Raw genomic sequence first — 56,114 nt, forward strand, 5'->3', positions numbered from 1 at the left:
CATCGGGCTCCAGGTCGTCACCGTCGGCTCGAAGATCGGCGGCGAGACCGCCAAGCTCTTCGAGGCCAACTCCTACCGCGACTACCTGGAGCTGCACGGCCTCTCCGTCCAGCTGGCCGAGGCCCTCGCCGAGTACTGGCACGCCCGGGTCCGCTCGGAACTGGGCTTCGCGGGGGAGGACCCGGCCGAGGTCGAGGACATGTTCGCCCTGAAGTACCGGGGCGCGCGCTTCTCGCTGGGCTACGGCGCCTGCCCCGACCTGGAGGACCGGGCGAAGATCGCGGACCTGCTCCAGCCGGAGCGGATCGGGGTCCACCTCTCCGAGGAGTTCCAGCTGCACCCCGAGCAGTCCACCGACGCGATCGTCATCCACCACCCGGAGGCGAAGTACTTCAACGCGCGGTAAGGAGCCGTTCGCCGCGCGGCAGCCGATCACGCCGTACACTGGTCGGTCCAGTGCAGGCCGGTCGCCCTTCCTCCGGGACGGGCGGCCGGCCTTCTCGTCCCTCATGGAAGGTGTGCCGGATGACCAGTACGGTTCCCGCGTCCTTGACCCGTACGGCCGAGGGCGCTGCCCTCCAGGCCGTCCTCCTCGACATGGACGGCACCCTGGTCGACACCGAGGGCTTCTGGTGGGACGTCGAGGTGGAGGTCTTCGCCGACCTCGGACACCGGCTGGACGAGGCGTGGCGCGAGGTCGTCGTCGGGGGGCCGATGACCCGCAGCGCCGGCTACCTCGTGGAGGTCACCGGGGCAGACGTCACCCTGGACGAGCTGACCGTGCTGCTCAACGACCGGTTCGAGAAGCGCATCGGCCGCGGCGTGCCCCTGATGCCGGGCGCGGCCCGTCTCCTGGCCGAACTGCACCGGCACGAGATCCCCACCGCCCTCGTCTCCGCCTCGCACCGCCGCATCATCGACCGCGTCCTGGACTCGGTGGGCCGCCACCACTTCGCGCTCACCGTCGCGGGCGACGAGGTCACCCGCACCAAGCCGCACCCCGAGCCCTACCTCACCGCCGCGCGCGGCTTCGGTGCCGACCCCCGGCTGTGCGCCGTCATCGAGGACACCGCGACCGGCGTCGCGGCGGCGGAGGCCGCGGGCTGCCGGGTCGTCGCCGTCCCCTCGGTCTCCCCGATCGCGCCCGCCGAGGGCCGGGTCGTCGTGGGCTCCCTCGAAGAGGTCGACCTCGCGTTCCTCAGGGGCCTGATCACCTGAACGGACCAGGGCCCGGCCCGGCCGCCGAGCCCCCCGCGAGGGCCTGCGGCCCCGCCTCACTGGGCGCCGGGACGCACCAGACCGCTCTCGTACGCGTACACCGCGGCCTGCACGCGGTCGCGCAGCCCCAGCTTCGTCAGCACATGGCCCACATGCGTCTTCACCGTCGTCTCGCTGACGAACAGGTCAGCGGCGATCTCCGCGTTCGACAGGCCGCGCGCCACCAGCTTCAGGACCTCCACCTCGCGGTCCGTCAGCGTGTGCAGCGTGTCCGGCACCGGCTCCTCGCCGGACGGCAGGTGGTCCGCGTACTTGTCCAGGAGGCGGCGCGTCACGCTCGGGGCGAGCATCGCCTCGCCGCCCGCCACCACCCTGATGGCCTGCACCAGCTCATCGGCCGGCGCGTCCTTCAGCAGGAAGCCGCTCGCACCGGCCCGCAGCGCCTCCACCACGTACTCGTCGAGGTCGAACGTGGTCAGCACCAGCACCTTGGCCGGACCGTCCCGGCCGGGACCGGTGATCTGGCGGGTCGCCTCGACGCCGTCCATCCGCGGCATCCGGATGTCCATCAGCACCACATCGGGCTGGAGCGCACGCACCTGGTCGAGAGCCTGGAGGCCGTCACCGGCCTCGCCCACCACCGCCAGATCGCCCTCGGCCTCCAGAATCATCCGGAAGCCGGTGCGCAGCAGCGGTTGGTCGTCGACCAGAAGGACGCGGATAGCCACCAGATCTCCTCAATGCCCGTCAAGGGCCACAGGCCGGCCGGCCTCAGCCCGGACCGGGTCCATTCTGCCCTGGTCATCCTCCGCCGTATCCGCCGGGCGCACGGTCAGCGGATAGACCGGGGGAGTCCCCCCGAATTCGGGACAGAGCGCCTGGTGATCGCACCAGCCGCACAGCTTCGTCGGCCGCGGCCGCCACTCGCCCGTCCGCGTGGCCAGCGAGATCGCCTCCCACAGCGCCAGCAGCTTGCGCTCCACCCGCTCCAGATCCGCCACGACCGGGTCGTACGTCATCACGTCACCGCTGCCCAGATAGACCAGCTGGAGCCGGCGCGGCACCACGCCCTTCAGCCGCCACACGACCAGGGCGTAGAACTTCATCTGGAACAGGGCGCCCTCCGCGTACTCCGGACGCGGCGCCTTCCCCGTCTTGTAGTCGACGATCCGGACCTCGCCCGTCGGTGCCACATCGATCCGGTCGATCACCCCGCGCAGCCGCAGCCCCGACTCCAGCTCCGTCTCCACGAACAGCTCGCGCTCCGCCGGTTCGAGCCGCGTCGGGTCCTCCAGCGAGAACCAGCGCTCCACCAGCCGCTCCGCCTGCGCCAGCCACTGCGCGAGCCGCTCGCCCTCCGGATCCTCCGCGAAGAGCTCCGAGAGCTCCGGCTTCGACTCCAGCAGCCGGTCCCACTGCCCCGGAACCAGCGCCGTCGCCCGGCCGGGCGTGCGCTCCGCCGCCGGATTGTCGAACAGCCGCTCCAGCACCGCATGGACCAGCGTCCCCCGGGTAGCGGCCTCACTGGGCTTCTGGGGCAGCTTGTCGATGACCCGGAAGCGGTACAGCAGGGGGCACTGCATGAAGTCACTCGCCCGCGACGGAGAAAGCGACGAGGGCGGCTGCGGCTGCGGCGGAACGGAGGTCATGACGAAGACCCTACGACCCGCCACTGACACCAACCGGCATACCATCGACCACAGACCCTCGAACACTGCATGATCGTGCCGAAAGGCACCGAACCGAAGGGACCTCGTGGACGAGAGCGGCGACAGCCGGCGGCCGCAGCCCGGCCCAGGGGGAGCGGGCCCCGGCGACGACCCCGGCAAGGGCACGCCCCGACGCCGGGAGGATCCGGGAGGCGGCATCCTCATGGGCCGCCCCTTCGGCGTGCCCGTCTACGTCGCCCCCAGCTGGTTCGTGGTGGCGGCCCTGATCACCTGGGTCTTCGGCGGCCAGCTCGACCGGGTCCTGCCCGACCTCGGCGCCGCCCGCTACCTCGTCGCGCTCTTCTTCGCGGTCGCCTTCTACGCCTCCGTACTCGTGCACGAACTCGCGCACACGGTCGCCGCCCTGCACTACAAGCTCCCGGTCCGCCGCATCCAGCTCCAGTTCTTCGGCGGCGTCTCCGAGATCGAGAAGGAGTCCGAGACCCCCGGCCGCGAATTCGTCCTCGCCTTCGTGGGCCCGCTGCTCTCCCTCGTCCTGGCCGGCGTCTTCTACGTACCGCTGCTCTTCGTCGAGCGCGGCACCGTCCCCGCCGTCCTGCTCGGCGGCCTGATGATCTCCAACCTCATCGTCGCCGCCTTCAACCTCCTGCCCGGCCTGCCGCTCGACGGCGGCCGCATGCTCAGGGCCGTCGTCTGGAAGATCACCGGCAAGCCGATGAGCGGCACCGTCGCCGCCGCCTGGGTCGGCCGCGCCCTCGCCGTCATCACCCTCGTCGGCCTGCCGCTGCTCACCCGTACCGGGGCCCTCGGCAACGACCCCGGCGAGATCAGCGGCATGGAAACCGTCACCGACGCCCTGCTCGCCGCGATCCTCGCCGCCATCATCTGGACCGGTGCGGGCAACAGCCTGCGCATGGCCCGGCTCCGTGAACACCTCCCCGACCTGCGCGCCCGCAGCCTCACCCGGCGCGCCGTCCCCGTCGAGGCCGCCACCCCGCTCTCCGAGGCCCTGCGCCGCGCCAACGAGGCGGGTGCCCGCGCCCTCGTCGTCGTGGACGGCACCGGCGCGCCCAAGGCCCTCGTCCGCGAGACGGCCATCGTCGGCATCCCCGAACACCGCCGCCCCTGGGTCGCCGTCAGCGGCCTCGCCCAGGACCTCACCGACGGCATGAAGGTCTCCGCCGAACTCGCCGGCGAAGCCCTCCTGGACCGCCTCAAGGCCACCCCCGCCACCGAGTACCTCGTCGTGGAGGAGACCGGGGAGATCTACGGCGTGCTCTCCACCGCCGACGTCGAACGGGCCTTCGTGGCCGCCATGGCCCGCCCCGCCGCCTGACACCCGCACGCCTGTACGGACGGGCGGTCGGCGTCCCCCGAAACACCGGTACGCTGGTCACATGTCTGAACCGACCGGTGCCGCCCGCCGACGCGGGCCCTTCAAGGTCGGGGACCAGGTCCAGCTCACCGATCCCAAGGGACGCCACTACACCTTCACGCTCGAAGCCGGAAAGAACTTCCACACCCACAAGGGTTCTTTCTCGCACGACGAGCTGATCGGTGCTCCCGAGGGCAGTGTTGTCCGTACCACGGGAAACGTCGCCTACCTCGCGCTGCGCCCCCTGCTCCCCGACTACGTCCTGTCCATGCCCCGCGGCGCCGCCGTGGTCTACCCGAAGGACGCGGGGCAGGTCCTCGCCTTCGGCGACATCTTCCCCGGCGCCCGTGTCGTGGAAGCGGGCGTCGGCTCGGGCGCGCTCTCCACCTTCCTGCTCCGTGCCATCGGCGAACAGGGCATGCTGCACTCCTACGAGCGCCGCGAGGACTTCGCCGAGATCGCCCAGCAGAACGTCGAGCGCTACTTCGGCAGCCCCCACCCGGCCTGGCAGCTCACGGTCGGCGACCTCCAGGACAACCTCACGGACACCGACGTGGACCGCGTCGTGCTGGACATGCTGGCCCCCTGGGAATGCCTGGAGGCCGTCTCCAAGGCGCTCGTCCCCGGCGGCATCCTCTGCGCGTACGTCGCCACCACCACCCAGCTCTCCCGGACGGTCGAGTCCATCCGTGAGATCGGCTGCTTCGCCGAACCGCAGCCCTGGGAATCGATGATCCGCAACTGGCACGTCGAGGGTCTCGCCGTCCGCCCGGACCACCGCATGATCGGCCACACCGGTTTCCTCGTCACCGCCCGCAGGCTCGCCGACGGCGTCCAGGCCCCGGCCCGCCGCCGCCGCCCCTCCAAGGGCGCCTACGGCGAGGACTACGACGGACCCGGCAGCCAGAGCGGCTCCGCCCGCGACTGACCTCCCGCGCAACGCACCGGCGCCGCCGCCGAGTTCCCGGACCGACCCGGGGCTCGGCGGCGGCGCCCTTTCGCTCCCCGGACCGGTACGGGAGGCCGCCGGCCTTCCCACCCCACCGTTCCGCTGCCGTGTGAGGTGTGGCACGATGCTGGCCACCCCCGCACCGCCGACGCCGAGGCGGCGGCACCGCCTCATCCGGCATCCCGCACCACAGGAACCACAGGAGACATCCCGCGTGCAGCCCTCCGAGCTCCCGGACCTCGCGCACACCGACACCAGGCCCATGCACTGGTTCGCCACAGCGGCCGCCATGGCCGCCGTCGTCGCCGCGGCCGGTCTGCTCCAGCCCGACGCGCGCGCCTCGGCCTCGACACCCCACCCCACCACCCACGCGACCGCCCCGGCCGCCGCGCCCGACCCGGCGAAGGCGGCCTTCCCGCTCGACTGCGGCGGGGCCGGCACCACCGTGGTCAAAGAGGCCCCCGGCGACCTCGACGGCGACGACCGGCCCGAGACCGTCGCCGTCGTCCACTGCACGGCCGGAGCCGGCACCCCGCCCAGCGGCGTCTACGTCCTCACACAGGGAAGCGGGGCCGCACCCAGGATCGTCGCGACCCTGGTGGACCCCGCCCAGCAACTGAGCGTCGGCGACTTCACGGTCCGCGACCGCGTCATCTCCGCCACGCTCCTCGGCTACTCCTCGCCCTCCGTGCCCTCCTGCTGCCCCGATCAGCAGGAGAAGGTGACCTGGCAGTGGCAGAACGGCGCCTTCATCCGCACCAGCCAGACCGCCGAACCCTCCGACGAGGGCATCTGACCCCCCGCCCGGCAGCCGCGGATCAGGCCGCCTCGGGCCCGTACACCTCGACCCTGTCCGAAACACGCCGCACATGGATGCAGTCGCCCGGACACTCCTTCGCCGAGTCGACGACGTCCTGCAACAGCGGCAGCGGCACCGGCGTGGTCGCGCCCTTGTCCTGGAGCAGCTCGTCCTCGTCGCTCTTCACGTACGCCAGACCGTCGATGTCCAGCTCGAACACCTCGGGTGCGTACTGCACGCAGATCCCGTCCCCCGTGCAGAGGTCCTGGTCGATCCAGACCTCAAGGTCCTGCCCCTCGCCATCGGTGGGAGCGTCCTGCCGCGCGGTCATGTCGCCTGCCGTTTCCTGCGTATCCGGACCGGAAAATGCCGACCCTGACGGGTGTTGAACGCTTCGACGATACAACCGGCGGCTTTCCGATGTTGAACGGTGGGTATTCACCTGTGACGAGGGAGAGCGCAAGGGTGAAGATCGGACACACCCCACAGTCTTTGTGATCTAGGGGTTTCAATCACCACCCACCCAGGTAGGGTCAGGAAGCGTCCAGCTCCCCTTGGAGGAGGTGAGGACCGTGGCAGCCCACGACGACGACATCAACCGCGGCACCCGGCCCGGCCGGGGGTCCGAAGACCCAGCCGGCCAGGTCGCCTATCTTGAGCAGGAAATCGCCGTCCTGCGACGTAAGCTCGCCGACTCTCCGCGGCATACGAGGATTCTCGAAGAGCGGATCGTCGAGTTGCAGACCAACCTCGCAGGCGTGTCCGCCCAGAACGAACGGCTCGCCGGCACGCTGCGCGAGGCCCGCGACCAGATCGTGGCCCTCAAGGAGGAGGTCGACCGGCTCGCACAGCCACCGGCCGGCTTCGGCGTGTTCCTGCAGGCCAACGAGGACGGCACCTGCGACATCTTCACCGGGGGCCGCAAGCTCCGGGTGAACGTCAGCCCCAGCGTCGAGCTCGAAGACCTCCGGCGCGGCCAGGAGGTCATGCTCAACGAAGCGCTCAACGTGGTCGACGCCATGGAATTCGAGCGGGCCGGGGACATCGTCACCCTCAAGGAGATCCTTGAGGACGGCGAACGCGCCCTGGTCATCGGGCACACCGACGAGGAGAGGGTGGTGAGGCTCGCCGAGCCGCTGCTGGACATCACCATCCGCCCCGGCGACGCCCTGCTGCTCGAACCCAGGTCCGGCTACGTCTACGAAGTCGTTCCCAAGAGCGAGGTCGAGGAACTTGTCCTCGAAGAAGTACCGGACATCGACTACGACAAGATCGGCGGCCTGGGCGACCAGATCGAACTGATCCGCGACGCCGTCGAACTTCCCTATCTCCACCCCGACCTCTTCCGCGAGCACGAGCTGCGCCCGCCGAAGGGCATCCTGCTCTACGGCCCGCCCGGCTGCGGCAAGACGCTCATCGCCAAGGCCGTCGCCAACTCCCTCGCGAAGAAGGTCGCGGAGGTCACCGGCCAGCCCGCCGGAAAGAGCTACTTCCTCAACATCAAGGGCCCCGAACTCCTCAACAAGTACGTCGGCGAGACCGAGCGCCACATCCGCCTGGTCTTCCAGCGTGCCCGCGAGAAGGCGAGCGAGGGCACCCCCGTCATCGTCTTCTTCGACGAGATGGAGTCCCTCTTCCGCACCCGTGGATCGGGCGTCAGCTCGGACGTGGAGAACACCATCGTCCCCCAGCTGCTCGCCGAGATCGACGGCGTCGAGGGCCTGGAGAACGTCATCGTCATCGGCGCCTCCAACCGCGAGGACATGATCGACCCCGCGATCCTGCGCCCCGGCCGGCTCGATGTGAAGATCAAGATCGAGCGTCCGGACGCGGAGGCCGCGAAGGACATCTTCGCGAAGTACCTCACCCCCTCCCTGCCGCTGCACTCGGACGACCTGGCCGAGCACACCGGCTCCAAGGAAGCCGCCGCCCACGCCATGATCCAGTCGGTCGTGGAACGGATGTACACCGAGTCCGAGGAGAACCGCTTCCTCGAAGTCACGTACGCCAACGGCGACAAGGAAGTCCTGTACTTCAAGGACTTCAACTCCGGCGCGATGATCCAGAACATCGTCGACCGGGCCAAGAAGATGGCCATCAAGGCCTTCCTCGACCAGGGCCAGAAGGGCCTTCGGGTCTCCCACCTCCTCCAGGCGTGCGTGGACGAGTTCAAGGAGAACGAGGACCTGCCGAACACCACCAACCCGGACGACTGGGCCCGTATCTCCGGCAAGAAGGGCGAGCGGATCGTCTTCATCCGCACGCTCGTCACCGGAAAGCAGGGCGCGGACACCGGCCGCTCCATCGACACGGTGGCGAACACCGGGCAGTACCTGTAGAAGGCGTACTGGCTGCGGATGCCCGCCGGGCATCCGCAGCCCGTTGCTTTCCGGACAGCCGCGGCGACACCGCGGCAATGTCGACGCAATTGATCTCCCCACCGGCACAGAGGCGTTCTAGGCTCTGGCGTACCGCCCGTTCACGCAGCGCGGCACGGGCGGACCGCGCACGCACCGAAGAAGCAGCGGTACTTGAGCGCCGCCCCGGAAGGGAGCGCCGCCGGGCAAGGAGGGCCGCATGACCGTACGGCGAGTAATGGGCATCGAGACCGAGTACGGGATCTCCGTACCGGGACACCCCAACGCCAATGCCATGCTCACCTCGTCCCAGATCGTCAACGCCTACGCGGCGGCGATGCACCGGGCGCGGCGCGCCCGCTGGGACTTCGAGGAGGAGAATCCGCTGCGGGACGCGCGAGGCTTCGACCTCGCCCGCGAGACAGCCGACTCCAGCCAGCTCACGGACGAGGACATCGGCCTGGCCAATGTGATCCTCACCAACGGGGCCCGGCTCTACGTCGACCACGCACACCCCGAGTACAGCTCCCCGGAGATCACCAACCCCAGGGACGCGGTCCTGTGGGACAAGGCCGGCGAGCGGATCATGGCCGAGGCCGCCGAGCGCGCGGCCCAGCTGCCGGGCGCCCAGCCCATCCATCTCTACAAGAACAACACCGACAACAAGGGCGCCTCCTACGGCACGCACGAGAACTACCTGATGAAGCGGGAGACCCCGTTCTCGGACATCGTGCGGCACCTGACGCCGTTCTTCGTCTCACGGCAGGTGGTCACCGGCGCCGGACGGGTCGGAATCGGCCAGGACGGCCACGAGCACGGCTTCCAGCTCAGCCAGCGCGCGGACTACTTCGAGGTCGAGGTCGGCCTGGAGACCACGCTGAAGCGCCCGATCATCAACACCCGCGACGAGCCGCACTCCGACGCCGAGAAGTACCGCCGCCTGCACGTGATCATCGGCGACGCGAACCTCTCGGAGATCTCCACCTACCTCAAGCTGGGCACCACCTCGTTGATCCTGTCCATGATCGAGGACGGCTTCATCAACGTCGACCTGGCCGTGGACCAGCCGGTGCGTACCCTGCACCAGGTCTCCCACGACCCGGAGCTCCGGCAGCTGATCACGCTGCGCAGCGGCCGGACACTCACCGCGGTGCAGTTGCAGATGGAGTACTTCGAGCTGGCCCGCAAATACGTCGAGGAGCGGTACGGGCCGGACGCGGACGAGCAGACCAAGGACGTCCTCGGCCGGTGGGAGGACACCCTCAACCGGCTGGAGAACGATCCGATGAGCCTGGCCGGCGAGCTGGACTGGGTCGCCAAGCGCCAGCTCATGGAGGGCTACCGGCGCCGTGACGGCCTGGACTGGGACGCGGCTCGCCTGCATCTGGTGGACCTCCAGTACGCCGACGTACGCCCCGACAAGGGCCTGTACAACCGTCTGGTGGCCCGGGGGCGGATGAAACGCCTGCTCGACGAGAACGAGGTCCAGCGGGCCCGTACGGCGCCTCCGGAGGACACCAGGGCGTACTTCCGCGGCCGCTGTCTCGAACAGTACGCGGACGACGTCGCCGCGGCCTCCTGGGACTCGGTCATCTTCGACCTGCCGGGCCAGGACTCGTTGCAGCGCGTGCCCACGATGGAGCCGCTGCGCGGCACCCGCGAACACGTGCAGGGCCTTCTGGACCGGTGCCGTACGGCTCAGGAGCTGGTCCAGGTCCTGTCGGGCGGCTGAAAGGGCTCCCGGCTGGGAATCATTCCGATGACCTCCGGACGTTGAGACAAGTACCGGGCCAATGTCGGACCCCATGGGTAGGGTCTGATCAAGTGCTTTCGAACCGAGCGGGGTGAGCTAGATGGCGACCAAGGACACCGGCGGCGGACAGCAGAAGGCGACGCGTTCCACCGAGGAGGCCGAGGAGCAGGCGCAGGACGCGCAGGGCTCCGAAGACCTCAAGGAGCGCCAGGAGAAGCTGAGCGACGACGTGGACGACGTCCTCGACGAGATCGACGACGTGCTCGAGGCCAACGCAGAGGACTTCGTGAGGTCATTCGTTCAGAAGGGCGGGGAGTAGTCGGCCCGGAGCCGGCGGCAGGTGTGTGCGGTGCGGGCGGACGCCCGCACCGCACACCGCGGGCAGGGACCGAGCGACCGGTCCGATTGCCCCCGCCTCATATGTGGATCACTGCCACCGGACGGGTAGGGTCCGGGGCGTACCGTGCTTCAACTGCAATTCGGCCATCGGCAAGTTGGGAGATGATCCTGACGCCTTGCGCAGGGCCATCGCATACCTGGAGGGAAACGCGTGGAAGCCAACACTCGTAGCACCGGGCGTCTACCAGCTGCCTTCCTGACGCCGGGGTCGTCCTCCTTCATGGACTTCCTGTCCGACCAGGCGCCCGGGATGCTGCCGGGCAACCGGCAGACGCCGCCCATGAAGGGGGCCATCGAGGCGCCCCACGGCACGACGATCGTGGCGGCCACCTTCCCCGGCGGTGTCGTGCTCGCCGGGGACCGGCGGGCGACCATGGGCAACATGATCGCGCAGCGCGACATCGAGAAGGTCTTCCCGGCCGACGAGTACTCGGCCGTGGGCATCGCCGGTACGGCCGGTCTCGCCGTGGAGATGGTCAAGCTCTTCCAGCTGGAGCTGGAGCACTTCGAGAAGGTGGAAGGCGCCCAGCTCTCCCTGGAGGGCAAGGCGAACCGGCTCTCCACGATGATCCGCAGCAATCTGGCGATGGCCATGCAGGGCCTGGCCGTCGTCCCGCTCTTCGCCGGCTTCGATGTCGACAGGGGGCGCGGGCGGATCTTCAGCTACGACGTCACCGGCGGGCGTTCCGAGGAGCACGGGTACGCCTCCACCGGCTCCGGCTCGATCTTCGCCCGTGGCTCGATGAAGAAGCTCTACCGCGAGGACCTGACGGAGGAGCAGGCGCTCACCCTGGTCGTCCAGGCGCTGTACGACGCGGCGGACGACGACTCGGCGACCGGCGGCCCGGACGTGGCCCGGCGGATCTACCCGATCGTCACCGTCATCACCGACGAGGGCTTCCGGCGGCTGACCGAGGCGGATTCCGCCGAGATCGCGCGCTCGATTCTGGAACGCCGCCTGGAACAGCCCGACGGCCCGCGCGCCGCGCTGCTCTGAGCGTTCGTATCCAGGCCTCTTCGATGCTCCTGCCACTGACAGAAAGGGACGGATAGCCGGTGTCGACGCCGTTCTATGTCTCACCTCAGCAGGCCATGGCCGACCGGGCGGAATACGCCCGGAAGGGCATCGCCCGTGGTCGCAGCCTGGTTGTGCTGCAGTACGCCGACGGAATTGTGTTCGTCGGCGAGAACCCGTCCCGCGCGCTGCACAAGTTCAGCGAGATCTATGACCGGATCGGCTTCGCCGCGGCCGGTAAGTACAACGAGTACGAGAACCTCCGCATCGGCGGAGTGCGCTATGCGGATCTGCGTGGATACACCTATGACCGTGACGATGTGACCGCGCGTGGACTGGCGAACGTCTACGCGCAGACGCTCGGCACCATTTTCTCCAGTGCGGCCGAGAAACCGTACGAGGTGGAACTGGTGGTCGCCGAGGTCGGCTCGGAGCCGGAGGGCGACCAGATCTACCGGCTGCCGCACGACGGCTCGATCGTGGACGAGCACGGCTCGGTCGCGGTCGGCGGCAACGCGGAACAGATCAGTACGTTCCTGGATCAGCGCCACCGTGACGGGATGTCGCTCGCCGAGGCGCTGAAGCTGGCGGTGCAGGCGCTGTCCCGAGACCCCAACGGCAGCGAGCGGGAGATCCCCGCCGAGCGGCTGGAGGTCGCGGTCCTGGACCGTACGAGGCCGCAGCAGCGCAAGTTCAAGCGGATCGTCGGCCGGCAGCTGGCCCGGCTGCTGGAGGCGGACGCCTCGGCCTCGACGCCGACGGACGCCCCGTCCGACACGGAGGACGGCGACGGCGCGGACACCCCCGCGGCCACGGCGGACCCGAAGGGTGCCAAGGGCGCGAAGGGTACGAGCGACACCACCGATTCCGGCGGGGACGTGGAGTAGCGGTTCGCTCCGCCCTCGCGGCGACGCTCCGGCCCCGGTCCGCCTTTCCCGGGCGGGCCGGGGCTCCGTCATGCGGTCGGAGGGCCGGGCGGCGGGGCCGATGATCCCCGGACGACCAGCCGCACCGGCAGGCTGCCCGGCTGGGCCCGTCGGCCGGCCAGGACGGCCAGCAGGGCGGCCATGCCGCGCTCGCCGACCTGTTCGGCGGGCAGTTGCACGGTGGTCAGTTCCGGCTCCACGGCCGTGGCCAGGGCCAGATCGTCGAAGCCGGTGACCGAGAGGTCGTCCGGCACCCGCAGCCCGAACCGGCGGGCGGCCTTGCAGGCACCCGCCGCCAGGATGTCGTCGTCGCACACGACCGCGGTGGGCCGGGTCCCCGGAAGCGCCAGCGCGTGCTCCGCCGCCTCGCGCCCCGCCCGTACGTCCAGCGCGGCGGACGCGGTGCGCACCTCGGTGCCCGGGACCTCGCGCAGCGCCGTGTGCAGGGCTTCGGCGCGGGCCGTGAACGTCCAGGTGTCGACGGCCGACGCGAGGTGGAGGAAGCGGCGGTGGCCGAGGGCGAGCAGGTGGCGGGCCACCTGGCGCATCCCGTCGGCGATGTCGAGGTTGACCCGGGCGGCGGGGCCGGGCGCCGAGGGGTCGCTGTCCAGCATCACCAGCGGGACGTCCGCGCCGTGCAGGGCGTCGAGCGCGTCGGCGGCCATGGACGAGGCGATGACCCCGTCCAGCGCGGCGCGTGCCGAGGGGAAGGGGTCGCGGGCCGGGCCCGTGCCGTCGGGCGAGGGGTAGAGGACGACCCCGAAGCCGTGCTCGGCGGCGACCGCGGCGGCTCCGGTGTAGACCCGGGCGAAGAACTCGTTGGTGAGGGCGGGGACGACCAGGAGGGCCGTCCGGGTGCGGCCCAGGCGCAGATTGCGGGCGGCGAGGTTGGGCCGGTAGCCGAGACCGCGGGCGGTGTCGCGCACCCGTGCGGCGGTGGTCTCGGAGACCCTGCCCCGCCATTTCTCGCCGAGGACCAGGGAGACCGTGGCCTGGGAGACGCCTGCGGCCCGCGCCACGTCGCGGCTGGTGGGCCGGGGCGGGCCGGGCGGTGCTGGGCTGGTCACGCGGGCCTCCGGGCCGGTCGGGGCAGGCCCGTGCGGTGGACCTGAGGACGGGCTCATGGTACGTATGAACCCGGTAGTTATACGTAAAACCTCGCCGCCCGAACGGGCTTCCGGGGGAGAGGGGCGGGACATGGCCGCGGGATATCTGGACATCCTCAGGGCGCGGCACGCCGCCCGGCTGCTGACGGGCACCCTGGTGGGCCGGCTGCCCAACGGCACCGCCAACATCGCGATCGTCCTGTTCATCCGGGCCGAGGGCGGCAGCTACACGCTCGCGGGCGCGCTCGCCGCGGTCTACGGGCTGGGCACGGCGGCCGGGCAGCCACTGCTGGGCCGCGCGGTGGACCTGTACGGGCAGCCGCGCGTCCAATTGCCCGCCGCCGTCCTGTCCGCCCTCGGCATGGCCGTGCTCGCCGTGGCGGGCATCGGCCTCCTCCCGCTCGCCTACGCGGCGGTGGCCGTGGCCGGTGTCTTCACCCCGCCGCTGGAGGGCGGCCTGCGGGCCCTGTGGCCGAGCGTGCTGGGCCGCGAGGACCGGGTGCACCGGGCCTACGCCATGGACGCGGTCGCCCAGGAGATCATGTTCACGGCCGGACCGCTCCTCGTGACGCTCCTGGTCGCCCTCTGGTCGCCGGCCGCCGCCCTGCTCGTCATCAACGCGATCGGCGTACTCGGCGCCCTGTCCGTCGTGCTCTCCGAGCCCTCCCGGACCTGGCGCTCGGCCCCGCGCGAGGCGCACTGGCTGGGCGCGCTGCGCTCGCCCGGTCTGCTGGCGCTGCTCGGCTCGTTCTTCTTCGTCGGGCTGGCGCTGGGCTCCATCACCGTGGCCGGCATCGCGTACGCCGACGACCACGGCCGGGAGTCCGTCTACGGCTGGCTGATGGCAGCCCTGGGGCTCGGCGCGCTGATCGGCGGGCTGGTGTACGGGGCGCGGCAGTGGGCCGGGGCGCCGGAGCGCCGGCTGCGGGTGATCGTGGCGCTGCTCGCGCTGGGCTACCTGCCGCTGATGCTGACGCCCGGAGTGGTCGCGATGACCGCGCTGGCGGCCGTCGCCGGGGTGTTCCTCGCGCCGGCCATCGCGTGCTCCTTCATCGTCGTCGACCGGCACGCCCCGCGCGGCACGGTGACGGAGGCGTTCTCGTGGCTCGTGACCACCTTCGGGGTGGGCGCGGCCGCGGGGACGGCGGTGGCCGGCCCGGCGGTGGAGCTGGGCGGGACTGCCTGGAGCTTCGCCGTCGCGGGGGCCGGTGGAGTGGCCGCGCTGGCCGTTCTCCTGGCCACCGGAAAGGTCCTCGCAGCTCCCGCCCGCACCGCCGTAGCGGTGCGAGGATCGGAAAATGATCGAAACGGTGCCGTCGAACCCGGTTTCAGCTCGGGCCATCAGGCGTAATGTTCAGTCATGGACCGCCGCATTTTCGGGCTGGAGAACGAGTACGGCGTCACGTGCACGTTCAGGGGACAGCGCCGACTGTCTCCTGATGAAGTGGCGCGCTACCTCTTCCGCCGTGTTGTGTCATGGGGCCGCAGCAGCAATGTCTTTCTGCGGAACGGCGCCCGCCTCTACCTCGACGTGGGATCGCATCCGGAATATGCAACCCCCGAATGCGACAACCTGACCGAACTGGTCACACACGACAAGGCCGGCGAGCGCATTCTCGAAGGCCTGCTCGTCGATGCCGAACGCCGCCTGCACGAGGAGGGAATCGCCGGCGACGTCTATCTCTTCAAGAACAACACCGACTCGGCGGGAAACTCCTACGGATGCCACGAGAACTACCTCGTGGCCCGGCACGGAGAATTCTCGCGCCTCGCGGACATCCTCATTCCCTTCCTCGTCACCAGGCAGCTGATCTGCGGCGCCGGCAAGGTGCTGCAGACCCCGAGGGGCGCGGTCTACTGCGTCAGCCAGCGTGCCGAGCACATCTGGGAGGGCGTCAGCTCCGCGACGACGCGTTCCCGGCCGATCATCAACACCCGCGACGAGCCGCACGCGGACGCGGAGCGCTACCGCCGCCTCCACGTCATCGTCGGTGACTCCAACATGTCCGAGACGACCATGCTGCTCAAGGTCGGCGCCACCGACCTGGTGCTCCGCATGATCGAGGCGGGCACGGTGATGCGTGACCTGACCCTGGAGAACCCGATCCGGGCGATCCGCGAGGTCAGCCACGACACCACCGGGCAGCGCAAGGTCCGCCTCGCCAGTGGCCGCGAGGCGTCCGCCATAGAGGTGCAGCGCGAGTACTACGAGAAGGCCGTGGACTTCGTCGACCGCCGCGGCATCCGCACGGGCAACGTCGCACGCGTCCTCGAACTGTGGGGGCGCACGCTCGACGCGATCGAGGCGGAGGACCTCGGCCGGATCGAGACCGAGATCGACTGGGTCATGAAGTACAAGCTCATCGAGCGGTACCGGGCCAAGCACAACATGACCATGTCGAATCCGCGGGTCGCCCAGATAGACCTCGCCTACCACGACATCCACCGCCGGCGGGGGCTGTACTACCTGCTGGAGCGCAAGGGGCAGGCCGCCCGCATCTGCAACGACCTGAAGATCTTCGAGGGCAAGTCGGTGCCCCCGCAGACGACCAGGGCGCGGCTGCGCGGCGACTTCATCCGGCGGGCCCAGGAGCAGCGGCGGGACTTCACCGTCGACTGGGTCCACCTCAAGCTCAACGACCAGGCTCAGCGCACGGTCCTGTGCAAGGACCCGTTCCGTTCGGTGGACGACCGCGTGGAGAAGCTGATCGCGGGTATGTGAGCCGGCGCGGGACACGCCCCGGCACCGGCAGCGACCCGGGCCCCGTACGTTCCTCGTACGGGGCCCTTCGCACGGCCTAGAGTGGCGGGGTCCCGGAAGCTCCGGGGCGCGTGTCCCCCACATATGCCGTCTGAGATCTGAGGAACCAGTGCGCCGACTTGCCGGCCTTCTCGTCGTCCCCCTGCTGCTGTTGTCAGCGGCCTGCGGCAGCGACGACAAGGGCTCCGACTCCGCTTCCGCCTCCGCGTCCGCCCCCTCCAAGGGCGGTTTCCCCGCCATCACCGCGGGCGCGAAGTTCGGCGAGAAGCCCACCCTGGCCAAGGGCACGGGAACGCCGCCCAAGGAGCTGAAGACCAAGGTCATCAGTGAGGGTGACGGCGCGAAGCTCAAGAACGGCGACGTGACCCAGGTCAACTACCTCGGCCAGGAGTGGGACTCCACCAAGCCGTTCGACAACAGTTTCGACCGCAAGCAGCCGTTCGACCTGACGCTCGGCGCCGGCATGGTCATCCAGGGCTGGGAGAAGGGCCTGATCGGCCAGAAGGTCGGCAGCAGGGTCCAGCTCGTCATTCCGCCGGACCTCGGTTACGGCGCCCAGGGCCAGGGCGACATCAAGGGGAACGCCACCCTCGTCTTCGTCGTCGACGTCCTGAAGGCGAAGCAGATCCCGGCGTCCGCCAAGGGCACCCCCGTCGCCCAGGACAACATCGACCTGCCGAAGGTGGGCACCGAGACGGACGGGAAGGCGCCGAGCCTGACCATCCCCAGCAAGGTCGACCCGCCGAAGAAGCTGGTCTCCAACTACGTGCTCGAGTCCAAGGGCGACGTGGTCAAGGACACCGACACGGTCGTCGTGAACTACGTGGCCAAGCTCTGGAAGGACGGCAAGGAGTTCGACAACACGTACACCACGGGCAAGACGGCCACCTTCCCGCTCGCCCAGGTCACCCTCAAGGGGCTCAAGGACGGCATGGTCGGCAAGAAGGTCGGCAGCCGTGTCCTCCTCGTCGTGCCGCCGGACCAGGGCCTCGGCGACAAGGAGCAGCAGTCGATCCCGGCCAACTCCACACTGGTGTTCGCCGTGGACATCCTGGCGAAGATGTAAGACTGTCCCGGTTGCCCAGTTCATCAGTAAGAGGAGCAAGTCAGTGAGCATCGACAAGCCCGAGATCGACTTCCCGGGTGGCGAGCCGCCGGCCGACCTGGAGATCAAGGACATCTGGGAGGGCGAGGGCGCGGAGGCCAAGGCCGGCCAGCTCGTCTCCGTCCACTACGTGGGTGTGGCCTTCTCCACCGGCGAGGAGTTCGACGCCTCGTGGAACCGCGGCAAGCCGCTGCAGTTCCAGCTCGGTGCCGGTCAGGTCATCGCGGGCTGGGACAAGGGCGTGCAGGGCATGAAGGTCGGCGGCCGTCGCCAGCTGACCATCCCCGCGCACCTCGCGTACGGCGACCGCGGCGCCGGCAGCGCGATCGCCCCGGGTGAGACGCTGATCTTCGTCTGCGACCTGGTCGCCGTCTGATCCCGCGACTCGCGCTCCGAGGGCCCGTGCCGCAAGGCGCGGGCCCTCGCTTTTGTCCGGACACCCCGGGGCGGTACGGTCGAGCGTCGTAGAGCACAACAGAAAGGGCGTCGATGGCGATTGCCAAGGCCGAGCGGCTGATGAACCTGGCGCTGTGTCTGCTGGGGACCAGGCGCCCGCTCAGCAAGCGCGAACTGCGCGGTTCCATCGAGGCCTACCTCGAAGCCGGTTCCGACGACGCCTTCAACCGGATGTTCGAGCGCGACAAGGACGATCTGCGCGAGCTCGGTCTCGTCATCGAGACCGTGGAGAACCTGGACGGCGACACCGGCTATCTGGCCCGCCGCGACAGCAACCGGCTGCCCCCGATCACCCTGGACGCCGAGGAGGCCGCCGCGCTCGGCCTGGCCGCCAAGGTCTGGCAGCAGGCCCGGCTCGCCGGCGCGGCCAGCGGCGCGCTCCAGAAGCTGCGGGCCGCCGGCATGCCCGAGACCGGGGAGGCCTACGAGGTGCACAGCGCCCTCGAACCCCGTATCCCCGTCCACGAGGCCGCGTTCGAACCCCTGATGCTGGCCTGCCGCGACCGCCGCCCGGTGACCTTCGACTACCGCAAGGCCAACGCCGCCCAGCCCGAGCAGCGCCAGGTCGAGCCCTGGACGCTGGAGTGCTGGCGCGGCCACTGGTATCTGGCCGGCTGGGACCGGGAGCGGGGCGCCGAGCGCGTCTTCCGGCTCTCCCGGATCACCGGCAGGGTCCGCTCCCGGGCCGGAGCCTTCACCGCCGAGGTGCCCGACGTGGTCACCGTCCGCGAGACCGTGGAGAGCTGGGCCGGGGAGACCGCGACCCGCACCGCGCTGATCAGGCTGCGGGCCGACTCCGGCTACCCGCTGCGCGCCCGCGCGATATCGGTCCGGGAACTCGGTGACGGGTGGGAGGAGTTGGAGATCCCGTACGGACACGGTCTGGACGCCTGGCTCGTCGAGTTCGGCCCGGACGTCGTCGTCACAGGACCCGCGGATCTGCGGGCCGACGTGGTGGACCGGCTGCGCGCCGTGGCCAAGGACTGAGGGGACCCGAAATCATGGCCACGAACGCCATCGACCAGACCCGCCGGATGCTCTCCCTGGTGACGTATCTGCGCGAGCGTCCCGGCGCGCACGTCCAGGACGTCGCGCGGGCCTTCGGAATCACCGAGGACGAGCTGATCTCCGACCTCGATGTGCTGCCCATGTGCGGGACCAGCTTCCGGGGCGGCGACCTGCTGGACATCGACACCGACGGCGACCGGATCTGGTGGCACAACGCGGACGACGTCGCCGAACCGCTGCGGCTCGCGGCCGACGAGGCGACGGCCCTGCTGGTCGCCGCCCGCGCCGTGGCGACCCTGCCGGGCCTGCGCGAGAGCGACCGCCAGGCCCTGCTGCGCGCCACCGCCAAGCTGGAGGCCGCCGCCGGAGAGGTCGGTGCGGCCAGCTCCCGGCTCTCGGTCACCTTCGAGTCCGAGGGCGGGGTCTTCGCCGAGGTGGACCGGGCGATCTCGGAGCGGCGCCGGCTGTGGCTGCGCTACTACTCGCCCGCCCGCGACGAGCTGACCGAGCGCGAGGTGGACCCGATCCGGCTGTTCGCCGTCGGGCACACCTATATGGAGGCGTGGTGCCGCTCCTCCGAGGACCGGCGCACCTTCCGGCTCGACCGGGTCGCCGGGATCCGGCTGCTGGACGAGCCGGCGGCGCCGCCCGAGCTGGAGCTGCGGGACCTGTCCGAGGGCCTGGTCCAGCCGGCCGCCGAGGACCCGGAAGTCGTGATCGAGGTGGGTCCGGGCGGACGCTGGGTCGCCGAGTACTACCCGCACGACCGGGCCGAGGAGCTGTCCGACGGGGGCCTGCGGATCACCCTGCGCACCCCCGACCCGGCGTCGCTGCGCAGGCTGGCGCTCCGGCTCGGCCGGGAGGGACGTATCGTCTCGCCCCCGGAGCTGGCCGAGAGCGCGCGGCGCGCGGCCCGTGCGGCGCTCGCGGCCTACGACGGCGCGGCCTGAAGGGACGGCTGAGGAGATATGGGCAACCTGTCCGTGGTGCCGGGTCTCGCCGGCGTGCCGACCGTCACGGTGCCGGAGTCGGCGCGCTTCAGGGCGGCCTGCCCCGACTGCCGTGCGCGGTCCGAGCTGGCGGCGGCGGAGTTCCGGCTCGTGATCGGCGCCACCAGCCGCACCACGTTCTACTCCTTCACCTGCCCCGAGTGCGCCGCCGGCGTCCGCAAGCCGGCGGGGGAGCGGATAGTGGAACTCCTCATGGACGGCGGCGTGCGGACGCTGCGCCTGCACACCGGCTCCTGAGACGTCCCCGAGACGTTCCGGGGCCTTCGGACACTAGACATATCGAGGCTCTGCGCATGTTCTGGCCCATGCTCGCCATCGCCCTGGGATTCCTCGGGATCGCCGTGCTCGGCGTGCTGGCCATCAAGGTGTTCGTCGAGGCCCAGCGGCTCGGCCACCAGGTGACCCGCACCACGGAACGCATCAACCGGGCCGCCGAGGACCTGGAGCACGCGGCCGCCCGCCTCGCGTCCACCGGTAAATCGCTGCCGTAGCGGGGCCGGGCGGCCGCGCGGAATGCGGCCTCCTGTTTCGGAGGCCCGGAGGGTACGCTGCTGCTGACGGCCCAGGCAGGGAGGTGCGGGCCGCTATCGAAAGTATGCACGGGCATTGCCCCGCGTTTACTCCCGCGGGTTACGATCGCTGCCAGCGCATTGGCCGGATGTGTATCCGGCCCTCAGGGCAGCGAGCCCACCTCCAGCCGCCTCAGCGAGAAGGAAGCACATCATGGGCAATCTGAAGCCTCTAGAGATCGTTCTGATCATCGCTGTCATCCTGCTGTTGTTCGGCGCCAAGAAGCTTCCCGACATGGCCCGTTCGCTGGGCAAGTCGGCCCGCATCCTCAAGAGCGAGGCCAAGGCCATGAAGAAGGACGACGAGCCGGCGGCCACGACGGACGCCGCCGCCGACCCGGCCGCCCAGCAGGCCACCGCGCGCACGATCCAGGCAGCGCCCGGCGACGTCACGAGCTCCCGCCCGGTGAGCGAAGCGAAGCCCACCACCCAGAGCTGATCGCGCCGACGGGCTGACCCGTCGGCTGCCGCACGAGACGAGGGAAGTGGGTTGCTCAAGTCTGCCCGCAAGCAGGAGAAGGACAGCGAGGGGCGGATGCCTCTCGCTGATCACCTGCGTGAGCTGCGTAACCGGCTGCTGATCGCGGTCCTGGCGGTCGTCGTCATCACGTCGATCACCGCCTTCTTCTACGACGAGCTGATCAGCTTCCTGATCAAGCCCATCCTGGAGTCGGTCGGCTGCGCCAACGGCGAGAAGACCCAGGCCAACGGTCGGCCGTGCGCCGAGATGACGGTGAACGGCCTCGTCGCCCCGTTCTCCATCGCCCTCAAGGTCTCCCTCATGGCAGGGGTGGTGTTCTCCACTCCGGTCTGGCTCTACCAGCTGTGGGCGTTCCTCGCCCCGGGTCTGCACAAGCACGAGAAGAGGTACGCGCTCGGCTTCGTCGGCGTCGGTGTGCCGCTCTTCCTGGTGGGCGCCGCCCTCGCCTACCTGCTGATGCCGAAGACCGCGGAGGTCCTGCTCGGCTTCACCCCGGAGCACACGACCAACCTGCTGCCCGTCGACGACTACCTCAACATCGTCACGCGCATGGTGGTCGTCTTCGGCCTCGCCTTCGAGCTGCCGCTGCTGCTCATCCTGCTGAACTTCACCGGAGTGCTCACCGCCAAGCGGCTGGGCTCCTGGTGGCGCGCCATGGTCATGGGCATCACGATCTTCGCCGCCGTGGCGACCCCGACCGGCGACCCGCTCACGATGATCACACTGGCCGCGCCCATCGTGCTGCTGTACTTCATCGCGCTCGGCATCTGCATGGCCAACGACCGGCGCAGGCGCCGCAACAACCCCGACGCCGAACTCGACGACGACGAGGCCTCGCAGCTCGACCTCACCCCCGAGGACATCGGGGACATGGAGCACGTGTCGTCCTCGCCCTCCGTGCCCGGCCAGGCCGACGGGGAACGGGACGGCGGGCGGCCCTCGCCGCGCGACGGTTACGACGACATCACCTGACCTTGTAGGGTCCCCGGGTGACCAGCGAGATCACCCTCTTCGTCAATCCCACCGCAGGACGCGGCCGGGGCGCGCGAGCCGCGCAGCCGGCCGCTTCCGCGTTGCGGGACGCCGGCTTCTCCGTACGCACCATCCTCGGCGAGGACGCGGATGACGCCCTGCGCAGAGCGCGCGACGCCGTGACGGAGGGGACCGGCGCGCTGATAGCCGTCGGCGGGGACGGGCTGATGTCCCTGGCCCTCCAGGCGGTGGCCGGGACGCCGACCCCGCTCGGCGTGGTGGCCGTGGGGACGGGCAACGACTTCGCCCGCGCCCTGGAACTGCCGATACGCGACCCCGCCGCGGCCGGCCGGGTCGTCGCCGACGCGCTCAAGGGCGGGCCCGTGCGCGAGATCGACCTCGGCCGGGTCGGGGACCGGTGGTTCGGGTCGGTGCTCGCCTCCGGCTTCGACTCCCGGGTCAACGACCGGGGCAACCGGATGCGCTGGGTGGGCGGCCGGTTCAAGTACGACCTGGCGATCCTCGCCGAGCTGGCCGCCTTCAAACCGGTCACGTACCGGATCACCCTCGACAACGGTCCCGCCCATGAGATCGAGGCGACCCTCATCGCCGTCGGGAACGGCACGGCCTACGGCGGCGGCATGCGCATCTGCGCGGACGCGGTCATGGACGACGGCCTCTTCGACGTGACGGTGGTCGGCGAGTGCAGCCGAACGACGCTGCTCAAGGTCTTCCCCCAGGTGTACAAGGGGACGCACCTCAGCCACCCCGTCGTCACCGTGCACCGGGTCTCCTCGATCACCCTGGAGGCCGCCGGGATCACCGCGTACGCGGACGGTGAACCCCTCGGCGGCCTGCCGCTGACCGCCACCTGTGTGCCGCGGGCCGTGCGGGTGCTCGGGGCGGCTTCCCCGGCCCGTTCCACGGGCGATTAAAGATCGCGTCACTGTCGGAGGCGGCGGGTAGGCTCGGGGACAAGATGACAGAGGACCTCTCACCAGCTGAGCGATACCAGGCTTCCCGGCTCCGGGCCGCCGAGCAGGCGACCGCGCTCGCGCCGTTCCGCGAGATGTACGGCTTCGCTCTCGACCCGTACCAGATCGAGGCGTGCCAGGCGCTGGAGGCCGGCAAGGGCGTGCTCGTCGCGGCCCCGACCGGCTCGGGCAAGACGATCGTCGGCGAATTCGCCGTGCACCTCGCCCTGGAGCAGGGCCGCAAGTGCTTCTACACCACCCCGATCAAGGCCCTGTCGAACCAGAAGTTCGCCGACCTGGTCAAGCGCTACGGCGCCGAGAAGGTCGGCCTGCTGACGGGTGACAACAGCGTCAACGCCGACGCTCCGGTGATCGTGATGACCACCGAGGTCCTGCGGAACATGCTGTACGCGGGCTCCCAGGCGCTGAACGGCCTGGGGTACGTGGTGATGGACGAGGTGCACTACCTCTCCGACCGCTTCCGGGGCGCGGTGTGGGAGGAAGTGATCATCCACCTGCCCGAGTCCGTCACCCTGGTCTCCCTGTCGGCGACCGTGTCCAACGCCGAGGAGTTCGGCGACTGGCTGGACACCGTGCGCGGCGACACCGAGGTGATCGTCTCCGAGCACCGGCCCGTGCCGCTCTGGCAGCACGTGCTGGCCGGCCGGCGGATGTACGACCTCTTCGAGGAGGAGGGCGACCACGGCGGCCGGGGTGTCACCCGCCGCGAGGTCAACCCCGACCTCGTCCGGCTCGCCCGGATGGAGAACCAGCGCGGATACGACCCGCGCGAACGGCGGCGCGGCAAGATGGTGCGCGAGGCCGACCGCGAGCGCGAGCGCCGCCGGCGCAGCCGGATCTGGACACCGTCGCGCCCCGAGGTCATCGACCGGCTGGACGCCGAGGGCCTGCTGCCCGCCATCACGTTCATCTTCAGCCGGGCCGCCTGCGAGGCCGCCGTACAGCAGTGCCTGCACGCCGGGCTCCGGCTCAACGACGACGACAAGCGCCGGCTGGTGCGGGAGATCGTGGAGGAGCGGACGGCGTCCATTCCCCCCGAGGACCTGCATGTCCTGGGCTACTACGAGTGGCTGGAGGGCCTGGAGCGGGGCATCGCCGCGCACCACGCCGGAATGCTGCCCCGGTTCAAGGAGATCGTCGAGGAGCTGTTCGTCCGGGGCCTGGTCAAGGCGGTCTTCGCGACCGAGACGCTGGCGCTCGGCATCAACATGCCCGCCCGCTCGGTGGTCCTGGAGAAGCTCGTCAAGTGGAACGGCGAGCAGCACGCCGACATCACCCCCGGCGAGTACACCCAGCTGACCGGCCGGGCCGGGCGGCGCGGGATCGACGTCGAGGGCCACGCCGTGGTGCTCTGGCAGCGCGGTATGGACCCGGGCGCCCTCGCCGGGCTCGCCGGTACGCGCACGTATCCGCTGCGTTCCAGCTTCCGCCCGTCGTACAACATGGCGGTCAACCTCGTGCACCAGTTCGGGCGGCACCGTTCGCGCGAGCTGCTGGAGACCTCGTTCGCGCAGTTCCAGGCGGACCGGTCGGTCGTCGGCATCTCCCGACAGGTCCAGAGGAACGAGGAGGGCCTGGAGGGCTACCGCGAGGGCATGACCTGCCACCTCGGGGACTTCGAGGAGTACGCGCGGCTGCGCCGCGACCTCAAGGACCGGGAGACGGAGCTGGCCAAGCAGGGCGCCACGCAGCGGCGGGCCGCCGCAGCGGCGTCCCTGGAGAAGCTCAGGCCCGGCGATGTCATCCATGTGCCGACCGGCAAGTTCGCCGGTCTCGCGCTCGTCCTGGACCCCGGTCTCCCGGCCGGCCGGACCAACGGGCACGGACACCGCGGCATGGAGTATCACGACGGCCCCCGGCCGCTCGTGCTGACCGCCGAGCGGCAGGTCAAGCGGCTCGCCTCGATCGACTTCCCGGTCCCGGTGGAGGCGGTGGAGCGGATGCGGGTCCCGAAGTCGTTCAACCCGCGCTCGCCGCAGTCGCGCCGCGACCTGGCGTCCGCGCTGCGCACCAAGGCGGGCCACATCGTCCCGGACCGGCACCGCAAGGGGCGAGCCCCCGCGGCCGACGACCGTGAGATCGCGCGCCTGCGCACCGAACTGCGCGCCCACCCCTGTCACGGGTGCGACGAGCGCGAGGACCATGCGCGGTGGGCCGAGCGCTACCACCGGCTTCAGCGCGACACCCGGCAGCTGGAGCGCCGCATCGAGGGCCGGACCAACACGATCGCCCGCACCTTCGACCGGATCGTGGCCCTGCTCACCGAGCTGGACTACCTGCGCGGCAGCGAGGTCACCGAGCACGGCAAGCGGCTGGCCCGGCTCTACGGCGAGCTGGACCTGCTGGCGAGCGAGTGCCTGCGCGCGGGCGTCTGGGAGGGGCTCAATCCGGCCGAGCTCGCGGCCTGCGTCTCCGCCCTGGTGTACGAGGCGCGGCAGGCCGACGACGCGGTGGCGCCGAAGCTGCCGTCCGGTCCGGCGAGGACCGCGATGGGCGAGATGGTCCGGATCTGGGGGCGGCTCGACGCCCTGGAGGAGGACTTCAAGATCAACCAGGCGGAGGGGGTCGGCCAGCGGGAGCCGGACCTCGGCTTCGCCTGGGCGGTCCACATGTGGGCGTCCGGCCGGTCGCTGGACGAGGTCCTGCGCGAGGCGGAGATGCCCGCGGGCGACTTCGTACGGTGGTGCAAGCAGGTCATCGACGTGCTGGGCCAGGTCGCGGCAGCCGCGCCGAGGGAGAACAGCTCGGTGGCGCGCAGCGCGCGCAAGGCGGTGGACGAGGTGCTGCGGGGCGTGGTGGCGTACAGCTCACTCGGCTGACCGGGGAGGCGCGACAGGCCTGCGCGCACCGGTCCCGTCGCACGGCCGCCGGCCGGACACGCGGTCCGGTCGGCGGAGGTGCGGGGGCTCCGTGCCCCGGGAGTGTGCCGCGGGAGGCTAGCCCCGTCGGCGACTGCGGCTCATCTTCATCGAGGCGCCCGCGCATACCAGTCCCAGCAGGGCGGCCAGTCCGCCGATGATGACGTTGTTCAGGATGACTCCCGTGTCCGGACTGCTGCCCACCACCCAGGGCGAGACGATCATCCAGGCACCCATGGCGACGATGGCCCAGCTCAGGCCGTACATCCGCTGCGGCATCGCGGTGAACCCGAGACCGAGCACGGCGATCGCGATACCCATCACCAGGTTGTGCGTCACCAGGGAGGACTGCGAGGTCGTGAAGTGCAGCACCCAGGGGGAGACGGCGCAGTACAGGCCGACCAGGAAGACCGGCGCGTCCACGAGCGCCACGTCACGGCCTCCCATGACGCGCGCGTAGCGGTCGCTCATTTCCGATACATCGGGGTGTCCGGCCATGTCGTGGCCGGCGTGCGAGACGTTTGACATGAGTTCGTTCCCCTTCGGATCGTGCGGACCCGGCCAACCGCTGTGTGCGGGAAGGCCCGCACACACCAGTCTGCTCTTATATGTGGCTTATGTGTAATTCTGTGGCGACTGGATCTCCGTGGGATCCGCACTGCCGCCGCCGGCCTCGCGGTGGGCGTGGTGCCCACCGCGAGGAGAGCCGTTACGCGGCGGGCGGCATGAGTACCGTGTCGACGATGTAGACCGTCGCGTTGGCGGTCGGGACATTGCCGCAGACGACCTTCGACGTGTCGTTCACGGTGTACTCCGTGCCCGAGCCGGCCGTGGTCAGCTCCTCCTTCTCCAGGGTCTCGAAGGCCCCCTTGCCCAGCTGCTCCGGCGTCAGCTTCTGGCCCACCACGTGGTACGTGAGGACCTTGGTGAGCGCGGCCTTGTCGGCGAGCAGCTTGTCGAGGTCGGCCTTCGGGATCTTGGCGAAGGCGTCGTCGGTCGGGGCGAAGACGGTGATGTTCTGCGCGCTGTTCAACGTGTCGACCAGGCCCGCCTTCTTGACCGCGGTGACCAGGGTGGACAGGGCGGGATTGTGCGAGGCCGCGGTGGCGACCGGGTCCGTGGCCATGCCGGAGAAGGAGCCCGCGCCGGTCTTCGGGACCGAGGCGCAGGCGGGGCCGAAGGGCTTGTCCGTGCCCATGGAGTCACCGGCGGACGGCGAGTCGGACGCCGGGGCCTTCGCCGACGAGGCGGTGGAGCCGGACGCGCTGTCCTTGGAATCGCCGCCGCAGGCCGTCAGGGCCAGCGGCAGGACGACCGCGGCGGACAGGGCGACGGCGGCGCGGCGGGCGTGGATGACCTTCATGATGTTCTCCTGGTTCGGGTCTGTAACTGAACGATCGCGTTGAGTGGTCGATAGGGGCAGTGCGGGGCCAGGGGCGGCCGCGCGTGCGTGGGGGTGGCGCGGCGCGCCCGTCAGGTCACGTCGACCACCACCGTGTGCCGGCCCGTCGCCCCGTCGGGTACGGTCCCGACGCGCCGGCCGGTCTGGACGGCGCCGGTGCGGTCCGTCGCGCGGACCTCCAAGGTGTGGCTGCCGGGGGTGGCCGGCCATTCCCACACCCACTGGCGCCAGGTGTCCCGGCCGTCCTGTGCCGCCAGCCGCGCAGGATGCCAGGGACCGTCGTCCACCCGGACCTCGACCCGGGTGATGCCGCGGTGCTGGGCCCAGGCGACCCCGGCGACCGGGACCGTGCCGGCCTTCGGGGAGGAGAAGGGGCGGGGGGTGTCGATGCGGGACTGGGTCTTGATGGGCGCCCGCGGGGACCACGACCGCCTGACCCAGTACGCGTCGTACGCGTCGAACGTGGTCAGCTCGATGTCCTTGATCCACTTGCAGGCCGACACATAGCCGTACAGGCCGGGGACGACCATCCGGACCGGGAAGCCGTGCTCGAAGGGCAGCGGCTCCCCGTTCATGCCGAGGGCGAGCAGGGCGTCGCGGCCGTCCATGACGTCCTCGACCGGCGTGCCGATCGTCATCCCGTCCACCGAGCGCGCCACGATCTGGTCGGCGCGCCCGCCCTCGGACGGCGGTCTCACCCCGGCCTCCCGCAGTAGATCGGCCAGCCGCACACCGATCCACCGCGCGTTGCCCACGTAGGGTCCGCCCACCTCGTTGGAGACGCAGGTCAGGGTGATGTCGCGCTCGACGATCTCCCGGCGCAGCAGGTCCCGGAAGCTCAGCGTCACCGGCCGGGCCACTCCCGTACCGTGAATCCGCAGCCGCCACTCGCCGGCGTCCAGGCGCGGTACGACCAGGGCCGTGTCGATGCGGTAGAAGTCCTTGTTGGGCGTGACGAAAGGACCGAGTCCCCGGATCTCCAGGTCCGCGCCCGCCGGTACGGCCGGGGCCGGTGAGTCGGGTACGGGGAGGACCAGATCGCGCCGGGAGGCGGCGGCCCCGGCCTGCACGGCGGAGGTGAGCTGCCGCCCCAGCAGACCGGCTCCGGCCGAGGCGGCCGCGGCCGCGCTCGCCGCGATGACGAACCCGCGCCGGTCGAACGCACCGGCCGCGGCTCTGCCGGGTGAGGACGCGGTGGCCGGGGACAGCCGCCCGGCCAGGAGGTACAGCACCCCCGCCGCGACCACGGCGCCGAGCACGGACGGCAGGGCGTCGGACACCCGGCCCTCCGGCCGCCCGATCGCCGCCGCCGCCCCGACCGCCCCGAAGACCAGCACGGCCGCGGCGCCCGGCAGGCGGTGCCGCAGCGCCAGCAGCCCGACCGCCACGGCGAACAGCGTCAGCAGGGCCAGGATGCCGAGCTCCAGGACCAGCTTGTCGTTCGTCCCGAAGTTCCGTACGGCGAAGTCCTTGAGCGCCGGGGGAGTGCGGTCGATCACCGCACCGCCCACCGCCGTGACCGGGCCCGCCTCGGGACGTACGACCGCCGCCACCAGCTCCGCGAAGGCCAGGGCGCAGAACCCGGCGATCACACCGCTGAGCGCGCCGCAGGCCGCACGCGCCCAGCCGCGCCGCCGGGGCGCGGCGGCCCCGGTCTCCGGATCGTTCCGATCTTCACTCACGGACTGGATTCGGAGCCGGGGGCCGGGCGGATTGGTCTGTCACCCGATCGGATGAGACTTCGAGCGGCTGGCAGTCTGCGGGCAGCCGGTGAGGTGCCTTCCGGTCGCCTTTCATGCCGTCGTCCATGCCGCCGTTCATGACGACGGCAGGTCCATCATCGTCAGCGGGGCGGAGGTCGGCTGCGCCGAGCCGCCCGCGGGCTCGACCGTGACGCCCATGCCCGTCGCCCCGTCGACCGGTCCTTCGAGCATGGCCGCGTAGGTCGTCGGCGAGGCGCCCGAGGCCCGCATCAGGCCCGCCGGCCGCATCGTGCCGCCGTCGTCGAACCACAGCTGGTACACCTTGCCGCTCGGTGCCTCTCCCAGCCCCGAGGCCAGGAAGACGGCGCGGTCCTGGCTCCGGGAGACCACCACCGTGCCCTTCGCGCCGTTCTTCAGTGTCCCCGCCGACGACCGGGCATCGGGGGCTGCGATGACCCGGGCCACCGCCGCGCCCTGCTGCCGTGCGGCGTCCGCCTCCTGGCGGGCGGCCCGCGCCTCCTGGTGCTGCCAGACCGCGACGCCGCCGAAGCCCGCCGCCGCGGCCAGGCTCGCCGCCAGTGCGAACCGGGGCCACCGGCCCGCCCGGCGCGGCCGGACGCGCGGACGGACGCGGCGGCCCACGGCGGGCGGCTCCTGGCGTACCGCCGTGATCTCCCGCAGCACCCGCTCGCGCATGTCCCGGGGGACCGGGGCGGTGACGGCCAGCCCGAGCCGGGTCGCGGTCTCGGTCAGCTCGCGCACCTCGACGGAGCAGGCATCGCAGGCGCCGAGGTGGCGTTCGAAGTCCCGGCGTTCCGCGGCCGGCAGGGCGTGCAGGGCATAGGCGCCCGTCAGCGTGTGGAGTCCGGCGTCACTCATGCGCTCACTCCGAGGCAGTCGCGCATCCGGATCAGTCCGTCGCGCAGTCGGGTCTTGATCGTGCCGAGCGGTACCGCGAGCAGTTCGGCCACCTCGCGGTAGGTCAGCCCGCGGTAGTACGCCAGCGTGACGGACTCCCGCTGCAATTCGGAGAGGGTCAGCATGCAGCGGCGCACCTGCTCGCGCTCCAGCCGGCTCTCGACCTGTTCGGTGACGTTGTCGAAGGGCGGCGTGCGGTCCAGCAGCGCCGCCTTGTGCTCGCGGGCGGCGGCCGCCTGCGCCGAGCGGACGCGGTCGACGGCGCGGTGGTGGGCCAGGGTGAGCACCCAGTTCATGGCGCTGCCCCGGGCGGCCCGGAAGCGCGACGCCGTACGCCACACCTCGACCAGGACCTCCTGGGCGACCTCCTCGGACTGGGCCGGATCGCGCAGGATGCTGCGGACGAGCCCGAGCACCGGACCGCTCACCGTGTCGTAGACCTGAGCGAAGGCGTCCTGGTCGCCCCGTGCGACCCTGCCCATCAGCTCCTGGAGATCGGGCCCCGCCGAGGCCGTTCCGGTGATGTACACGGCTTCCTTCACGCGGGGTTCCCTTCGGTGGTCATCGCTCTCCTGGGGTGATTCGGAGCCGGTGCCGGTGCGGATGGGTCGGGGCGGGGAATCCTTGCACGCCTTCGCGGCCGGCGTGACGCCGTGAGCGGCGGACCCCGGCGGGAGCGGCCGGCCCGTACGTTCCGCTCGTACGGGAAGTCCGCCCGGCGGCCGGCCCGTTCACCGGCCCGACGGCACCGCTTCGGCCGCCCGGTCCGGGAGCCCGCTCCCCGGCCGGGCCGCGGCCGTCCGGGGCGGGCGCCGCAGCGCCGCGTAGGCGCCGGTCGCGGTGGACAGAGCGATCAGGGCGGCACAGACGAGGGTCGCGCCGTCCGGGTGGATGAGGGGCTGGCCGCGCAGCGCCTGCCACAGGACCAGGGCGATGAGGGCCGCGTACGCGCCGGACGCCACCAGCACCAGGCGTAGCCGCACCAGCGGGTCCCGCAGCCGGGGCACGTGGGTCGCCAGGGCGGCGAGGACGAGCAGGAACAGCGGGAGGACCTGGAGCGCGTGCATCCCCACGAAGTGCGGGATGCGCAGATCGCCCCCGGTCGTGGACCAGCCGGTGAGCGGCATCGAAGGCCCGCCGTCCGGGACGCCGACGGTGTGCGCGCCGATCACGTCCGCCGTGCCGAGCCGGTCGGCCGCCCGCTGTCCGGGCGTCGGCAGGGTCATCAGGAAGCCGAGGCCCGCGCCGGCGAGGGCCAGGAACACGCCCGCCCGGATCGCCGCGGCGGACGCGCGGTCCGCGATCCGGGCGCGCAGCAGCAGGATCGCGATGACGAGCATCGCGGCCCACAGGAAGGCCACGCTCACCCCCATCACCCGGAACAGCAGGGCGTCGAGGTGGGTGGCGACGTTGAAGTGGCTCCGCTTCCCCCGCACCACCTGCCCGGTGATGATCACCATCTCGGCCAGGCCGGTCAGCGCGACCACGGTCCCGGCCCACCAGCCGGTGCGCCGGCCCCGGGTGACCAGCGTCAGCATCCAGGCGAGGCCGAGGGCGTAGACCACGAAGGAGATCGCGAACTTGAAGGGCTTGGCCCAGATCGCCGCGCCCGCCAGGATCCGGTCGTCGGCCAGCAGGCCCACGCCCGAGACGACGGTTATGACGGCCATCGCGGCAGCGAAGAGGACTAAGGGTCGGTGCCAGGTGCGCCATTGCGGCATGGGTCCCCCTTGAGAGATTCGGCATTATGGATAGCGGCACTCTCCGCTATCGGTAGGGGTACTATCCACGCTGGGGGCGGAGTTGGCAAACGGAAGGAGCGAACGCGCGGTGCGCATGGGTGAGTTGAGCCGCAGGTCCGGGGTGCCGGTACCGACGATCAAGTTCTACGTACGGGAGGGGCTGCTGCCCGCCGGGCAGCTGACGAGCCCCAATCAGGCGAGTTACGACGCCGGGCACGAGCGCAGGCTGCGGCTGATCCGCGCCCTGCTGGACGTCGGCGGGCTCTCGCTGTCGGCCATCGGAGACGTGCTGCGGGCCATGGAGGACCCGGACCAGCCGGTGCACGACATTCTGGGGATCGCGGCGAAGCGCCTCACTTCGTCACCCCGCGACGACTCCGATCCCGAACTGCGGGGCGCCCGCGAGGAGGTGCTGGCCCTGCTGAAGCGCAGGGGGTGGCGTGCCGGGACCGGGAGTGCGGGCTCGGAGGCCCTGGCCGAGGTGCTGGTGGCGCTGCGCCGGGCCGGGCACGGCGCCTTCATCGACCTGCTCGACGACTACGCGGCGGCGGCCGAACAGGTCGCGCTCACCGACCTCGCCTACGTCAGCCGTGAGGCGGCCCGGGAGGACCTGGTCGAGAGAGTGGTCGTCGGCACCGTCCTCGGTGAAGCGATGTTCGGCGCGCTGCGGCGGCTCGCCCAGGCGGAGGCGTCCGCGCGCGTCTACGAGGACGGGGGAGGGGCGGAGGCGGAAGGGGCCGGGTCGGAAGAAGCCGGGGTCTGAGGTGGCGCGACTGTGCCCCGGTCCGAGGGGCCGGGGCACAGTCGGCGGTACGTACGCGGGGCGCTACGCGGCGCCCTCCTGTTCGCGCTCCACCTGCTCGTTCCACTCACGCTTGACGGAGCGCCAGGCGTCGTCGTCCTTGCCGAGTCGCCAGTAGCCGGAGATCGACAGCTGCGACGCGGGGATCCGGCGCTCCAGGCGCAGGTGGCGGCGGATCTCCTTGACGAAGCCGGCCTCGCCGTGGACGAAGGCCTGCACATCGCCGGGCGGGAACTCCAGTTCCTTCACCGCCGCGGTGAGCCCCTCGCCGACCGGGCGGCCCGCGCGGTGCAGCCAGGTGACCTCGACGCCGTCGGGCGTGGCGATCTTCTGCTCCTCCGTCGCGTCCTCCACCTCGACGAACGCGCGGACCACCGCACCCGCCGGCATCTGCTCCAGCGCGGCGGCGACGGCCGGCAGCGCGCTCTCGTCGCCCACCAGTAGGTGCCAGCCGGCCGACGCGTCGGGGGCGTAACCGCCGCCGGGGCCCAGGAACGTCACCTGGTCACCGGGCTCGGCGCGCGCCGCCCAGGGCCCCGCGAGGCCCTCGTCGCCGTGCACCACGAAGTCGATCGCCAGCTCGCGGGCGGCGGCGTCCCAGGAGCGGATCGTGTACGTACGGGTGGTGGGCCACAGCTCGCGGGGATACTCCTCGCGGATGCGGGCCATGTCGAAGGGGTGGGCGTAGTCCGCGCCCTCGGGGGCGAAGCACAGCTTGACGTAGTGGTCGGTGAAGCCCGAGAGCGTGAAGTCCGCGAGACCGTCACCGCCGAGCACCACCCGGATCATGTGCGGGGTGACCTGCTCGGTGCGCAGAACCTGCGCCCCCTGAGCCCTGGGTGCCCGCCGCTCCGGTCGTTCTGCCACGAGGTTTGCTCCCTGCTGCCGGAAATGGGGCCGTCGACCGATGGGGGCATCGATCTTAGGGTTACCTAACTTAACACCTCAGGGGTGCAGTACGGCGAGCAGGCGCTGAAGCGCTCCGCCCAGCCCCCAGCGGGCCGCGAGAACGTCGAGCGCGGCCGGGTCGCGCGGCCCGGCCGGCAGCGCCGGGTCGAAGTCCGGCAGCGGCACGTCACCGGCGACCCGCACCACCTTCGGCGCGACGGCCACATAGGCGCGGGCCTCGTCCAGCCGCTTGCGCTGCGAGGGCGTCAGCCCGGACGCCGGGTCGTCCACCGCGGCCATGATCCCGGCCAGGTCGCCGAAGGCGTCCAGCAGCTTCGCGGCCGTCTTCTCGCCGATGCCGGGCACGCCGGGCAGTCCGTCGCTCGGGTCGCCGCGCAGCAGCGCCAGGTCCACGTAGCCCGGACCGTCCACCCCGTACCTCTCGCGCAGCCATGCCTCGTCCGTCACCTGGAGCGTGCCGACCCCCTTGAGCGGGTAGAGGACCCGCACCCGCCGGGCGTCGTCCACCAGCTGGTAGAGGTCCCGGTCGCCGGTCACGATGTCGACCGGCCCGGCCGCCCGGCCCGTCAGTGTGCCGATCACGTCGTCCGCCTCGTACCCCGCGACCCCGACCCGGGCGATGCCGAGGGTGTCCAGGACCTCCGCGATGACCGGCACCTGCGGCGCCAGCGTGTCGGGCGTCTCCTCCTCGTCGGGCACCCCGGCCCCGGTTCGAACCGCCACGCGGTGCGCCTTGTACGAAGGGATCAGGTCCACCCGCCACTGCGGCCGCCAGTCCGCGTCCCAGCAGGCGACGAGGTCGTCGGGCCGGTGGTCCTGCACGAGCCGGCCGATGAAGTCCAGCAGCCCGCGCACGGCGTTGACCGGGGTCCCGTCCGGCGCGCGCACCGAATCGGGCACGCCGAAGTAGGCGCGGAAATAGAGGGAAGCGGTGTCGAGGAGCATCAGGCGTCGCGTCACACGCCGATGATGCCGCACGGCACCGACAGCGGCTGCCCCGGACGCGGTTCCCGGAGTCGGGGTTCGAATATGTGATCTGGGTCACTCTTGTGTTTGCTCCGGGTAAGGCCGGGCAGGCGCGGCATCGGAGCGGACCACGTCGCATTTCGACTTTTGCACGTGCCAAACGGACAGAATCCGTGCCGCTCCACGGTCTGCCGGCGGGGGTGGCAGACCGTTTTCGGTTCAACGCGTGAGGTGTATGTGTCCAGGCTGCAAGCCGAGCACTTGTACAAAGTTTTCGGCAGACGACCCGATCAAGCCGTGCAGAAGCTGAAGAGCGGCACCGACCGCGATGCGCTGCGCGCCGACGGAACGACCGCAGCGGTGATCGATGCATCGTTCACCGTGGAACCGGGCCACATCTTCGTCGTGATGGGGCTGTCCGGCTCGGGCAAGTCCACCTTGCTGCGGATGCTCAACGGCCTGCTGGAGCCCACTTCCGGCCAGGTGCTCTTCGACGGTGAGGATCTGACCGCGCTGAGCCCCGCCCAGCTCCGTCACGTCCGCTCCACCAAGATCAGCATGGTGTTCCAGCACTTCGCGCTCTTCCCCCACCGGAGCGTCCTGGAGAACGCCGCGTACGGCCTGGAGGTGCAGGGCGTCCCGCGCGCCGAGCGCCACCGCCGCGCCGCCGAGGCCCTGGAGCTGACCGGCCTCGCCGGCTGGGAGAAGTCCTGGCCCGACGAGCTGTCCGGCGGCATGCAGCAGCGCGTGGGCCTCGCCCGCGCGCTCGCCACCGACGCCGACCTGCTCCTGATGGACGAGTCGTTCAGCGCGCTCGACCCGCTGATCCGCCGCGACATGCAGGACCAGCTCCTGGAGCTGCAGAAGCGGCTGAAGAAGACGATCGTCTTCATCACCCACGACCTCAACGAGGCCATGCGCCTCGGCGACCGCATCGCCGTGATGCGCGACGGGGAGATAGTCCAGCTCGGCACCGCCGAGGACATCCTCGTCACCCCGGCCAACGACTACGTCGCCTCCTTCACCCAGGACGTGGACCGCTCCCGGGTGCTGACCGCGGGCGCCATCATGGCCGAACCGCACACCGTCATGGGCACCCCCGACGACGAGGGCAAGGAGCTGCGGACCCCGGCCGACGTGCTGCGGGCCGCCCCGGCCACCGTCACGGAGTCCACGCCGATCATCGAGCTGTTCACGCCCTGCTCGCAGAGCGGGGTCGCGGTCGCCGTGACCGACGACAAGGGCAAGCTCGTGGGCGTCGTGCCCCGGGCCCGGCTGCTCGCCGTGCTCGGCGAGCCGATGACCCCCGCCGAGGCGCCCCAGGACGCCGCGACCACGCTGAAGAAGGTGGCCGGTGTTTAGGCTTCATCTCGGCGACTGGGTCGACTCCGCCGTCGACTGGCTCCAGACCCACCTGTCCTGGCTCTTCGACGCCATCAGCTCCGTGGTCAGCGGCATGTTCGACGGCATCGCCGCCGTCCTGTCCGCCCCCGCACCCCTGCTCTTCGCCGGCATCGTCGCCGTCATCGCCTGGTGGCTGCGCGGCCTGCTCGCAGGTCTCCTCGCGTTCGTCGGCTTCGCCCTCATCGACTCCGTCGAGTTGTGGGACGAAGCGATGGACACCCTCACGCTGGTGCTCGTCGCGACGATCGTGACGCTGGTCCTGGCCGTGCCGCTCGGCATCTGGGCGTCCCGTTCCAAGACGGTCAGCGCGGTGATCCGGCCGGTCCTCGACTTCATGCAGACCATGCCCGCCATGGTCTACCTGATCCCCGGCGTGATCTTCTTCGGCGTCGGTGTCGTACCCGGCATCATCGCCACCATCATCTTCGCGCTGCCCCCGGGCGTCCGGATGACCGAGCTGGGCATCCGCCAGGTCGACGGCGAGCTCGTCGAGGCGGCCGAGGCCTTCGGCACCACCTCCCGCAACACCCTGCTGCGGGTGCAGCTGCCGCTGGCCCTGCCCACGATCATGGCGGGCATCAACCAGGTCATCATGCTGGGCCTGTCCATGGTGGTCATCGCCGGCATGGTCGGCGGCGGCGGCCTCGGTGGCTCCGTCTACCGCGCCATCGGCAACGTCGACGTCGGTCTCGGCTTCGAGGCCGGTGTCTCCATCGTCATCCTGGCCATGTACCTGGACCGGATGACCAGTGCCCTGGGCCGCGAGGTCTCCCCGCTCGCCCGCCGTGCGCTCGCCAAGGCACAGTCGGTGGCCGGCGGCCTGAAGATCTGGCACCACCGCCCGCAGCCCGTCGTGGCCGTGGCCGGGGTGGTCGCGCTCGCGCTCGTCGCCGGCGGCATGGGCCTGTTCGGTTCCTCGGACGACGACGCCACGACCGCGTCCGACCCGAAGAACATCGGGGCCGGCAAGAAGATCAGCATGGGTTACATCCCGTGGGACGAGGGCATCGCCTCCACGTTCCTGTGGAAGGAACTGCTGGAGCAGCGCGGCTTCGAGGTCGACGTCAAGCAGTACGAGGCCGGCGCGCTCTACACGGGCATGGCGAGCGGCCAGATCGACTTCGAGACCGACTCCTGGCTGCCGGTGACCCACGCCTCGTACTGGAAGAAGTACAAGGACCGCCTGGACGACATGGGCTCCTGGTACGGCCCCACCTCGCTGGAGCTGGCCGTCCCCTCGTACGTGAAGGGCGTCGACTCGCTCGACGACCTCAAGGGCAAGGCGTCCGACTTCAAGGGCCGGATCGTGGGCATCGAGCCGAGCGCCGGTGAGATGGGCCTGCTCAAGGACAAGATCCTGCCCGGCTACGGCCTGGACAAGGAGTACAAGGTCATCGACGGCTCCACGCCGTCCATGCTGGCCGAGCTGAAGCGCGCGTACGCCAAGAAGGAACCGATCGTCGTTCCGCTGTGGTCGCCGCACTGGGCGTACAACCAGTACGAGCTGACCAAGCTCAAGGACCCCAAGGACCTCTGGGGCAAGGGCGACGGGATCCACACGCTGACCCGTAAGGGCTTCGCCGAGGACAACCCCGAGGTCGGCACGTGGCTCAAGGACTTCAAGATGAGCGAGGACCAGCTCACCAGCCTTGAGGCGCAGATCCAGAAGAGCGGCTCCGGCAAGGAGCAGGAGGCCGTCCGTATCTGGCTCAAGGCCAACCCGGAGGTCGCCGACACGCTGACCCCGGTCAAGAAGGCCGCCACCTCCAAGGGCGCGAACGGCAAGGACGAGCGCGACCGCGCGGTCGAGATGGCCTGGTTCCCCTGGGAGGAGGACATCGCCGCCACGTACCTGTGGAAGGCCGTCCTGGAGGAGCGCGGATACAAGATCAACCTCAAGCAGTTCGAGGTCGGTCCGATGTACACCGCGATGTCGCGCGGCCAGATCGACGTGCAGTTCGACGGCTGGCTCCCGTTCACCCAGAAGAACTACTGGGACAAGTACGGCTCCAAGCTGACGGACATCGGCTCCTGGTACGGCCCGACCTCGATCGAGGTCGCGGTGCCCGACTACGTCAAGGACGTCAAGTCCCTGGCCGACCTCAAGGGCAAGAGCTCGAAGTTCAAGGGCCGCATCGTCGGCATCGAGCCCGGCACCGCCACGATGGAGAACCTCAAGAAGAACGTGCTCCCGGCCTACGGCCTGGACGACGAGTACAAGGTCGTCGACGCCTCGACGCCCGGCATGCTCTCCGAGCTGAAGCGGGCGTACGCCAAGAAGGAGCCCATCGCCGTCCTGCTGTGGACCCCGCACTGGGCGTACAGCGAGTACGAGATGACCAAGCTCCAGGACCCCAAGAAGGCCTTCGGTGACGGCGACCGGCTGCACACCATCGCCTCCAAGGAGTTCCCGGAGAACTACCCGCAGCTGACGAAGTGGTTCAAGGACTTCAAGCTCAGCGAGGACCAGCTCGCCGGTCTGGAGAACCAGATCCAGAAGCTCGGTACCGGACACGAGGAGGAAGCCGTGAAGGCCTGGATGGAGAAGAACCCGGGCATCGCGGACAAGATGGCTCCCCAGTCGTAGCCGCGACCGGCCCCCACCGGGGCCGCGGCACATGAAGGGGTGGGTCCCGCCGTCGGCGGGACCCACCCCTTCCGGCGTTCCGAAGAGGTCACTTTCCGGGCCGACCTGGCGTAACGGTGTGCGCGAGGCGCCCACAACCGGAAGGATGGCCAGTCGGGAGGGAGCCGGACATGGACGAGAAGGAAACACTCCGGGTGGGCGCCGCCGTCCGCCGACAGCGCAGATCCCTGGGACTCACCCTGGCCGCGGTCGCCTCGCGCAGCGGTCTGTCCGTACCGTTCCTCAGCCAGATCGAGAACGAACGCGCCAGACCCAGTGCCCGGTCCCTGGACCGGGTCGCCGAAGCGCTGGAGACCACCCCCGCACGGCTGCGCGCCGCCGCGGACTCCGCCCGCGCGGTCGACGTCGTGCGCGGCGTGCCGGAGGACGGGGTGCACCGCGTGGTACGCGGACGCCACCAGCTCAGCGCCCTGGAGTTCACCGGGGAACTCGACCTCGGGCGCGAGTTCCAGCACCGCAACGACGAGGTGATGTACGTAGCGGAGGGCGCCGCCGAGGTGGAGGCCGAGGGCCAGGCCTACCGGCTGGTCCAGGGCGACACGCTGTTCCTGTCCGGCGGGGTGCGCCACCGCTGGCGGGCCACCCTCCCCGGCACCCGGCTGCTGTGCGTCGCGGTCGCCGAACACATCGACGCCACGTCCGACCCCCGGCGCTGACCGCCCGGGGGCCGGTGGCCGGCAGACTCCCTCAGGCGGTACGGGCCGTCACCGCGGCGGCCCCCTTCGGCGCCGCGAGCAGCGCCCCGCTGACCAGTCCGCGCACCGTGCGCACCCCGGCCACCGCCCAGGCCGACACCAGCAGCACGTACAGCGCGACCGCCAGCCAGGTGTACGCGCCCAGCCCGGTGTGCCGGGCCAGACCGGCGGCGCCCGTCACACACGTACCGACGGGGAACGTGAACCCCCACCACGTCATCGAGAACGTCATCCCGCCCCGCACGGCCCGGACCACCAGGGCGACGGCCAGGGCCAGCCACAGCAGGGCGAACCCCATCACCGGCACGCCGTACAGCACGGCGAACGCGCCCAGCGCGGAGGCGTACGCCCCCGGGACCGCGTCCGGCGCCACGTCGGCCAGCGCGTTGACCGCGGTCGTCGACTGGCCCAGCGGACCGAGCACCAGGAACAGCGTCGGAGTCAGCGCCAGAGGCAGCGGGCCGCGGTGCACCAGCCGGCCGAAGACGAGCGGCAGCATCACCAGGGTCGCCAGCAGGCTCAGCCCGAACATCGCGTAGCAGCCCAGCAGCAGTGCCTCCCGCCCCTGGCCCGCGGGCAGCTCCGGCACCAGCAGCGGGCCGAGCGCGGCCGACACCATCGGGGCGACCACCGGCAGCAGCCACACCGGGGACGCCGTGCCCGGCTCCGGCCGGTGGCGCACGATCATCAGGTAGGGAACCGCCACCGCGGCGGCCAGTCCGGTCAGCGTGCCCGCCGTATACAGGACCACGTCCAGCGCGAGCGCCGCCGGATGGCCGATGACGTCCTTGCCCACGACCATGCCGGAGCCCCCGACGGCCAGCAGCGCCATCGAGAGGCAGCCGTAGAACGGCGCGACGGCCGGGTCCAGGAGGTGGGCGCGCGCCTGGTCGCGGTGGGCCGCCCAGTGCCCGGCGCGCGCCGTCAGCACGGCGGCGAGCAGCAGCGCGGAGAGCAGCCACACCGCCGTGCAGGCACCCCGCAGTCCGGGGACGTGCACAGGCAGCGCGACGCCCGCGCTCGCCACGATCGAGGTGCCCATGACCGTCGCGTACCAGTTGGGGCCGAAGTACCGCAGAGTGGGCCGCCGATCCGTGCCGGCGTGCGGGGTATATGTACGGGTCTGCGGAAAGATGGCCATGCCATGATTCTCCTGGGCCGGGCAGGGCCCCACCAGAGAGTGCTGCTCTATGAGGTCATAAGGTGGGCTTATGGCCAGCGAACCGTCCGCCCCCCTGTCCCACCGGGTGCCCGACCTCGGCGCGCTGGAGCTGCTCCTCGCGGTCGCCCGGCACGGCAGCCTCGGCCGGGCCGCCCGCGATGTCGGCATCACCCAGCCCGCCGCCAGTAGCCGCATCCGTTCCATGGAACGGCAGCTCGGCCTGGCTCTGCTCGACCGCTCGCCCCGGGGCTCCCGGCTCACCGACGCGGGCGCGCTGGTCACCGACTGGGCGCGCCGGGTCGTGGAGTCCGCCGAGGCGTTCGACGCGGGCGCCCAGGCGCTGCGGGACCGCCGCGACTCCCGGTTGCGGGTCGCCGCCTCCATGACCATCGCCGAATACCTGCTGCCGGGCTGGCTGATCGCCCTGCGCGCCGAACGGCCCGGCACCGCGGTCTCGCTGCTCGCCGGGAACTCCGCGGTGGTCGCCGAGCGGCTGCTGACCGGGGACGCCGACCTCGGCTTCGTCGAGGGCCTGTCCGTCCCGGAAGGGCTCGACGGCACCGTCATCGCCCACGACCGCCTGGTCGTCGTGGTCGCCCCCTCGCACGCCTGGGCCCGCCGCCGCACCCCCCTGACCCCGCGCGAACTGGCCGCGACCCCGCTGATCCTGCGCGAACACGGCTCCGGCACCCGCCAGGTCCTGGACGCCGCGCTCGCCGCGCACGGCCCGCTCGCCCCGCCGCTCCTGGAACTGTCGTCGACCACCTCGGTGAAGGGCGCGGCGGAGAGCGGCGCGGGCCCCTGTGTCCTGAGCGAACTCGCGCTCGGCGAGGAGCTGTCGGCCCGCCGCCTGGTCAAGGTCCCCATCGCCGGGGTCCGGCTGCGGCGCCAGTTGCGCGCGGTGTGGCCGGCGGGCCACCGGCCCACGGGCCCGGCCCGCGACCTGCTCTCGCTGACCCGGTCGGAACCCTCCGGGGGCATGGTTTAGGGCCTGTCCGGCGGATCTTCGCGGGCCCGCGACGCCTGGCACGCACTCTCGCCGCACGCCCGGATCACCCGAGTACGTCCAGTACGAGGGTGATCCGGGCGCACACCGAGGAGTGGGGTCTCCCCTGTTCGAGCGGAGCCGAGAACTCGGCGATGCACCGGACGCCGCGGGCTGATCCACGAAGATCCGCCGGACAGAACACCTAGGGCCGGACCGGCTCCAAACCGGTGGACGGCCGGGCGGCCCGACGAGAAGGATGGGCCGATGACCGCCACCGCACCGCCCGCCCGGGGCGTCCGCCACCACTGGGCCGACCTGCCCGCCGCCGTCCGCCGCGGCATCGAGGACATCCTCGGCGCGCCCGTCGTGGAGGCCCGCACCCAGCACGGCGGCTTCTCGCCCGGGGTCGCCGCCCGGGTCCGGCTCGCGAACGGCGGCCGGGCCTTCGTCAAGGCCGTGAGCGCCGACGTGAACGCCGACAGCCCGGACATGCACCGCGCCGAGATCCGCCTCACGGCGGCCCTGCCGGCGCACGCCCCGGCGCCCCGGCTGCTCGGCTCGTACGACGACGGCGCCTGCGTCGCGCTCGTGCTCCAGGACATCGAGGGCCGCCAGCCCCGCGTCCCGTGGAGCCGGGGCGAGCTGGACCGGGTCCTTGAGGCCCTCCAGGACCTGGCCGGCCTCCTCACCCCGGCCCCGGCCGGGGCACCGGTCGCCGACGGGGGCAAGTCCACGATGTTCACCGGCTGGCGGACCCTGTGCGCTGCGGGCGACACCACGGGCCTGGACCCGTGGGCGGCCCGCCGGCTCGGCGTCCTGGCGGAACTGGAGTCGGGCTGGGCACGGGCCGCCGAAGGGGACACCCTCGGCCACGGCGACCTGCGCGCCGACAACATCCTGCTCACCGAGGACCGGGTCGTCTTCGTCGACTGGCCGCACGCGGTGCGCGCCCGGCCCTGGTTCGACCTGCTGGCGATGCTCCCCTGCGTGGCGGCCCAGGGCTTCGCCTCCGGGCAGGCCCCGGACCCGGAGGCCCTGTTCACCGCCCATCCGCTCGGCCGGGACGCGGACCCCGGCGCGGTCACCGCCGTACTCGCCGCCATGGCCGGATACTTCGCGCAGCACGCGCTGCGCCCCGCCCCGCCGGGCCTGCCGACGCTCCGGGCCTTCCAGGCGGCCCAGGGCGCCGCCGCCCTGGACTGGCTACGCCGACGGCTCGGCGAGCGGGCCGGGTAGCCCCGGCGCGGGAGCCTCCGGTCCGCGCGCGGTGTCCACCGGCCCCGTCACGGCGGCCACCAGCCCCCGCAGCACGCGGAGGTCCTCGCCCGCCTCCGGATGCCACTGAACCCCCAGGACCCAGCGGGAACCCGGCAGTTCCACCGCTTCCACCGTGCCGTCCGCCGCGTGCGCCGAGGCCACCAGGCCCGTGCCGATCCGGTCGACGGCCTGGTGGTGGTACGCGGGGACGGCACACACGTCCGGCACCAGCGACGCGTACCGGGTGCCCGGCACCGGTGTCACCGGATGCGAACCGAACACGCCCGTCGCCCCGTCGGGGCCCGCGTGCCCGTCCAGATGCTGCGTCAGGGTGCCGCCGCACACCACGTTCAGCAACTGCATCCCCCGGCAGATCCCCAGCAACGGCGTCCCGGCGTCCAGCGCCGCACCGATCAGCGCCGCCTCCCAGGCGTCACGCTCCGGCGCCGGCGGCCCGGTCCGCGGATCGCGCCCGGCCCCGTACCGCGCGGGCTCCACATCCGGCCCGCCCGCCACCACCACCGCGTCGAGCCGCGCCACCGCCTCCGCCGCGGCGTCCGGCGAGTCCGGCGGCAGCAGCGCGGCCAGACCGCCCGCCTCCCGCACCATCCGCGCGTACCCGGCGGGCAGCAGCGCGGCGGGCAGGTCCCACACGCCCCAGCGCACCGAGGTCTCCAGATAGGTGCTGATCCCGATCAGCGGACGGTTCACCGGACTCCTCCTCGCACGGAGCGTCCCCGCACGGCGCGCGGAACACCCGGCACCGTACCCACAACCCCCGCCCTGCCCATAGATTTGGACCGCCTGCCGGCCCGTGAGGAGAGGACCCGTCCGTGTCCGACCGAACACCCCCGCTCGCCCTCGGAGACCTGCGCCGCCTCGTGCACAGCGGCGAGATCGACACCGTGGTCCTGGCCTTCCCCGACATGCAGGGGCGGCTCCAGGGCAAACGCTTCGCCGCCCCCTTCTTCCTCGACGAGGTCGTGCGGCACGGCACCGAGGGCTGCGCCTATCTCCTCGCCGTCGACACCGACATGAACACCGTCGACGGCTACGCCATGTCCTCCTGGGACAACGGCTACGGGGACTTCGCGATGCGCCCCGACCTCGGCACCCTGCGCCGGGTCCCCTGGCACGAGGGCACCGCCATGGTCCTCGCCGACCTCACCTGGGCCGACGGCTCGCCCGTCACCGCCGCGCCCCGGCAGATCCTGCGCCGCCAGCTCGAACGCCTGGCCGAGCACGGCTACACGGCCCACGCCGGCACCGAACTCGAGTTCATCGTCTTCAAGGACACCTACGAACAGGCCTGGGACCGCGGCTACCGCGATCTGACCCCGGTCAACCAGTACAACGTCGACTACTCCGTCCTCGGCACCGGCCGCGTCGAGCCCCTGCTGCGCCGCATCCGCAACGAGATGGCGGGCGCCGGCCTCGCCGTCGAGTCCGCCAAGGGCGAGTGCAACCCCGGCCAGCACGAGATCGTGTTCCGCTACGACGAGGCCCTGGTCACCTGCGACCAGCACGCCGTCTACAAGACAGGCGCCAAGGAGATCGCCGCCCAGGAAGGCGTCGCCCTCACCTTCATGGCCAAGTTCAACGAGCGCGAGGGCAACTCCTGCCACATCCACCTCTCGCTCCGCTCCACCACGGACCCCGGCCGGTCCGCCATGGCCGACGAGGACGGCGCCATGTCCCCGGTGATGCGGCACTTCCTGGCCGGCCAGCTCGCCGCCCTGCGCGACCTCAGCCTCCTCTTCGCGCCGAACATCAACTCCTACAAGCGGCTGCGCCCCGGCTCCTTCGCACCGACCGCCGTCGCCTGGGGCCATGACAACCGGACCTGCGCGCTGCGCGTCGTCGGCCACGGCCACTCGCTGCGCTTCGAGAACCGGCTCCCCGGCGGCGACGTCAACCCCTACCTGGCCGTCGCCGCCCTCGTAGCCGCCGGCCTCCACGGCATCGAGCACAAGCTCGAACTCCCCGACCCCTGCGAGGGCAACGCCTACACCGCCGCCTACGAGCAGGTCCCCGCCACCCTGCGCGAGGCCGCCGCGCTCTGGGAGGCCAGCGAGATCGCCCGCGAGGCCTTCGGCGAGGACGTCGTGGCGCACTACCGCACCATGGCCCGCGTCGAACTGGACGCCTTCGACACGGCGGTGACCGACTGGGAGCTGCGCCGCTCCTTCGAACGCCTCTGACGCCCGCGTGATCCCGGCACCGCCCCTTCGAACGCCTGTGAGGCCCGCGTGATCCACGAGCACCACGTCCTGAACCCGGCGACCGGGGAGGTCGTCGCCACCGTCCCGGCCACCACCCCGGCCGGCGTGCACACCGCCATCACCCGCGCCGTCGCCGCCCAGCGCACCTGGGCCGCGCTCGCCCCCGCCGACCGGGCCCGGCTGCTGCGCCGCTTCGCCGCCGCCGTCGACTCCCGCACCGAGGAGCTGGCCCGTCTGGAGGTCACGGAGGCCGGACACACCATCAACAACGCCCGCTGGGAGGCGGGCAACGTCCGCGACCTGCTCGACTTCGCCGCCGGGGGAGTGGAACGGCTCAGCGGCCGGCAGATCCCCGTCCCCGGCGGCATCGACCTCACCTTCCTGGAACCCCTCGGTGTCGTCGGCGTGATCGCACCCTGGAACTTCCCCCTGCCGATCGCCGCCTGGGGCACCGCCCCCGCCCTCGCCGCCGGCAACGCCGTCGTCCTCAAACCCGCCGAGACGACCCCGCTCACCGCTCTCAGGCTCGCCGAGATCGCCCTGGAGGCGGGCCTGCCCGAACACCTCTTCCAGGTCCTGCCCGGCGCGGGCGACGAGGCCGGCAACGCCCTGGTCGAACACCCCGACGTCGCCAAGATCGTCTTCACCGGCTCCACCCGCACCGGCAAGCGGATCATGGCCAAGTGCGCCGAGAGCCTGAAGCGGTTCACCCTCGAACTCGGAGGCAAGAGCCCCAACATCGTCTTCGCCGACGCCGACATCGAGGCCGCGGCCGCCGCCGCACCCCTCTCCTTCCTGGACAACGCGGGCCAGGACTGCTGCGCCCGCACCCGCATCCTCGTCCAGCGCTCCGCGTACGACCGCTTCCTGGAACTCCTCGCCCCCGCCGTCGCGTCGGTCGTCGTCGGCGACCCCGCCGACGAGAAGACCCGGATGGGCCCGCTCATCTCCCGTACCCAGCTGGAACGGGTACGCGGTTACGTCCCCGAGGGCGCCGCCGCGATCCGGGGAAGCGCCCCCGAGGGGCCCGGCTTCTGGTTCCCGCCGACCGTCCTCACCGACACCCCCGCCGACGCTCCCGTCGCCACCGACGAGGTCTTCGGACCCGTCGCCGTGGTGCTGCCCTTCGAGGACGAGGCGGACGCCGTGCGGCTCGCCAACGCCACCGAGTACGGCCTCGCCGGCTCGCTCTGGACGCGGGACGTGGGGCGCGCCCTGCGCGTCGCCCAGGCCGTCAGGGCGGGCAACCTCTCCGTCAACTCCCATGCCGCGGTGCGCTACTGGACCCCGTTCGGCGGGTTCAAGCAGTCCGGCATCGGCCGCGAACTCGGGCCCGACGCCCTCGCCGCCTTCACCGAGACCAAGAACGTCTTCCTCAGTACGGAGGCCTGAACCCCCCCATGACCACGGACCACTCGATCATCTGCCGCCGCCTCGTCGGGCGCACCGCCGTCATCACCGGTGCCGGCAGCGGCATCGGCCTGGCCACCGCCCACCGACTCGCCTCCGAAGGGGCCCACGTCGTCTGCGGCGACATCGACTCGGCGGCCGGCGAGGCGGCGGCCGAAGCGGTCGGCGGCACCTTCGTACCCGTCGACGTGACCGACCCCGGACAGGTCGCGGAGCTGTTCCGGACCGCCGACGACACCTACGGATCGGTCGACATCGCGTTCAACAACGCCGGCATCTCGCCGCCCGACGACGACTCGATCCTCACCACAGGACTGGAGGCGTGGCAACGCGTCCAGGACGTCAACCTCACCTCCGTCTACCTCTGCTGCAAGGCGGCCCTGCCCTACATGCGCCGCCAGGGCCGCGGCTCCATCATCAACACCGCCTCCTTCGTGGCCCGGATGGGCGCCGCGACCTCCCAGATCTCGTACACCGCCTCCAAGGGCGGGGTGCTGGCGATGACCCGCGAGCTGGGCGTCCAGTTCGCCCGCGAGGGCATCCGCGTCAACGCGCTGTGCCCCGGACCCGTCAACACCCCGCTGCTCCAGGAGCTGTTCGCCAAGGACCCGGAGCGCGCGGCCCGCCGGCTGGTGCACATCCCGCTCGGCCGCTTCGCCGAGGCGACCGAGATCGCCGCCGCTGTCGCCTTCCTGGCGAGCGACGACTCCTCGTTCGTCAACGCCACCGACTTCCTGGTCGACGGCGGCATCTCCGGCGCCTACGTCACACCCCTGTAGCCGGGTCCCCGCCGGGCATCGCCTCTTCTAGAGTGGGGCGATGAGCAACGCGACCCCGCCCGGCTGGTACCCGGACACGTCCGCGCCCGGCAGCGAACGCTGGTGGGACGGGACGGCCTGGACCGCCCACATCCGCGCTGTCGCACCTGCCGCCGCCCCCGCCCCGCCGTACGCCGCGCACCTGCCGGCCGCCCCGGCGGGCGGCAGGGGCGGCGGCAGCGCGCGAGCCGTCGCGCTCGTGGCGGCCGGTGCGCTCGTCGTCGGCGCCTTCGTCACCGGGGCCGTCCTGCTCACCGGCGACGGCGGCGACGAAGACCCCGCGAGCCCGCAGGCCCACTCCACGCGGACACCCACCCGGACCGGCACGGACGACGCGGCCCCCGGCGACGAAAGCCCCTCCCCGGACGGCTCGCCCTCGGCGCAGGACCCCACGGTGCTCGTGGACCAGCTCAACGGCATCACCCTGCCCATCCCCGACGGCTGGGAGCGGCCGGAGCGCACCATCGGGGACGGCCTCCTCAGCATCCGCACCAAGGGCTCCTACGACTGCCCGGGGGCCTCCTCGTCCTTCTGCTACCACGGCACGGTCAGCACCCGGACCCCGAGCGGCACCGACGCCACCACACCGCAGGCGCTCGCCAAGGAGGACATCGGCGAGGCCGCCGACCGCGCCTACGAGGAGGACTACGTCGGCCGTCGCATCCACGGCGGCATCACCTCGCACCGGCAGATCGCCGCGGGCGAGGTCGCCGTGGCCGGCCGCACCGGCTACTTCATCCGCTGGAAGGTCACCACCGCCAAGGGCCCCGGCGGCTACGTACAGTCGCTCGCCTTCCCCTCGGCCGTCGGCAGCGAGTCGCCCGTCATCGTCCGGTACGCCTTCGACGCCGGCCCCGACGGACCGCCGCTCACGCTCATGGACACCCTGACCCGGGGCATCCGGCCGATCGGCGACAGCGCCACCGACGGCGGCGTCGGCAGCGCGATCGAACGGTAGAACGCGCCTCAGAGGAACGTGCGGCCCTCGCCCCGGTACGTCGGCACGGTCGCCGTCACCCGGTCGCCCTCGATCAGCCGCAACGCGTCGAACCGCTCGCACAGCTCACCGGCCTTCGCGTGCCGGAACCACACCTTGTCGCCGATCAGCAGATCGTCGGCCGGGGCGCCCAGCAGCGGGGTCTGCACCTCACCGGGCCCCTCCTGCGGGTCGTAGCGCAGCCCCTCCGGCAGATACGGGACCGGCAGCCGGTCCGCCCCGGCCGCCCCCGACGCCGGGTAGCCGCCCCCGAGCACCGTCACCACGCCGACCCCGGGCCGGCGCACCACGGGCTGCGCGAACAGCGCCGCCGGGCGCGCCGTGAACGAGGTGTAGTTGTCGAACAGGCGCGGCACGTAGAGGCCCGAACCGGCCGCGATCTCCGTCACGGCGTCCTCCGCCGCGGTGTGCTGCACGCTGCCGGTCCCGCCGCCGTTCACGAACTCCAGGTCCGGCGCCACGGCCCGCACCGCCCGCACCACCTCGGCCCGCCGGACCGCCAGCTCCTTGCGGGCCGTGGCCTGCATGAGCCGGATCGCCCGGGACCGCAGCGGCCGGCCCGCGACCGAGTCACCGACCCCCGCGATGTGCCCCTCGTACGCCATCAGCCCCACCAGCCGGAAGCCGGGCCGCCGCTCCACGGACCTGGCCAGCTCGGCCAGCTGGGCGGGGGAGCGCAGCGGCGAGCGCAGGGCCCCGATCCTGACCCGGCCGCCCAGCATCCGCAGCGAGGTGTCCAGCTCCAGGCAGACCCGGATCTCCTGGGTGCCGCCCGCCCGCGCCGCGTCGATAAGGTCCAGCTGGGCGTGGTCGTCCACCATCACCGTCACGGCGGCGGCGAGCTTCGGGTCGGCGGCCAGCTCCGCGTACGCCGGCCGGTCGGCGGAGGGGTACGCGAGCAGCACGTCCTCGAACCCGGCGCGCGCCAGCCACAGCGACTCCGCGAGCGTGAACGACATGATCCCGGCGAACCCGGGCCGGGCCAGCACCCGTTCCAGCAGGGCCCGGCAGCGCACCGACTTGCTCGCCACGCGGATGGGCTTGCCGCCGGCGCGGCGCACGAGATCGTCGGCGTTGGCGTCGAACGCCTCCAGATCGACGACGGCCACGGGCGCGTCGAGATGTGCGGTGGCCCGGTCGTAGCGGGTCCGGTCAGTGGCACGGGCAGTCATGGCCGCAGCTTGCCAGATGGTTGTACCGCTGGGTAAGGGCTGTCCCGCATTCCCTGGTGGATCAGCGCGCGGCGTCGGACGCGGTGCGTCGCAAGGCGGAGGGGCGTCCGCACAGTGGGTGTATTCGGGCGTTGCGGCAACGCGGCGAGGTGCCGTAGCCGGCGCCGTGCGCCCGCCAGGGATTGCGGGACAGCCCCGAGGGGGACGATCCGCGCAGATCGTCCGGTGCCGGGCCGCCCGCTCCCACCTGGGGCGCCGCAGCCCGTAGAGTGACGCCCACGCGGCGAGCGGCGTCCCGTCCGGGCAAGGCGGGGTCCGTGCGCGGTACGGAACGGACCAGGGGGGCGGATGAGTACCGAGGCGCAGCGCGCTCCCGTCCCGCCCCGCCCGACCACCCCGCCGCGCCCCGCGAGCCCGCCGCCCCCGGCCCCGTACTTCCCCCCGACCTGGTATCCGGGCACGAGTGCTCCACCGCCCCCGACGGCCCCGCCGCTCCCCGGAAAGCCCCCCGCGCACTTCCGGCGTCCGTACCGGACCGTGGCCGCCGGCGTCTGCGCCGTGCTCGGTCTCGGGCTGATCGGCGGAGCCGCCACCGGCAGCTGGCTCATCAGCGACTCCACCGCCGACCCGGTCGCCCGCAGCGCCTACACCGTGGGCCGCGACGCCTGGCACAGCCTTCCCGTGGACACCCTCTTCCCCCGCACCCTCAAGGGGAACGGCGCCGGGCCCGGCGGGGCCGACCGGGTCTGGACCAGGCTCGCCGTCGCCCCGGACAGCGGCTGCGCCACCGCACTGGACCCCCTGCTGGCCAAGACGCTCCGCCCGGCCGGCTGCGCGCACGTGCTGCGCGCCACCTACACGGACGCGACGGCCAGCAGCGTCACCACCGTCGGGCTCGTCTTCACCGAGGGCGACACCGACGCGATGCGCGCCCTGAGCACCCGGTTCGCCGACGAGCACCTCGACCGGCGCGCCGACCTGCTGCCCCGCACCTACCCCGTGGAGAACAGCCCCGCCGCCGCGTTCGGCAACCGGCAGCGCGCCAGCTGGTCCGTGCGGGTGCTGAGCGAGCTGCCCGTCGTCGTCTACTCCGTGTCCGGGTTCGCCGACGGGCGCGTGACCGCCTCGCCCCAGCCCGCCGACCGGGCCGTGGCGTCGGGCGCCACGACCGCCGCCGCGCAGGCCGGACTCGGGCACGAGGCCAAGGGCGTGGCCGACCGCGTCGAGCGCGCCCTGCGCACCAACATCGCCGACCTCACGGAGAAGCCGGAATGACCCGCCGCGCCCGCCGCCGCTTCCTCGGCGCCCTCTGCGCGGCCACCGCCTTCGCGCTGCTGCCCGCCGCCCCGGCCGCCGCGGACACCATCCGGGCCCAGCAGTGGGGCCTGGACGCCCTGCACACCGACCGGGCCTGGCAGACCACCCGCGGCAAGGGCGTCACCGTCGCCGTCGTCGACACCGGGGTCGACGGCAGCCTGCCCGACCTGGCCGGCCAGGTCCTGGCCGGCAAGGACATGATCGGCTTCGGCGCGGTCCGCGGCGACAAGGCCTGGGCCCGGCACGGCACCGCCATGGCCGGGATCATCGCGGGCCGGGGCCACGGCGAGGGCCGCGCCGACGGTGTGCTCGGCATCGCTCCCGAGGCGAGGATCCTGCCGGTGCGCGTCATCCTCGAAGCGAGCGACCCGGCCCGCGCCGAGGCCCGCAGGACCCGGGGCACGGCACTCGCCGACGGCATCCGCTGGGCCGCCGACCACGGGGCCGACGTCATCAACCTCTCCCTGGGCGACGACAGCGAGTCCGCACACCCCGAGCCCGGCGAGGACGCCGCCGTCCAGTACGCGCTGAAGAAGGGCGCCGTCGTCGTCGCCTCGGCCGGCAACGGGGGGGAGAAGGGCGACCACATCTCGTACCCCGCCGCCTACCCCGGAGTGATCGCGGCCGCCGCCGTGGACCGGTACGGCACCCACGCCTCGTTCTCCACCCGCCGCTGGTACGCCACCGTGAGCGCACCCGGCGACGACATCGTCGTACCGGCCCCCGACCGCAAGTACTACGTGGAGTGGGGCACCTCGGCGGCCGCCGCGTTCGTCTCCGGGGCGGTGGCCCTCGTCAGGTCCGCCCACCCCGGGCTCTCGCCCGCGCAGATCAAGAAGCTCCTCACGGACACCGCGCGCGACGCCCCCGCCTCCGGCCGCGACGACGCGCGCGGCTACGGGATCGTCGATCCGGCGGCGGCCATCGAGGCGGGCGCCGCCCTGCGTCCCGCCGACGCGGGCACCGACACCGCCGGCTACCGCAAGCGGTACTTCGGCACCGGACCCACGCCCGAGCCCGAGGACGACGGACCGGCCGGCTGGCTCGCCCCGGCGGCCGGCGGCCTCGGGGTGCTCCTGCTCGCGGGAGCCGTGGTGCTGTGGCGCGGGCGCGACGGCCGCTCCCCGTTCGCCCGGCGCCGCTGACCCCGCCCTCACCGCGCGGCCTTCAGCACCTCCACGGCCGCCTTCGCCGCTGACTCGACCAGCGAGATGCCTGCCTCCTTGGTCTGCCGGCCGTCACAGAGCACCGCCACCAGGTAGGTGTGCCCGTCCGCCGTCACCCGGCCGATGCTGTTGACGTTCCACAGCCCGGTGGCGGAACGCGGCATCCAGCCGTTCTTCAGCGCCCAGCTCTCGCCCGCGGCCGACACGCCCCACTGCTGGTCGGCCTCCACCTGGGACATCAGCCCCCGCACATAGGCCCGGGACGCGTCGCTGAGTTCCGCGTCCGCCTCCGTACCGAACACCGCCCCCAGCAGCGTCAGCTGGTCGGCAGCCGTGGTCCTGGTCAGCCCCCACGCCTGCGCGGCGGTCGTGGCCGTCAGCCCCAGCCGCTCGTTCGCGGCGTCGAGCCCGGCCGCCCCGCCGACCGCCGCCAGCAGCGCGGTCGCGGAGTCGTTGTCGCTCTTCTCGATCATCGCGGCCGCCCGCGCGCGCTCGGCCGCGGTCAGCTCGCGCCCCTCGTCCTGCGCCCGCAGCAGCAGCGCCGCCAGGATGTCCACCTTGACGATGCTCGCCGTGTCGTACGCCGCCTTCCCGCCCCCGTACACCGCACGCGCCCCGCTCCCGCTGTCCAGCACCGCGACCGAGAGCGCCGCCCCGGGCGCCGTGCCCAGCAGCGGTGCCACGGCCCCCGCCAGCTCCGCGTCCAGATCCACCACCGGCTCCTCACTCGCCTCCGCGGACGCCGGCGACGAGGCTGGCGACGCCGACGATACGGAGGCGACGGCGGCCGGCGCCCGGTCCGGCGAGCGACCCACGAGGTACGTGCCCGTCGCGGCCGACGCGGCCAGCACGACGGTGGCCGCCAGGGAGACGGGCAGGGCGGATCGGCGCACGCGGTGTCGGGGCATGGTCCGGACGCCAGTGCCGTGGCAGCCAAGGTTTGCGGCAAACCTTGGCTGCCACGGCACTAGGAACCGAGGCTGAGAACAGGCTGGGCCCCACCTGTCGGCGGGATGGGAATGACCAGGCACTACGCTCGCCCTGTGGAGCATAAGAACATTCCGGACCCCGGTTACTCCGACGACGACGGCACGGCCGACCCCGCACTGGCCGGCGCGCTGGCCGCCTGGGCCGAGGACCGCACCGCCGTCGCACCGGTGCTCGAAGCGCTGCGGGGGGCCCGGCTCCTGGTCCCCGTCGTGGCCGTGCTCGGCGAGGTGGAGGAGGACGAGAGGGGCCTGCGCCGGGAGAAGACCAGCGACATGGCCGTCCCGACCCTCCAGGCCGGTGGCCGCCGCGCGCTGCCCGCCTTCACCTCCACCGCGTCGCTGGCCCGCTGGGACCCGCAGGCCCGGCCCGTCGCCGTACCCCTGCACCAGGCGCTCCAGGCCGCCGCGCACGAGAAGGCCGACACGGTGGTGCTCGACCTCGCGGGCCCGGTGGCCTTCGAGCTGACAGGACCGGCCCTGCTCGCCCTCGCCGAGGGCCGCACCAGCGCGAACCCGCTGGACGACCCCGCCGTCACCGCCGCCGTACGGGACGCGGTCGCCGCCGAACCCGCCGTGCTCAGCGCCCACCTCGGGCCGGGCAGCGCGGACGGCACCCTCGCCCTGGTCCTCGCGGCGGGCACCGACCCCGCCGAGGCGGCGGGCCGCGTCGCCCGTGCGCTGGCGGCCGACGAGGTGCTGCGCGCCCGGCTGGTCCGGGGCCTGGACCTCGCGCTTCTCCCGGCCGGAGCGCACACGCCCGGTGAGGCCCTGTTCACGCGCTGATCACCCGTACGGTTCGGCGCGCGCGATACCGCGACCGGCCGGAGAATTGCGAAGAAAAGGGACGATCTTCGCGAGGTGGTTGTATGCAGACGCGGACAGCCGTGTCGGAGTTTCTCGGCACCCTGCTGCTGGTCTTCTTCGCCGTGGGAGCGGCGGTGCTGTGCGTCGAGTACATCGGGACCGTGGGCATCGCCCTGGCCTTCGGTTTCGTACTCCTCGCGCTCGCCTACGCCCTCGGCCCGATCTCCGGATGCCATCTCAATCCGGCGGTCACCCTGGGCATGCTGACCGCCCGGCGGATCGACGTGCGCACCGCGGTCACGTACTGGATCGCGCAGTTCCTCGGCGGTATCGCCGGGGCGGCCCTGCTGTTCCTGCTGGCCAAGCAGGTGCCGGGGCTGAAGACCAGCGGAAAGTTCGGCAGCAACGGCTACGGCAGCCGCTCCGACGTGCACATCAACCTCGGCGGCGCCTTCCTCGCCGAGATCGTGCTCACCTTCCTGCTGGTCTTCGTGGTCCTCGCGGTGACCCACAAGGTGGCGGTCGTGGGCTTCGACGGACTGCCCATCGGGATCTCCCTCGCGGTCATCCACCTGGTCGGCATCCCGCTCACCGGCACCTCGGTCAACCCGGCCCGCAGCCTGGGCCCGGCCCTGTTCGCGGGCGGCGCCGCCCTCTCCCAGCTGTGGCTGTTCATCGTGGCCCCGCTGGTCGGTGGCCTGCTCGCGGCGCTCGCCCACCGGCTGACCCACCCCTCGATGCGCGGCGGGGAGGCGCCCGCCGAGGCGACCGCCGAGGTCTGAGCCGCGCCCGCGACGCGATGAGCCCCCCGCCGGAAGGACCGGCAGGGGGCTCATCCATGTACGTACGGAGGAAGAGGCGGGTGGTGCTCAGCCGAAGACCGGGCCGGTGTACTTCTCGCCCGGCCCCTGGCCCGGCTCGTCCGGGACGAGCGAGGCCTCGCGGAAGGCCAGCTGGAGGGACTTCAGGCCGTCACGCAGCGGAGCCGCGTGGAAGGAGCTGATCTCGGTCGTGCTCGCGTCCAGCAGTCCGGCCAGCGCGTGGACCAGCTTGCGGGCCTCGTCCAGGTCCTTGTGGCCGTCGCCGTCCTCGGTCAGCCCGAGCTTCACGGCGGCGGCGCTCATCAGGTTGACCGCGACCGTCACGATCACCTCGACGGCGGGCACCTCCGCGATATCGCGGGCCATCTCGTCGAAGCCGGGGGAATCACTGCTGGGGGTCGCGTCACTCATGCGCCTTACGATAGGCCCACGGCGCCGGCCCTCCGCCCGCGGGAGCGGGTGCGCGGGCCGGTTGGTGCGCGCCCCGCCGAGCTGCTAACCTTGTGTAACGACCGGCTGGGCAGCTATGTGCCCGGCCCACAAGTGGAGGCTCCGATCTCCCACCTGGCCGTCCTCAGGGCGGCGGGTCACCGGTCAGGTGGTGCCCATCGTTCCGTACGGACGATGGAACCGCCCGATGCGCCCCGCGGTTCACCGTGGCGGTGTTCCGGTTTTTCAGGAGCCCCGCCTGTGTCCCGTCCGGGGCATTTTTCTTGCTCCGATGCGGTTGGTCCGTCGAAACAGACGTTACGCGGCTGTCCGCCAGGCGGCCGCGTGGTGCTACCGAGGAGGATCCATCAGCGCCGAGCCCCGCATCAACGACCGGATTCGCGTGCCCGAGGTGCGACTTGTCGGTCCCAGTGGCGAGCAGGTCGGGATTGTTCCGCTTGCCAAGGCCCTGGAACTCGCACAGGAGTACGACCTCGACCTGGTCGAGGTGGCGGCTACCGCCCGTCCGCCCGTGTGCAAGCTCATGGACTACGGGAAGTTCAAGTACGAGTCGGCCATGAAGGCCCGTGAGGCGCGCAAGAACCAGGCGCACACGGTCATCAAGGAGATGAAGCTCCGGCCGAAGATCGACCCGCACGACTATGACACCAAGAAGGGTCACGTCGTCCGGTTCCTCAAGCAGGGCGACAAGGTCAAGATCACGATCATGTTCCGTGGTCGCGAGCAGTCCCGCCCCGAGCTGGGCTTCCGGCTGCTCCAGCGTCTCGCTTCGGACGTGGAGGAACTCGGCTTCATCGAGTCCAACCCGAAGCAGGACGGCCGGAACATGATCATGGTTCTGGGCCCGCACAAGAAGAAGACCGAAGCCATGGCCGAGGCCCGCGAGGCCCAGGCCGCCCGCAAGGCGGAGCGCCAGGGGAACAACACCCCCGACGCCGGGCCCGCGGATCAGGCGCCCGAGGCTCCGGCCGAGGCGCCCGAGGCCGAGACACCTTCCGAGGCGTGACCTTCGGGGGCCGCCATCCAGGCGCCCCCCGGGTCCCCCCGGAATCCCATGAAGATCTGACGCCCCTGAGGTCCGGTGCCCGCACCGAGAGGGGCGCCACTGACGAGGAGAGAACGGCGCGATGCCGAAGAACAAGACGCACAGCGGTGCCAGCAAGCGCTTCAAGATCACCGGCTCCGGCAAGGTGCTCCGCGAGAGGGCCGGCAAGCGCCACCTTCTTGAGCACAAGTCGTCCAAGAAGACCCGCTCGCTGACCGGCACGGTCGTCGTGGCTCCGGCCGACGCCAAGAAGATCAAGAAGCTTCTCGGCAAGTGAGGCCGCCGTCCCCGCCCAGTCCGGGGACGCGCCCTCGATCCGACCGGGACCAATTCGTTTCCGGGCCGTGTGAGTACGACCACGGCCCCGCTACAAGGAGTTAACAAGTGGCACGCGTCAAGCGGGCAGTCAACGCACACAAGAAGCGCCGGGCGATCCTGGAGCAGGCCAGCGGCTACCGCGGACAGCGCTCGCGCCTGTACCGCAAGGCCAAGGAGCAGGTCACCCACTCCCTGGTCTACAACTACA

Annotated in this window: 57 protein-coding genes (2 of these 57 running past the window's edge); 40 read left to right on the plus strand and 17 right to left on the minus strand. The window is 71.8% G+C overall.

Annotation, left to right across the window (positions count from 1 at the left end):
• Positions 1-406: the 3' end of a methionine synthase gene (gene metH / locus B082_RS0133475; RefSeq protein ID WP_018556140.1), read on the plus strand. 3,107 nt of this gene lie to the left of the window's left edge; only the last 406 of its 3,513 coding nucleotides appear in the window; its start codon lies beyond the left edge, outside the window; the stop codon is at positions 404-406.
• A gap of 119 nt (positions 407-525) precedes the next feature.
• Positions 526-1,218, plus strand: a complete 693-nt coding sequence (locus B082_RS0133480; RefSeq protein ID WP_018556141.1) for an HAD family hydrolase — start codon at positions 526-528, stop codon at positions 1,216-1,218.
• A 56-nt stretch (positions 1,219-1,274) separates the two neighbouring features.
• Here the strand turns inward: B082_RS0133480 and B082_RS0133485 are convergent, their stop codons facing one another.
• Together B082_RS0133485 and B082_RS0133490 are read right to left on the minus strand one after the other, a co-directional pair.
• Positions 1,275-1,946, minus strand: a complete 672-nt coding sequence (locus tag B082_RS0133485; protein WP_018103734.1) for a response regulator — start codon at positions 1,944-1,946, stop codon at positions 1,275-1,277.
• A gap of 9 nt (positions 1,947-1,955) precedes the next feature.
• On the minus strand, positions 1,956-2,801 hold the full coding sequence (locus B082_RS0133490) for a PD-(D/E)XK nuclease family protein (protein WP_018556142.1): 846 nt from the start codon (positions 2,799-2,801) through the stop codon (positions 1,956-1,958).
• A 172-nt stretch (positions 2,802-2,973) separates the two neighbouring features.
• On the opposite strand from B082_RS0133490, the gene B082_RS0133495 reads away from it, so the two are divergent.
• The 3 genes from B082_RS0133495 to B082_RS0133505 all read left to right on the plus strand — a co-directional run bounded on the left by B082_RS0133495 (position 2,974) and on the right by B082_RS0133505 (position 6,008).
• Positions 2,974-4,224 carry a site-2 protease family protein gene (locus B082_RS0133495; RefSeq protein WP_026250449.1) on the plus strand — a complete coding sequence of 417 codons (1,251 nt, stop codon included), beginning with the start codon at positions 2,974-2,976 and terminating at the stop codon, positions 4,222-4,224.
• Between the two features lie 61 nt (positions 4,225-4,285).
• A complete protein-coding gene (locus B082_RS0133500; protein WP_018556144.1) occupies positions 4,286-5,191 on the plus strand; it encodes a tRNA (adenine-N1)-methyltransferase in 906 nt (301 codons plus the stop codon).
• Between the two features lie 235 nt (positions 5,192-5,426).
• Positions 5,427-6,008: a hypothetical protein gene (locus B082_RS0133505; RefSeq protein ID WP_018556145.1), complete on the plus strand. Its 582-nt coding sequence runs from the start codon at positions 5,427-5,429 to the stop codon at positions 6,006-6,008.
• Positions 6,009-6,030: 22 nt separating this feature from the next.
• Here B082_RS0133505 and B082_RS0133510 read toward each other — a convergent pair whose 3' ends face one another.
• Positions 6,031-6,342: a ferredoxin gene (locus B082_RS0133510; protein ID WP_018556146.1), complete on the minus strand. Its 312-nt coding sequence runs from the start codon at positions 6,340-6,342 to the stop codon at positions 6,031-6,033.
• 241 nt (positions 6,343-6,583) lie between these two features.
• Between B082_RS0133510 and arc the strand changes: the two genes are divergently transcribed.
• The 6 genes from arc to prcA all read left to right on the plus strand — a co-directional run bounded on the left by arc (position 6,584) and on the right by prcA (position 12,422).
• The gene (arc, locus tag B082_RS0133515) at positions 6,584-8,350 is read left to right on the plus strand and encodes a proteasome ATPase (protein WP_026250450.1); all 1,767 of its coding nucleotides are present in this window, start codon (positions 6,584-6,586) and stop codon (positions 8,348-8,350) included.
• A 238-nt stretch (positions 8,351-8,588) separates the two neighbouring features.
• Complete coding sequence (gene dop / locus B082_RS0133520; protein ID WP_026250451.1) at positions 8,589-10,100, plus strand: depupylase/deamidase Dop; 1,512 nt, start codon at positions 8,589-8,591, stop codon at positions 10,098-10,100.
• A 121-nt stretch (positions 10,101-10,221) separates the two neighbouring features.
• Complete coding sequence (locus B082_RS0133525) at positions 10,222-10,440, plus strand: ubiquitin-like protein Pup (protein WP_018556149.1); 219 nt, start codon at positions 10,222-10,224, stop codon at positions 10,438-10,440.
• Between the two features lie 25 nt (positions 10,441-10,465).
• Entirely contained in the window at positions 10,466-10,720 is a 255-nt protein-coding gene (locus B082_RS38540; RefSeq protein ID WP_267885859.1) for an endonuclease VII domain-containing protein, read from the plus strand.
• Positions 10,672-11,517 (plus strand): proteasome subunit beta, encoded by an 846-nt coding sequence (gene prcB / locus B082_RS0133535; RefSeq protein WP_026250452.1) that lies wholly within the window; start codon positions 10,672-10,674, stop codon positions 11,515-11,517. Before B082_RS38540 ends, prcB begins: the two co-directional genes overlap by 49 nt.
• A 59-nt stretch (positions 11,518-11,576) precedes the next feature.
• Positions 11,577-12,422 carry a proteasome subunit alpha gene (prcA, locus tag B082_RS0133540; protein WP_026250453.1) on the plus strand — a complete coding sequence of 282 codons (846 nt, stop codon included), beginning with the start codon at positions 11,577-11,579 and terminating at the stop codon, positions 12,420-12,422.
• Between the two features lie 68 nt (positions 12,423-12,490).
• Here the strand turns inward: prcA and B082_RS0133545 are convergent, their stop codons facing one another.
• Positions 12,491-13,528 carry a LacI family DNA-binding transcriptional regulator gene (locus B082_RS0133545; RefSeq protein WP_018556152.1) on the minus strand — a complete coding sequence of 346 codons (1,038 nt, stop codon included), beginning with the start codon at positions 13,526-13,528 and terminating at the stop codon, positions 12,491-12,493.
• A gap of 130 nt (positions 13,529-13,658) precedes the next feature.
• On the opposite strand from B082_RS0133545, the gene B082_RS0133550 reads away from it, so the two are divergent.
• The 12 genes from B082_RS0133550 to B082_RS0133605 all read left to right on the plus strand — a co-directional run bounded on the left by B082_RS0133550 (position 13,659) and on the right by B082_RS0133605 (position 25,743).
• Positions 13,659-14,918, plus strand: coding sequence for an MFS transporter (locus B082_RS0133550; protein WP_018556153.1), 1,260 nt, complete (start codon positions 13,659-13,661; stop codon positions 14,916-14,918).
• A 9-nt stretch (positions 14,919-14,927) separates the two neighbouring features.
• Complete coding sequence (gene pafA / locus B082_RS0133555; RefSeq protein WP_026250454.1) at positions 14,928-16,289, plus strand: Pup--protein ligase; 1,362 nt, start codon at positions 14,928-14,930, stop codon at positions 16,287-16,289.
• Positions 16,290-16,437: 148 nt separating this feature from the next.
• Positions 16,438-17,394 carry an FKBP-type peptidyl-prolyl cis-trans isomerase gene (locus B082_RS0133560; RefSeq protein WP_018556155.1) on the plus strand — a complete coding sequence of 319 codons (957 nt, stop codon included), beginning with the start codon at positions 16,438-16,440 and terminating at the stop codon, positions 17,392-17,394.
• A gap of 43 nt (positions 17,395-17,437) precedes the next feature.
• Entirely contained in the window at positions 17,438-17,809 is a 372-nt protein-coding gene (locus tag B082_RS0133565) for an FKBP-type peptidyl-prolyl cis-trans isomerase (RefSeq protein WP_018556156.1), read from the plus strand.
• 113 nt (positions 17,810-17,922) lie between these two features.
• The gene (locus B082_RS0133570) at positions 17,923-18,876 is read left to right on the plus strand and encodes a helix-turn-helix transcriptional regulator (protein WP_018556157.1); all 954 of its coding nucleotides are present in this window, start codon (positions 17,923-17,925) and stop codon (positions 18,874-18,876) included.
• 14 nt (positions 18,877-18,890) lie between these two features.
• Positions 18,891-19,847: a helix-turn-helix transcriptional regulator gene (locus tag B082_RS0133575; protein ID WP_018556158.1), complete on the plus strand. Its 957-nt coding sequence runs from the start codon at positions 18,891-18,893 to the stop codon at positions 19,845-19,847.
• 18 nt (positions 19,848-19,865) lie between these two features.
• Positions 19,866-20,144 (plus strand): hypothetical protein, encoded by a 279-nt coding sequence (locus tag B082_RS0133580; RefSeq protein ID WP_018556159.1) that lies wholly within the window; start codon positions 19,866-19,868, stop codon positions 20,142-20,144.
• 56 nt (positions 20,145-20,200) lie between these two features.
• Positions 20,201-20,398 carry a hypothetical protein gene (locus B082_RS0133585; RefSeq protein WP_018556160.1) on the plus strand — a complete coding sequence of 66 codons (198 nt, stop codon included), beginning with the start codon at positions 20,201-20,203 and terminating at the stop codon, positions 20,396-20,398.
• 229 nt (positions 20,399-20,627) lie between these two features.
• Positions 20,628-20,915: a Sec-independent protein translocase subunit TatA gene (gene tatA, locus B082_RS0133590; protein ID WP_026250455.1), complete on the plus strand. Its 288-nt coding sequence runs from the start codon at positions 20,628-20,630 to the stop codon at positions 20,913-20,915.
• A 51-nt stretch (positions 20,916-20,966) separates the two neighbouring features.
• Positions 20,967-21,929 (plus strand): twin-arginine translocase subunit TatC, encoded by a 963-nt coding sequence (gene tatC / locus B082_RS0133595; protein ID WP_018556162.1) that lies wholly within the window; start codon positions 20,967-20,969, stop codon positions 21,927-21,929.
• Between the two features lie 17 nt (positions 21,930-21,946).
• The gene (locus B082_RS0133600) at positions 21,947-22,864 is read left to right on the plus strand and encodes a diacylglycerol kinase (RefSeq protein WP_018556163.1); all 918 of its coding nucleotides are present in this window, start codon (positions 21,947-21,949) and stop codon (positions 22,862-22,864) included.
• Positions 22,865-22,908: 44 nt separating this feature from the next.
• Positions 22,909-25,743: a DEAD/DEAH box helicase gene (locus B082_RS0133605; protein ID WP_018556164.1), complete on the plus strand. Its 2,835-nt coding sequence runs from the start codon at positions 22,909-22,911 to the stop codon at positions 25,741-25,743.
• Between the two features lie 117 nt (positions 25,744-25,860).
• Here the strand turns inward: B082_RS0133605 and B082_RS0133610 are convergent, their stop codons facing one another.
• From B082_RS0133610 to B082_RS37260, 6 genes are all read right to left on the minus strand, one after another.
• Positions 25,861-26,310 (minus strand): SPW repeat protein, encoded by a 450-nt coding sequence (locus tag B082_RS0133610; protein WP_199783888.1) that lies wholly within the window; start codon positions 26,308-26,310, stop codon positions 25,861-25,863.
• 181 nt (positions 26,311-26,491) lie between these two features.
• Positions 26,492-27,145 (minus strand): fasciclin domain-containing protein, encoded by a 654-nt coding sequence (locus B082_RS0133615; protein ID WP_018556166.1) that lies wholly within the window; start codon positions 27,143-27,145, stop codon positions 26,492-26,494.
• 110 nt (positions 27,146-27,255) lie between these two features.
• Entirely contained in the window at positions 27,256-28,866 is a 1,611-nt protein-coding gene (locus B082_RS0133620) for a molybdopterin-dependent oxidoreductase (RefSeq protein WP_018556167.1), read from the minus strand.
• Positions 28,867-29,001: 135 nt separating this feature from the next.
• Positions 29,002-29,766 (minus strand): anti-sigma factor, encoded by a 765-nt coding sequence (locus tag B082_RS0133625; protein ID WP_018556168.1) that lies wholly within the window; start codon positions 29,764-29,766, stop codon positions 29,002-29,004.
• On the minus strand, positions 29,763-30,347 hold the full coding sequence (locus B082_RS0133630) for a sigma-70 family RNA polymerase sigma factor (RefSeq protein WP_018556169.1): 585 nt from the start codon (positions 30,345-30,347) through the stop codon (positions 29,763-29,765). Before B082_RS0133630 ends, B082_RS0133625 begins: the two co-directional genes overlap by 4 nt.
• A gap of 189 nt (positions 30,348-30,536) precedes the next feature.
• Positions 30,537-31,475 (minus strand): hypothetical protein, encoded by a 939-nt coding sequence (locus tag B082_RS37260; protein ID WP_018556170.1) that lies wholly within the window; start codon positions 31,473-31,475, stop codon positions 30,537-30,539.
• Between the two features lie 166 nt (positions 31,476-31,641).
• Here B082_RS37260 and B082_RS37265 point away from each other — a divergent pair, with 166 nt between their 5' ends.
• Positions 31,642-32,310 carry a MerR family transcriptional regulator gene (locus B082_RS37265; RefSeq protein ID WP_018556171.1) on the plus strand — a complete coding sequence of 223 codons (669 nt, stop codon included), beginning with the start codon at positions 31,642-31,644 and terminating at the stop codon, positions 32,308-32,310.
• Positions 32,311-32,373: 63 nt separating this feature from the next.
• Here the strand turns inward: B082_RS37265 and B082_RS0133645 are convergent, their stop codons facing one another.
• Positions 32,374-33,216 carry a siderophore-interacting protein gene (locus B082_RS0133645; protein WP_026250457.1) on the minus strand — a complete coding sequence of 281 codons (843 nt, stop codon included), beginning with the start codon at positions 33,214-33,216 and terminating at the stop codon, positions 32,374-32,376.
• 78 nt (positions 33,217-33,294) lie between these two features.
• Entirely contained in the window at positions 33,295-34,203 is a 909-nt protein-coding gene (locus tag B082_RS0133650; protein WP_018556173.1) for a 5'-3' exonuclease, read from the minus strand.
• A 318-nt stretch (positions 34,204-34,521) separates the two neighbouring features.
• On the opposite strand from B082_RS0133650, the gene B082_RS0133655 reads away from it, so the two are divergent.
• The 3 genes from B082_RS0133655 to B082_RS0133665 all read left to right on the plus strand — a co-directional run bounded on the left by B082_RS0133655 (position 34,522) and on the right by B082_RS0133665 (position 38,931).
• Entirely contained in the window at positions 34,522-35,586 is a 1,065-nt protein-coding gene (locus tag B082_RS0133655; protein WP_018556174.1) for a quaternary amine ABC transporter ATP-binding protein, read from the plus strand.
• Positions 35,579-38,215, plus strand: coding sequence for an ABC transporter permease/substrate binding protein (locus tag B082_RS0133660; RefSeq protein ID WP_018556175.1), 2,637 nt, complete (start codon positions 35,579-35,581; stop codon positions 38,213-38,215). The genes B082_RS0133655 and B082_RS0133660 overlap by 8 nt, the downstream gene beginning before the upstream one ends.
• A 170-nt stretch (positions 38,216-38,385) precedes the next feature.
• On the plus strand, positions 38,386-38,931 hold the full coding sequence (locus tag B082_RS0133665) for a helix-turn-helix transcriptional regulator (protein WP_018556176.1): 546 nt from the start codon (positions 38,386-38,388) through the stop codon (positions 38,929-38,931).
• 31 nt (positions 38,932-38,962) lie between these two features.
• Here B082_RS0133665 and B082_RS0133670 read toward each other — a convergent pair whose 3' ends face one another.
• Entirely contained in the window at positions 38,963-40,111 is a 1,149-nt protein-coding gene (locus B082_RS0133670; RefSeq protein ID WP_018556177.1) for a TDT family transporter, read from the minus strand.
• A gap of 70 nt (positions 40,112-40,181) precedes the next feature.
• Between B082_RS0133670 and B082_RS0133675 the strand changes: the two genes are divergently transcribed.
• Together B082_RS0133675 and B082_RS0133680 are read left to right on the plus strand one after the other, a co-directional pair.
• Positions 40,182-41,120, plus strand: coding sequence for a LysR family transcriptional regulator (locus B082_RS0133675; RefSeq protein ID WP_018556178.1), 939 nt, complete (start codon positions 40,182-40,184; stop codon positions 41,118-41,120).
• Positions 41,121-41,384: 264 nt separating this feature from the next.
• Entirely contained in the window at positions 41,385-42,356 is a 972-nt protein-coding gene (locus B082_RS0133680) for a phosphotransferase (RefSeq protein WP_018556179.1), read from the plus strand.
• Here B082_RS0133680 and B082_RS0133685 read toward each other — a convergent pair.
• Entirely contained in the window at positions 42,324-43,088 is a 765-nt protein-coding gene (locus B082_RS0133685; RefSeq protein ID WP_018556180.1) for a gamma-glutamyl-gamma-aminobutyrate hydrolase family protein, read from the minus strand. The genes B082_RS0133680 and B082_RS0133685 overlap by 33 nt on opposite strands.
• 122 nt (positions 43,089-43,210) lie before the next feature.
• Between B082_RS0133685 and B082_RS0133690 the strand changes: the two genes are divergently transcribed.
• Genes B082_RS0133690 through B082_RS0133705 form a run of 4 tightly spaced genes read left to right on the plus strand, consistent with a single transcriptional unit; the run spans position 43,211 to position 47,785 of the window.
• On the plus strand, positions 43,211-44,578 hold the full coding sequence (locus B082_RS0133690; protein WP_018556181.1) for a glutamine synthetase family protein: 1,368 nt from the start codon (positions 43,211-43,213) through the stop codon (positions 44,576-44,578).
• A 48-nt stretch (positions 44,579-44,626) separates the two neighbouring features.
• The gene (locus B082_RS0133695) at positions 44,627-45,991 is read left to right on the plus strand and encodes an aldehyde dehydrogenase family protein (RefSeq protein WP_018556182.1); all 1,365 of its coding nucleotides are present in this window, start codon (positions 44,627-44,629) and stop codon (positions 45,989-45,991) included.
• Between the two features lie 8 nt (positions 45,992-45,999).
• A complete protein-coding gene (locus B082_RS0133700; protein WP_018556183.1) occupies positions 46,000-46,788 on the plus strand; it encodes a 3-oxoacyl-ACP reductase in 789 nt (262 codons plus the stop codon).
• Positions 46,789-46,828: 40 nt separating this feature from the next.
• On the plus strand, positions 46,829-47,785 hold the full coding sequence (locus B082_RS0133705) for a DUF2510 domain-containing protein (RefSeq protein ID WP_018556184.1): 957 nt from the start codon (positions 46,829-46,831) through the stop codon (positions 47,783-47,785).
• Positions 47,786-47,793: 8 nt separating this feature from the next.
• Here B082_RS0133705 and B082_RS0133710 read toward each other — a convergent pair whose 3' ends face one another.
• On the minus strand, positions 47,794-48,996 hold the full coding sequence (locus B082_RS0133710; RefSeq protein WP_018556185.1) for an amino acid deaminase/aldolase: 1,203 nt from the start codon (positions 48,994-48,996) through the stop codon (positions 47,794-47,796).
• A gap of 537 nt (positions 48,997-49,533) precedes the next feature.
• On the opposite strand from B082_RS0133710, the gene B082_RS0133715 reads away from it, so the two are divergent.
• Together B082_RS0133715 and mycP are read left to right on the plus strand one after the other, a co-directional pair.
• Complete coding sequence (locus tag B082_RS0133715; RefSeq protein ID WP_018556186.1) at positions 49,534-50,271, plus strand: hypothetical protein; 738 nt, start codon at positions 49,534-49,536, stop codon at positions 50,269-50,271.
• Complete coding sequence (gene mycP, locus B082_RS0133720) at positions 50,268-51,458, plus strand: type VII secretion-associated serine protease mycosin (protein WP_018556187.1); 1,191 nt, start codon at positions 50,268-50,270, stop codon at positions 51,456-51,458. The genes B082_RS0133715 and mycP overlap by 4 nt, the downstream gene beginning before the upstream one ends.
• A gap of 8 nt (positions 51,459-51,466) precedes the next feature.
• Here mycP and B082_RS0133725 read toward each other — a convergent pair whose 3' ends face one another.
• A complete protein-coding gene (locus tag B082_RS0133725) occupies positions 51,467-52,387 on the minus strand; it encodes a serine hydrolase (RefSeq protein WP_026250458.1) in 921 nt (306 codons plus the stop codon).
• Between the two features lie 135 nt (positions 52,388-52,522).
• Here B082_RS0133725 and B082_RS0133730 point away from each other — a divergent pair, with 135 nt between their 5' ends.
• Both B082_RS0133730 and B082_RS0133735 read left to right on the plus strand, forming a co-directional pair.
• Entirely contained in the window at positions 52,523-53,251 is a 729-nt protein-coding gene (locus B082_RS0133730) for an SseB family protein (protein ID WP_018556189.1), read from the plus strand.
• Positions 53,252-53,334: 83 nt separating this feature from the next.
• The gene (locus B082_RS0133735; RefSeq protein ID WP_018556190.1) at positions 53,335-54,054 is read left to right on the plus strand and encodes an MIP family channel protein; all 720 of its coding nucleotides are present in this window, start codon (positions 53,335-53,337) and stop codon (positions 54,052-54,054) included.
• Between the two features lie 87 nt (positions 54,055-54,141).
• Here B082_RS0133735 and B082_RS0133740 read toward each other — a convergent pair whose 3' ends face one another.
• The gene (locus tag B082_RS0133740; protein ID WP_018556191.1) at positions 54,142-54,504 is read right to left on the minus strand and encodes a DUF1844 domain-containing protein; all 363 of its coding nucleotides are present in this window, start codon (positions 54,502-54,504) and stop codon (positions 54,142-54,144) included.
• 310 nt (positions 54,505-54,814) lie between these two features.
• On the opposite strand from B082_RS0133740, the gene infC reads away from it, so the two are divergent.
• From infC to rplT, 3 genes are all read left to right on the plus strand, one after another.
• Complete coding sequence (gene infC / locus B082_RS0133745) at positions 54,815-55,549, plus strand: translation initiation factor IF-3 (protein WP_078622718.1); 735 nt, start codon at positions 54,815-54,817, stop codon at positions 55,547-55,549.
• 121 nt (positions 55,550-55,670) lie between these two features.
• Positions 55,671-55,865, plus strand: coding sequence for a 50S ribosomal protein L35 (rpmI, locus tag B082_RS0133750; RefSeq protein WP_003970213.1), 195 nt, complete (start codon positions 55,671-55,673; stop codon positions 55,863-55,865).
• Between the two features lie 107 nt (positions 55,866-55,972).
• Positions 55,973-56,114, plus strand: the 5' portion of a protein-coding gene (gene rplT / locus B082_RS0133755; protein WP_018103794.1) for a 50S ribosomal protein L20. The gene runs 242 nt beyond the window's last position; the window shows 142 of its 384 coding nt (coding positions 1-142); it begins with the start codon at positions 55,973-55,975; its stop codon lies beyond the right edge, outside the window.

Source organism: Streptomyces sp. ATexAB-D23, assembly GCF_000373645.1.
Taxonomy (GTDB): domain Bacteria; phylum Actinomycetota; class Actinomycetes; order Streptomycetales; family Streptomycetaceae; genus Streptomyces; species Streptomyces castrisilvae.

Excerpts from the sequence above, each read along its gene's own strand:
- B082_RS0133480 (WP_018556141.1), top strand. The coding sequence starts at position 526 with ATGACCAGTACGGTTCCCGCGTCCTTGACCCGTACGGCCGAGGGCGCT.
- infC (WP_078622718.1), top strand. The coding sequence starts at position 54,815 with ATGCGGTTGGTCCGTCGAAACAGACGTTACGCGGCTGTCCGCCAGGCG.
- mycP (WP_018556187.1), top strand. The coding sequence starts at position 50,268 with ATGACCCGCCGCGCCCGCCGCCGCTTCCTCGGCGCCCTCTGCGCGGCC.
- B082_RS0133550 (WP_018556153.1), top strand. The coding sequence starts at position 13,659 with ATGGCCGCGGGATATCTGGACATCCTCAGGGCGCGGCACGCCGCCCGG.
- rpmI (WP_003970213.1), top strand. The coding sequence starts at position 55,671 with ATGCCGAAGAACAAGACGCACAGCGGTGCCAGCAAGCGCTTCAAGATC.
- B082_RS0133665 (WP_018556176.1), top strand. The coding sequence starts at position 38,386 with ATGGACGAGAAGGAAACACTCCGGGTGGGCGCCGCCGTCCGCCGACAG.
- B082_RS0133710 (WP_018556185.1), bottom strand. The coding sequence starts at position 48,996 with ATGACTGCCCGTGCCACTGACCGGACCCGCTACGACCGGGCCACCGCA.
- B082_RS37260 (WP_018556170.1), bottom strand. The coding sequence starts at position 31,475 with ATGGCCGTCATAACCGTCGTCTCGGGCGTGGGCCTGCTGGCCGACGAC.
- B082_RS0133610 (WP_199783888.1), bottom strand. The coding sequence starts at position 26,310 with ATGTCAAACGTCTCGCACGCCGGCCACGACATGGCCGGACACCCCGAT.
- B082_RS0133680 (WP_018556179.1), top strand. The coding sequence starts at position 41,385 with ATGACCGCCACCGCACCGCCCGCCCGGGGCGTCCGCCACCACTGGGCC.
- B082_RS0133700 (WP_018556183.1), top strand. The coding sequence starts at position 46,000 with ATGACCACGGACCACTCGATCATCTGCCGCCGCCTCGTCGGGCGCACC.
- dop (WP_026250451.1), top strand. The coding sequence starts at position 8,589 with ATGACCGTACGGCGAGTAATGGGCATCGAGACCGAGTACGGGATCTCC.
- B082_RS0133500 (WP_018556144.1), top strand. The coding sequence starts at position 4,286 with ATGTCTGAACCGACCGGTGCCGCCCGCCGACGCGGGCCCTTCAAGGTC.
- B082_RS0133580 (WP_018556159.1), top strand. The coding sequence starts at position 19,866 with ATGGGCAACCTGTCCGTGGTGCCGGGTCTCGCCGGCGTGCCGACCGTC.
- B082_RS0133625 (WP_018556168.1), bottom strand. The coding sequence starts at position 29,766 with ATGAGTGACGCCGGACTCCACACGCTGACGGGCGCCTATGCCCTGCAC.
- B082_RS0133510 (WP_018556146.1), bottom strand. The coding sequence starts at position 6,342 with ATGACCGCGCGGCAGGACGCTCCCACCGATGGCGAGGGGCAGGACCTT.
- B082_RS0133585 (WP_018556160.1), top strand. The coding sequence starts at position 20,201 with ATGTTCTGGCCCATGCTCGCCATCGCCCTGGGATTCCTCGGGATCGCC.
- B082_RS0133740 (WP_018556191.1), bottom strand. The coding sequence starts at position 54,504 with ATGAGTGACGCGACCCCCAGCAGTGATTCCCCCGGCTTCGACGAGATG.
- B082_RS0133670 (WP_018556177.1), bottom strand. The coding sequence starts at position 40,111 with ATGGCCATCTTTCCGCAGACCCGTACATATACCCCGCACGCCGGCACG.
- B082_RS0133570 (WP_018556157.1), top strand. The coding sequence starts at position 17,923 with ATGGCGATTGCCAAGGCCGAGCGGCTGATGAACCTGGCGCTGTGTCTG.
- B082_RS37265 (WP_018556171.1), top strand. The coding sequence starts at position 31,642 with ATGGGTGAGTTGAGCCGCAGGTCCGGGGTGCCGGTACCGACGATCAAG.
- B082_RS0133675 (WP_018556178.1), top strand. The coding sequence starts at position 40,182 with ATGGCCAGCGAACCGTCCGCCCCCCTGTCCCACCGGGTGCCCGACCTC.
- B082_RS0133735 (WP_018556190.1), top strand. The coding sequence starts at position 53,335 with ATGCAGACGCGGACAGCCGTGTCGGAGTTTCTCGGCACCCTGCTGCTG.
- B082_RS0133575 (WP_018556158.1), top strand. The coding sequence starts at position 18,891 with ATGGCCACGAACGCCATCGACCAGACCCGCCGGATGCTCTCCCTGGTG.
- B082_RS0133705 (WP_018556184.1), top strand. The coding sequence starts at position 46,829 with ATGAGCAACGCGACCCCGCCCGGCTGGTACCCGGACACGTCCGCGCCC.
- B082_RS0133615 (WP_018556166.1), bottom strand. The coding sequence starts at position 27,145 with ATGAAGGTCATCCACGCCCGCCGCGCCGCCGTCGCCCTGTCCGCCGCG.
- pafA (WP_026250454.1), top strand. The coding sequence starts at position 14,928 with ATGGACCGCCGCATTTTCGGGCTGGAGAACGAGTACGGCGTCACGTGC.
- B082_RS0133490 (WP_018556142.1), bottom strand. The coding sequence starts at position 2,801 with ATGCAGTGCCCCCTGCTGTACCGCTTCCGGGTCATCGACAAGCTGCCC.
- B082_RS0133605 (WP_018556164.1), top strand. The coding sequence starts at position 22,909 with ATGACAGAGGACCTCTCACCAGCTGAGCGATACCAGGCTTCCCGGCTC.
- B082_RS0133725 (WP_026250458.1), bottom strand. The coding sequence starts at position 52,387 with ATGCCCCGACACCGCGTGCGCCGATCCGCCCTGCCCGTCTCCCTGGCG.
- B082_RS0133525 (WP_018556149.1), top strand. The coding sequence starts at position 10,222 with ATGGCGACCAAGGACACCGGCGGCGGACAGCAGAAGGCGACGCGTTCC.
- B082_RS0133650 (WP_018556173.1), bottom strand. The coding sequence starts at position 34,203 with ATGCTCCTCGACACCGCTTCCCTCTATTTCCGCGCCTACTTCGGCGTG.